Raw genomic sequence first — 55,577 nt, forward strand, 5'->3', positions numbered from 1 at the left:
ACTGGGCTCGGAGACCCGCAGCTGGAAGAACCAGACGGTCAACGCGGTCAAGGACGACAACCTCTTCGGGGGCATCAAGGCCGACACGTACGAGATCACCGCCCAGTTCGACGTGAAGGGCGCGACCGCCACGCAGTTCGGCTTCGACCTGCACGCCCGCTCCGACGGGACGGCCGACGGCAGCGTCGTCTACGACACCAAGGCGCAGACCCTGCGGGGCAAGCCGCTCAAGCCGCGGAACGGCAAGGTCACGATGCGGCTGCTGGTGGACCGGGGGCAGTTGGAGACGTTCGCCGACGGCGGGCTCTACTCCCTGTCCGACAACGTCGACTTCGACTCCGCCGCGGACAGCCAGGGTATCCGGCTCTTCGCCGTCGGCGGCAAGGTGAAGCTGGACAGCGCGACCTTCACCCGCCTCAACACCAGCTGGGGCACGGCCCAGTCCACCCTGGAGAGCAACCTCAAGGGCCCGTGGCACGCCGCGGGCGGGGCGTGGACCGACGTCAGCGGCGGCAAGCGCGCCTCGACCGGCGGCGACGGCTTCTACCTAAGCGCCGGCAGCGGCGGTGACGCCGTCTACCAGGGCGACCTCACGCTGGACACCGCGCAGGCCGCGGGCCTGACGTTCCGCGCGAACGCCTCGGGCGCGGGCTACACGGCGAACATCGACAGCAGCGGCGTCCTCAAGCTGTGGCGCCCGGGCCGGGACATCGCGACCTACGCCACCCCGGTCACGAAGGGCCGCACCTACCACCTGAAGGTGCAGACGAACGGCTCCCGCATCCGGGTCTGGCTGGACAACGGCACCGACCCCGTCATCGACGCCACCGACGCCGCCTACACCACCGGCGTGTTCGGGGTGAACGTCTTCAACGGCACGGCGACGGTGCAGAACCTCAACACCGGAACGGCCGGTTTCTCTGCCTTCCCCGCCGGCCGGTGGATCCCGCGGGGCGGGACCTGGACGGTCACACCGTCCGGGCTGAGGGGGAGTTCGTCCCAGGACGGCTTCTACCTCAGCGACCGCACGGGAGGTGACTTCACGTACGAGGGCGACCTGTCCGTCACCAACGGCACGGCGGCCGGGCTCACCTTCCGCGCCCGCGACGACGGCGCCGGCTACACGGCGAACATCGACTCCAGCGGCGTGGTCAAGCTGTGGCGGCCGGGCCGGGACATCGCGACCTACGCCACCCAGATCGTCGAGGGCCGCACCTACCACCTGAAGGTGCGCACGGACGGCTCCCGCATCCGGGTCTGGCTCGGCGGTGGCGCCGACCCCGTCATCGACGCCACCGACGACACCTACGCGGGCGGGTTGTTCGGGGTGAACGGCTTCGCGGCCAACACCCTGGTGCAGAACCTGACCATCGGCTGACCCGCCGGCTGACCCATCGAGGACCGCTCCGGGGCAGGCTTCCGTGCCCGGCCCCGGGCGGTCCTTCCATCGCGCCGGTTTCCAACGTTGAACACGTTCCGGTTCGCCATGAGGGCGCCCCGCATCACGCCAACACACCCCAGTTGGAGGTCACTTCACGAAGGCCCGTCCGGCCCCTTGATCCCGCTCCGCTCTGCGCCGGAGCGGGCACAGGTGGCGTGCGCGGCACGTTCTCCCATGCCCGTACGGCCCGTTGACGAGCTTCTACGCGAGGTCTGGACAGGGCGGCGGCGCCCTGCTTTCATGCTCTCCGCGCCGAAAATTTCCAACGTTGTACAACCGCGTTTCCGGCGCGTAGCGCTCTTGGTCCCAGGCACCGCACACTCCTGACCCGCAACTTTCCCGTCAAGGCGTCGACGACTCCCACGGAAGGTGCACCATGAGTCCTGGCCGACGACGTACTCACCGCTTTGCTCGGTTCACCGCCCTACTGGCACTCCTCCTCGGTGCGGCCCTGCTGACGCCCTTCCCGGCGTCCGCCCGGCCCTCCGCCACGACCGACGTCCCCACCGACGTCACCGCCGCCTCCGCCGACGCGGGCCTGCGCGGCGACTACTACCGGATGTCCAGCGGCACGGCCCTGGACTTCGCCCGGTACACCGGCACCCGGATCGACAGCTCCCTCCACGTGGACGACCTCCTGCCCACGCTGCGGGCCTACGCCGGCACGACGGACAACGTCGCCGTGCGCTGGACGGGCCGCCTGGAGGTGCCCGCCGACGGCACGTACACCTTCTACATCAAGGGCGACAACGGCTTCCGCATGTCCCTGGACGGCGCGAGCGTGATCGACCACTGGACCACCGACTGGGACGTCCAGACCACCTCGCAGCCGATCACCCTGACCGCGGGCCTGCACGAGCTCGCCTACGACTACAACCAGGGCAACGGCGGTGCCTACCTGCACACCGAGTGGTCGGGGCCGGGCTTCGACCGCCGCCCCGTACCGGACTCGGCGCTGCACCTGCCGGCCGGTTTCGCCGCGGCGGACGCCGATGCGTCGGTGGCCACCAGCGGCCGCAGCGCCACCGTCGAACTGGGCTCCCGCGTGACCGGCCTCCCCGTGGACGCGGCCCCGCACCTCGCCCTGCTGTCCGGCGGCACCCGCTGGTCCGCCACCGTCTCCCGCGACCCCAAGCACCCCACCCGGCTGGTCCTGAAGCCCGCCGAGGCCGACTCCCCGGTCTCGCTCAACGCCGACGTGCGGATCAGTTACGACGGCAAGGGCGGCATCACCACCGCCGACGGCGACCTCGGTCCCTTCTCGGTCATCGCGCGCAACGAATCGACCTGGTACTTCCAGACCAGGTGGGCCAAGGACGTCTCCCCGTCCCGCCCGCTGCCCGACTACCCGCGGCCGCAGCTGACCCGCAAGCAGTGGAAGAACCTCAACGGGACCTGGCAGTTCCAGCCGACCGCGCAGGACGCCGCACTCCCCCAGGGCAAGCTGAGCGGCAGCATCGTCGTCCCGTACCCGATGGAGTCGGGACTGTCGGGCGTCGCGCGGCACCACGACTGGTCGCTGTACCAGCGCACCTTCACCGTCCCCGACGACTGGCGGGTCCGCTCCGGCAACCGGCTGAAGCTCAACTTCGGCGCCGTGGACTACGAGGCCTGGGTGTACGTCAACGGCCGCGAGGTGGCCCACCACACCGGCGGTTACCAGGCGTTCACCGCCGACGTCACCGACGCCCTGGCCGGGCGCGGTCCGCAGACCCTGCTGGTGAAGGTCAAGGACACCACCGACGACCGCTACGCGCTCGGCAAGCAGTCCCGCAACCCCAGCGGCATCTGGTACACGCCGAGTTCGGGCATCTGGCAGACCGTGTGGATGGAGCCGGTCCCCGAGGCGTCGGTCGACTCGCTCGTGCTGACCCCGGACGTCGCGGACTCCTCGCTCGCCGTCACCGTACGGCCGGGCGCGGGCACCTCGCCGGGCGCGAAGGTCACGGCCACCGCGTACACCCGTGACGGTCGCAAGGCCGGCTCGGTCACCGGTGCCGCCGGGACCGCCCTGCGGCTGCCCGTCCCCCGCGCCCACCTGTGGAGCCCGGACGACCCGTACCTGTACGACCTCGAGGTCACCCTCACCGACGGCCGCGGCAAGGACCGCGTCGGCTCCTACTTCGGCATGCGGTCGATCGAGGTGTCCCCGGCCGGCGGCACCAACCGGATCAAGCTCAACGGCAAGCCGGTGTTCGTGCTCGCCACCCTCGACCAGGGCTTCTGGCCCGACGGCCTCTACACCGCGCCGACCGACGAGGCCCTGAAGTACGACCTCGTCCAGCACAAGAAGCTCGGCTTCAACGCGGTCCGCAAGCACATCAAGGTCGAGCCCGCCCGCTGGTACTACTGGGCGGACAAGCTGGGCCTGATGGTGTGGCAGGACATGCCGAGCCGCGGCACGGCGGCCGCCGGCACCCCGGAGACCCAGACCTTCGTCGACCAGGTCCACCAGATCGTCGACCAGCACATCAGCACCCCGTCCGTCCTGGTGTGGACGCTGATGAACGAGGGCTGGGGCGAGTGGAGCAAGCAGGCCACCGGCGAACTCGCCGACGCCGTCAGGGAGCAGGACCCCTCGCGCCTGGTCGACGCCCACTCCGGCGTCAACTGCTGTGCCTCCAAGGGCGATTCCGGCCGCGGTGACCTGATCGACTTCCACGACTACCACGGCCCCGCCAGTCCGGCCCCGGACGACACCCGCGCCGCCGTCGACGGCGAGCACGGCGGCTACTCCTACCTCGTCCCCGGCCACATCCTGGGCACCGCGGGCGGCCAGGACTACGGCGACGCCGCCCACAGCAAGGAGGAACTGACCGCGGCCTACGTGGAGAACACGCGCAAGCTGCTCCGGCCGGCGGCCTGCGGCCTGTCCGGCTCGGTCTACACGCAGATCACCGACGTCGAGGGCGAGCTCAACGGCCTGCTCACCTACGACCGCGACGTGGTCAAGGTGATCCCGGAACAGGTACGGGACGTCAACCGGCAGGTCATCGCGGCCGGCGCCACCGCCGGCGGGGCCGACGTGCCGCCCGGCGCACCCGGACCGAACGGCGTCGGCTGGTGGCCGCTGCACGAGGGCTCCGGCACCGTCGCGAAGGACGTCGCCGGGGACCACGACGGCACCCTGACCGGCGGCACGAGCTGGACGACCGGCCCGAACGGCGCCGCCCTGCAGTTCGACGGCCGCACCGGATCGGTCGACACCGGCGCCACCGTCCTGGACACCGACCGCCACGACTACTCGGTCGCCGCCTGGGTCCGGCTCGACGACAAGGGGCACTTCAGCACCGCGGTGTCCGTCGACGGCGACACCAACAGCGCCTTCTACCTGCAGTACTCGCAGGCCGACAAGCGGTTCGCGTTCAGCTTCGCCGGGAGCCGGGCCCTCGCGGGCACCATCGGCGAGCCGGAGGCCGGCCGCTGGTACCACCTGGTAGGCAGCTACAGCCACCGCGACGGCCGGCTGCGCATCTACGTGGACGGCGGCGAGGCCGGTTCCGTCCGCGGTTGCAACGCCGAGGGGCCCTCGGGCCACCTGGTGATCGGCCGCGGCAAGTACGGCGGCAACCTCGTCGACTACTGGGGCGGCGCGATCTCCGACGTGCACGCCTACGACCGCGCGCTGACCGCCGCCGAGGTGGCGTCGCTGGCCTCCGGCGAGCCCGCCGTGCCGGCGAAGCGCTGACCGAGTACCGACCACCTGAGCGGCCCGCCCTGGCACGGGGCGGGGCGGGCCGCCTCCCGGGCCGTGCCCCCGGGGCGACGGCGGCACCACCGCACCCCCCTGATCAGGTCGCACACCGCTCTCCGAGGAGTTGAACGTCCATGAGCACCTCCCGTTCCACCCGCTTCCTTGCCGTCGTGTGCCTCACCGCCGCGGCCGCCCTGACCGCCACCTCCTGCGCCAAGGAGGAGGGCTCCGGCAGCGCCTCCTCCGCCTCCTCCGAGGGCGCCCAGGTCGTGCAGTCCCCGACCGCGGCCACCGACGCCGCCGGCAGCGGCTGCACCCTGCAGACCTACGGGGCGGGCAAGCTCGACCTCAAGGACGCCGTCGTCGGCTTCTCGCAGTCGGAGAAGGAGGCGAACCCGTTCCGCATCGCCGAGACCCAGTCCATCAAGGACGAGGCGGCGAAGCTCGGCGTCAAGAAGCTGCTCACGACCAACGCGCAGTCACAACTGCCCAAGCAGATCAGCGACATCCAGGACATGCTCGCCCAGGGTGCCCAGCTGCTGATCGTCGCCCCGCTCAACTCCGACGGCCTGGAGCCCGCACTGCGCGCGGCGGCGGCCAAGCACGTGCCGGTCATCACCATCGACCGCAAGATCAACGCCACCGCGTGCAAGGACTACGTGGCCTTCCTCGGCTCGGACTTCGTCGAGCAGGGCAAGCGCGCCGCCGACCAGATGATCAAGGTCACCGGCGGCAAGGGCAAGGTCGCGATCCTGCTCGGGGCCTCCGGCAACAACGTCACCACCGACCGAACCAAGGGCTTCGTCGACCAGATCAAGGCGCAGGCCCCCGGCCTGGAGATCGTCGCCCAGCAGACCGGTGAGTTCGCCCGCGACAAGGGCCAGCAGGTGATGGAGCAGCTGATCCAGGCGAACCCGGGGATCACCGCCGTCTACGCGGAGAACGACGAGATGGGCCTCGGCGCGGTCACCGCGCTCAAGGCGGCCGGGAAGAAGCCCGGCGAGGACGTCAAGATCGTCTCCATCGACGGCACCCGCAACGCCGTGCAGGCGCTGGCGAACGGCCAGTACAACGGCGTCATCGAGTCCAACCCGCGCTTCGGGCCGCTCGCCTTCGCCACCGCGCAGAAGTTCTTCGCCGGCGAGGCCATCCCCGAGGACGTGATCATCTCCGACCGCGAGTACGACGCGTCCAACGCCAAGGGCTCGCTGGCCGGGGCGTACTGAGCCCCCGCGCCTGCCGCCCGGTCCTCCTCCCCGGCCGGGCGGCAGGCCCGTCCCTCCTCGGCTCCCGACACCGCGAACCCACGGAAGGCCCGCTATGGCACCCCCCGACGCGGCACCCGCCGCACCGCCGCCCGGCCCGGGCGGCCCCACCGCCCCCGCGGTGCTGGAGGCCGTCGGCATCGGCAAGCGCTTCCCCGGTGTGGTGGCGCTCGACGACGTCTCCTTCACCCTGCGCCGGGGCGAGATCCACGCGCTCGTCGGCGAGAACGGCGCCGGCAAGTCCACCCTCATCAAGGTCCTCACCGCAGTGCACCGCCCGGACGCCGGCGAGGTACGGCTCGACGGCCGCGCGGTCGCCTTCGCGCGGCCCTCCGACGCCCAGCACGCCGGGGTCACCACGATCTACCAGGAGGTCAACCTCGTCCCGCTGATGAGCGTGGCGCGGAACATCTTCCTGGGCCGCGAGCCCAAGAACCGCCTCGGTCTGATCGACTTCCCGCGGATGCACCGGGAGGCGGCCGCGCTGCTCGCGGGCTTCGGCGTCACCGCCGACGTCCGCCGCCCGCTCGGCAGCCTCGGGGTGGGCACCCAGCAGATGGTGGCGCTGGCCCGCGCGGTGTCGGTGCGGGCCAAGGTCGTCGTGATGGACGAGCCGACCTCGGCGCTGGAGCCGCGCGAGGTCGAGACGCTCTTCCGGGTCATCGGCGACCTCCACGACCGGGGCATCTCCGTCCTGTACGTCAGCCACCGGCTCGAGGAGCTGTACCGGATCTGCGACCGGGTCACGGTGCTCCGCGACGGGCGCCTGGTGCACACCGGCGACCTCGCGGACCTGGACCGGATGCAGCTGGTCGCGATGATGCTGGGCCGCGAGGTCTCCGAGGTGCGCCGGCACGGGCGGACCGGCTTCGGCGAGGACCACCACCCCGACCGCAAGGCGGTGCTCACCGCCGCCGGGCTGAGCCGGCGTCACGTCCTGGACGACATCTCGCTGGAGCTGCACCCCGGCGAGGTGCTGGGCCTGGCGGGGCTGCTGGGCTCGGGGCGCAGCGAGACCGCCAAGGCGCTGGCCGGGGCGCTGCCGCTGGACTCGGGATCGGTGACGGTCGCCGGGAAGCGGCTGGGCCGCCCCTCCCCCGCCGCCGCGATCCGCGCGGGCATCAGCCTGCTGCCCGAGGACCGCAAGGCGGAGGGCATCGTCCCGGGGCTGTCGGTGCGCGAGAACATCGTGCTGGCAGCCATGCCCCGGCTGTCCCGGGCCGGCGTCGTCTCACGGGCCCGCCAAGACCGCGTGGTCGAGATCTTCATGGAGCGCCTGCGGATCAAGGCCTCGGGACCCGAGCAGAAGGTCGGCGAGCTCTCCGGCGGCAACCAGCAGAAGGTGCTGCTGGCCCGCTGGCTCTGCCTGGAGCCGAAGGTGCTCCTCCTCGACGAGCCGACGCGCGGCATCGACGTGGGCGCCAAGGCCGAGGTGCAGGCGCTGGTGGACGAACTGGCCCAGGAGGGACTGGCGGTGCTGCTGATCTCCTCCGACATCGAGGAACTCGTGGAGGGCGCCGACCGCCTCGTGGTGCTGCGCGGCGGCGCCGTGGCCGGCGAACTGACCGGCGAGCAGGTCGGCGAGGGGGACCTGCTGGAGGTCCTCGCGGCCCACGCGCCCGCCGTCCGGGACGCCGCCGCGGCCGGGGAGGTGCGGCACGATGGCTGAGCTCTCCCCGGCCGTGCAGCGGGGCCCGGTCGGGCTCCCCTCCCCCGCCTGGTTCCAGGCGTACGGGGTGTACGCGGCGGTGGCCGTGCTGGTCCTGTTCAACGCCGTCTTCACCGACCACTTCCTGACCGCGGCCAACCTGCGCACCCAGCTCGTCCAGGTGGCCCCGGTGGTCATCGTGGCGCTGGGCATGGCGCTGGTGATCGGCACGGAGGGGGTGGACCTGTCGGTGGGGTCCGTCATGGCCCTCGCCGCGGCCCTGCTGCCGCTGTACCTGGGGTACGGACTGCTGTCCGCGCTGCTCATGGCGCTCGCCGCCGGGGCGGTGGTGGGCGCGGTCAACGGCACCTTGGTCGCGGTGGTGGGTCTGCAGCCCATCGTGGCCACCCTCGCGCTGTTCGTGGGCGGCCGGGGCCTGGCCCTGGTCCTCGCCGACGGGCAGCTCAAGCAGATCGCCAACCCGGGTCTGCTGGGCCTGGGCACCGACGACGTCCTGGGCGTCCCCGTGGTCGTGCTGATCGCCGGGGTGCTCGCCCTGCTGGTCGCCGGGGTCGTGCACCGCACCACCTTCGGCCGCCAGTTGGTCGCGATCGGCGGCAACCGCGCGGCCGCCGGGCTGGCCGGGCTGCCGGTGAAGCGGGTGCTGATCGGCGTGTACGTGGTGTGCGGGGTGCTCGCGGCCCTGTCCGGGGTGCTGGCCACCGCCCGTCTGACGGCCAGTGACCCGTCCACGCTGGGCACCCTGATGGAACTGTCCGCGATCACCGCGGTGGTGGTCGGCGGGACCCCGCTCACCGGCGGCTCCGTGCGCGTCCTGGGCACGGTCTGCGGAGCGCTGCTGATGCAGCTGCTGCGGGCCACCCTGGTCAAGCACGACCTCCCCGACTCCACCGCGCAGATGGCCCAGGCCGTCATCATCCTCGTCGCCGTCTACGTCGCCCGGGAGCGTCGATCCCGATGAAGTCACTCATCACGCCCCGCTCCGCCGGGGCGACGCCGGAGCCGCCCGCCGTGGCGGCGGCCCGTGCCGGGGACCGGCGGCGGCTGGCCGTGCTGGTGCAGCGGCAGGGCGTGCTCGCCGTCCTCCTGCTGCTGGTGCTGGTCTCCTCCTTCGTCTTCCCGTCCTTCGGAACCCTCGCCAACGCGCAGAACGTCACCGTCCAGGCCTCCTTCCTGGCGATCGTGGCGCTCGGCATGACCCTCGTCGTCATCACCGGCGGCATCGACCTGTCGGTCGGCTCGGTCTTCGCACTCGGCGGTGTCCTCGCGGCGTGGGCCTCGCAGTACGGGATGCTGCCGACGCTGCTGCTGCCGCTCGCGGTGTGCGGTCTGCTCGGCACCGTGCACGGTCTGCTGATCGCGCGGGCGGGGATGGCCCCGTTCATCGTCACCTTGGCGGGGCTGCTGGCCGCCCGGGGGCTGCTGCTGGCCCTGACCGACGAGGGCGCCGACACCTACCTGGTACCGCACGGTTCGGCCTTCGCCGAACTCGGGCAGGGCACGGTGGCCGGGTTCGGCCACCCGGTCCTGGTCGCGCTGGTGCTGTTCGCCGTCGGCGGGCTGGTGCTCCAGCGGACCTCCTTCGGGCAGTCGCTGTTCGCGGTGGGCGGCAGCCCGGACGCGGCCACGCTGATGGGCCTGCCGGTGGCCAGGACCCGCGTGCTGGTGTACACGATCAGCGCACTGCTCGCGGGGTTCGCGGGTGCCCTGAACGCCGCCCGGCTCTCCTCGGGCGTGACCATCATCGGCGTCGGCATGGAGCTGGACGCCATCGCCGCGGTCGTGATCGGCGGCACCCTGCTGATCGGCGGTGCGGGATCGGTCAGCGGCACCCTGTGGGGCGTCCTGGTCCTGGCGGTGATCCAGAACCTCATCAACCAGATCGGCTCCCTCAATTCCTCGTACCAATCGCTGGTCAGCGGCGGCTTCCTTATCGTGGTGGTCGTGGCCCAGCGGTATCTCGCGCGGGGACCGCGCACCACATGACCGTGCCGGTGCCGGTGGACCGCGCGCGGCCCTCCGGCACCGGCCCAACCCGGAGGGAGCGCCGTGGGCGTCAGCCTCAAGGACGTCGCGCAGCGCGCGGGAGTGTCCATCAAGACCGTCTCGAACGTCGTGAACGGCTACCCGCACGTCACACCCGCGATGCGCGCGCGGGTCCAGCAGGCCATCGACGAACTGGGCTACCGGCCCAACCTCACCGCCCGGCACCTGCGCAAGGGCCGCACCGGCATCATCGCGCTGGCCCTGCCCGAGCTCGGCAACCCGTACTTCGCCGAGCTGGCCGGCGCCGTCATCGACGCCGCCGCACGCCACGACTACACCGTGCTGCTCGACCACACCGCGGGCGAACGGCGCAAGGAGATCCTGGTGACCCAGGGCTTCCGCACCCATGTGATCGACGGGCTGATCCTCTCGCCGATCGAACTGGAGGCGTCGGACCTGCTCGCCCGGGACGACAGTTCACCCCTGGTGCTCCTCGGGGAGCGCGAGTACGACGCCCCGTACGACCACATCGTGATCGACAACGTGGCCGCGGCGCGCAGCGCGGTGCGGCACCTGGCGGGGACGGGACGCCGGCGGATCGCCTTCATCGGCGCCCGCAGCGAGGTCGCCCGGCAGCCCGCGCACCTGAGACTGCGCGGCTGGCGCGAGGAGCTGGCCGCCTGCGGGCTCCCGCACGGCGACGACCTCGTCGCGACCGCCTCCGGGTACGGCCGGGCCGACGGCGCCCAGGCGATGACCGACCTGCTGGACCGCGGGGCGCTGCCGGACGCGGTCTTCGCCTACAACGACCTCCAGGCCATAGGGGCCCTGCGGGTGCTCGTCACCCGGGGGCTGCGTGTGCCGGAGGACGTCGCGCTCGTGGGTTTCGACGACATCGAGGAGGGGCGCTACGGCACGATCACCCTGACCACGATCTCGCCGGACAAGAAGGCCATCGCCCGCCAGGCCGTCGACTGCCTCGTGCAGCGCCTGACCGGCGCGCCGGACGCCCCGCCGCGCCGCGTGCGCCCCGGGTTCGACCTGGTCGTCCGCGAGTCCACCCTGGGCCGCGGTCACTGACCCGCCGTGCGCGCCGCGCGGGCCAGCTCGGCGTCGTACTGTCCGGCGTCGAAGTGCAGTTCCGGCGGGGGCCGCGTGAACGGCCCCCGCCAGGCGGTCCACTCCACGACGGCGCCGCTGCGGCGCACGTGGACCGACAGGTGACCGCAGCAGCCGCCGGTGCACTCGGGTTCCCCCAGCTCGACGCGACCGCCTACGACGGTGGCGGCCAGCGGGCCCGGCCGGCCCGGCGGCAGCGCCCACGCCGCGAACGGACCGCGCCCGCCCGGTCCGAGCAGTTCCGCGACCAGGTCCTCCCCGTCGACCAGCAGCCGCAACCGGGCGACGGCGTACCGGCCGTCCGGCGGCAGCACCTCCAGCCCGAGCCGGTTGAACATCGGCCGTCCGCTCCCCCCCGGCCTGGTATCGACCCTCACCGAACCCTTCCAGCGCGGAACGGTACGCGTACGCACCGACGAGCACGCCGGCGTCGGCCTCGGCCTGGCCATCGTGCAGAGCATCGTCCGCGCCCACGACGGGACCCTCGACCTGGCCCCCCGCCCCGCCGGCGGTCTCCTCGTCACCATTCGGCTTCCCGGCACGCCGTAGGGCCCGGCGGTCACACCGTCCCGGCGTCCGAGCCCGTGATCGTCCGGCTCGGCGAGGAGACCGCCGGGTGGCTCCATCCGGAGCTCCCCCTCCTCCTCGCCCTGGCGGCGCGCTGATGCGCCCGGCGGTCGGCGGAGTCGGCGTCGAGGTCCCACGTGATCAGATCCGTCGCCTCCGCCCGCTCCTGGAGCTGGGTGAAGATCCGCTGCCACGTCCCGTCCCGCTGCCAGCGGTGGAACAGGTCGTACACCCGGGCCCACGATCCGTACTGCCCTGGCACGTCCCGCCAGGGGACCCCGGTGCGGACCCGGAACCGTATGCCGTCGATCAGTTGCCGCCGGGTCCATATCGGCGGCCGACCGGCCTTCTTGCCCTTCGGCAGCAACGGCTCCAGCACAGCCCACTGCTCGTCCGTCAGATCTCCACGCGCCACGAACCAAGATCATCTCATACCTTTTCTTTACCAACCGTTCGTTCCAGATTGTGTTAGCCTCCGATGACAGGCGGGACCGAGCCCGCGGAAACCCCCTCGACACACGCATGGAGCGCACATGTCCCACCGTCTGGAATCCAAGGTCGTCATCGTCACCGGAGGAACATCGGGGATGGGCGCCGCCTTCGCCCGGCGCGCCGCGTCCGAGGGCGCGACCGTCGTGATCGGCGCGCGCGACAAGGCCCGCGGCGAGGCGACCGTGGCCGGGATCGAGGCCGCGGGCGGCCGCGCATCCTTCCTGCCGACGGACGTCACCGCCGAGGACGACGTCGCCCGTCTCGTCGACTACGCGGTGACCGAGTTCGGCGGCCTGCACGGGGCGTTCAACAACGCCGGCGGCGGCGACAACCAGCGCACCTTCGGCACCACCGACGCGGCCTTCTGGCACCACATGATCGCCACCAACCTGACCAGCGTCTTCTACAGCCTCAAGCACGAACTCCCGGCGATCGCCGCTTCGGGAGGCGGGTCGATCGTGAACAACGCCTCGACGGCGGCCGTGGTCGGCGACGCGGGCATGCCGGCCTACGTGGCCGCCAAGCACGGCGTGGTGGGCCTGACCCGCTCCGCGGCGCTGGACTCGGCCAAGGCGGGCGTCCGCGTCAACGCGCTGGTCACCGGGCTGATCGACACCCCGCTGTGGCGTGCCGCCGTCCAGGCCTACCCCGGGATCGAGGACCGGTTCCTGGAGCGGATCCCCGCCGGACGGGCGGGCGCGGAGGCGGACGTGGCCGCCTTCGCCGCCTTCCTGCTCAGCGACGAGAGCAGCTTCGTCAACGGCGCCGCGCTCGCGATCGACGGCGGCTTCACCGCGCAGTGAGCGGCCCGGCGGGCTCGGGTCAGCCGAGGGCGTCCAAGGCGGCGTCGACGACGGCCGTCAGCGCCTCCCGGTCGGGATTGACGGCCCCCATGACCCGCAGGCCGTGCATCGTGACGACGAGGTACCGGGCGAGGTCCCGCGCGTCGCGCTTGCCGGACACCTGGCCGTCCGCCTGCGCCTCCGCGACGACCTGGGCCAGCGCATCCTCCAGCAGCGCGGTCGTCGACTCCACGTGCGTGGCGACCCGAGGATCGTGCGCGACGCGCTCCATGGCCGCGCCGACGATCAGACAGGCCCGCCGGCTGCCGTCGCGCGCGATCTCGTCGACCGCCGCGACCAGGACCTCGCGCAGCAACTCCCGGCCGGGCGCCCCGGCCCGCAGGGCCTCGACCAGGGGCAGGGCGTACCTCTCCCGGTAGCGGTCCATGGCCGCCAGGTACAGCCCCTCCTTGCTGCCGAAGGCCGCGTACAGCGAACCGCGCCCCACGCCGGTGGCGTCGACCAGGTCCTGCACCGACGTGCCCTCGTAGCCCTTGCTGCGGAAGGCGTTCATCGCGGCCTCCACGGCCCTGTCGGTGTCGAACTCCCTCACGCGTGCCATGAGCCGGAGTATACGCCTATCAGGAACGAACGGTCCAGTTTCTGCACGGACCGCGCCGACCGCCGGAACGCACGGGCCACCCGGGGCACCCCTGCCGCCCGGGGCGGTGCTCGCCCTGTACACCGACGGTCTCGTCGGGACACCGGGCGCCGACATCGAGGACGGCATCGCCGCTCGCCGGGCGCCTCGCACGCGCCGGGGCCGGGGCCGGGGCCGGGGCCGGGGCCGGGGACGAACTCGCCGACGCCCTCGTCCAGCACGTCGAGCAGTCCGCCGCCCGCAGTGACGACGTCGCCCTGTTGCTCATCCAGGCGCGGCGGAACGGCGGTTGACACCGCCCGGGGCATCACCGGCCGGCTCGCTCCGGTGATGCCCCGGGTCCCTGCCGGCGGGAGGAGTGACGGCCTTCAGCCGACGCGCCGGGCCCTGACGCCGCTGGCCTCGAAGTCGTAGACGTACCGGTTGATCCGGAGGCCGTCGACCGCGCCGACCCAGATGTTGTCGCGGCCCTTGCCGACGGCGACGGTGTAGACGGTGGCCTGCGGGAGCGCGTTCTTCAGCGTCGTGAAGTTGCACGGGCTGGACTGGGTGCACAGGGGCGCGAGTTCGTTGCCCGACAGGAACCACTCGCCGCTCACGGTGGTGGCGTCGAGGAACCCGCTCCACTGGTTCACCGGCGCGACGGCGGGCGGGACCCACACCATGGTGGAGTAGGTGTCGCCGGCCGTCAGCCTCGGATTGATCTCGATCCTGATGTTCGGCAGGTTCCGTGTGCCGCCGTAGCCGACGTTCTCCTGGGTCTGGAAGACGTGGAACCCGAGCGCGGTCAGGTCACGGACGCGGCTGCCGTAGAAGTCGACCTCGTTGCCGAAGTCGACCTTCTCGCTGGGGGGACTCAGCGTGGTGGACTCGTTCGCCACCGCGATTCCGAGGCTGCCGTTGCCGTAGGGCGGCCTGGAGGGGGATCCCGTCACACCGTACGAGCCGAACGGGCCCTCCCTGAGGTCGGCGACGGGGGAACCGATCGTGTTGCGGGCGATGACGCCCCAGTGGCCGGAGTCTATGGAGCCTCCGGAGTGTCCGTCCGCGACGGCGGACACCGATCCCGTGAGGGCCGAGGTGACGATCGTGGCGAGCGCAACGGCCACGAGCGTCCTTCCCCGGCTCAAGCCAAGACGAGCCTTCACAGCCCATTCCTTCCGGGTAGCCGAAGGGCCCGCTGCGCCGCCCGTGCCGGTGCGCCGCGCGGCGCACGGCAGCGCGGCACGACACGGCGGCCGCCGAGTCGTGACCCTTCGCGTTTCAGCAGAACTTGGTGAGTGGTGGTGGATCGTGCAGGGGATGCGTTCGAGGTCACTGCCTCCCGTACGACAGGAGTCGTTCCCGGGGGAGTTGACCTCGACGTCGTGGGCGAGGCGGACGGTCATGCGACGGCCGGAGCCGCCCACGAGTCCCCTGGTCCCAGCCGAACCCGAAATGCACATGACGACCGTTACATGCGGTGACGTGGGCCGCATCCTGGGTGGGCCGTTCGTAGCGGAGCGTGCGCACCTTGGGTTCCAATGCTAGGCGTTTGCCTAATCAGTTTAGGTATGCGCATAATCGCTTACGGAGGAAGGGAGCCACACCGTGCCACGCGTAGGACTCACCGCGGAACGCCTGACCCGGGCGGGGGCGGAACTCGCCGACGAGGTCGGCTTCGCCCAGGTGACCGTCTCGGCGCTCGCCGAGCGGTTCGGCGTCAAGGTCGCGAGCCTGTACTCGCACGTCAGGAACTCGCAGGACCTGAAGACCCGGATCGCCCTGCTCGCCCTGGAGGAACTCGCCGACCGGGCGGCCGAGGCCCTCGCCGGCCGCGCGGGCAAGGACGCCCTGGTCGCCTTCGCGAACGTGTACCGCGCGTACGCCCGGGAGCACCCCGGCCGCTACGCGGCGGCGCAGCTGAGGCTCGACCCGCAGACGGCCGCCGCCAGCGCCGGCGTCCGGCACGCCCAGATGACGCGGGCCATCCTGCGCGGCTACGACCTCCCGGAACCGGACCAGACGCACGCCGTCCGTCTCCTGGGCAGCGTCTTCCACGGCTACGTCAGCCTCGAACTGGCGGGGGGCTTCGACCACACACCCGTCGCCGCCGAGGAGTCGTGGTCGTGGGCCTTGGACTCCCTGGACGCCCTGTTGCGGCAGCGGTCGACGTCCTGAGGGCGCGCCCCGGCACCTCCCACCGAACGGACGGGCACCCAGCCCACGGACAGCCATCGGACAGGCAACGCACCATGCACACGCACCGGAACCTGATCACCACCCCCGTCACCGAGGAACTGCTGCGCGGTGCCCTCGACGTGGAGCGCACCCGCCACGGGCTGCTCCCGCACCGCCTGCCCGCCGCGGCGCGCCGGCAGATCCCCGACGGGCAACTGGCCGTGGCGGAGGCCCAGCCGTCCGGCGTGCGGCTGGTGTTCCGCACCCGGGCCACCACGGTCGAACTGGACACGCTGCCCACCAAACGGGTCTACCGGGGCTTCGCGGCCCCGCCGGACGGCGTCTACGACCTGCTGGCCGACGGGCGTCTCGCCGCCCAGGCCACCGTGGCCGGCGGCAACGTCCGCGAGATCGTCGACATGGTCACCCAAGCCGCCGAGCTGCAGGAGGGGCCGCCCGGCACGGCCCGGTTCGGCGAACTGCCCCCGGGGGACAAGGACGTCGAGATCTGGCTCCCGCACTCGGAGATCACCGAGCTGATCGCCCTGCGCACCGACGCCCCCGTCGAGCCGCCCGCGCCGCGGGGCCGCAAGGTGTGGCTGCACCACGGCAGTTCCATCAGCCACGGCTCCAACGCCGCGCACCCGACCGGCATCTGGCCCGCACTGGCAGCCGCCGCAGGCGGAGTGGAGCTGGTCAACCTGGGGTTCAGCGGCAGCGCGCTGCTCGACCCGTTCACCGCCCGCGCGATGCGCGACACTCCGGCGGACCTGCTCAGCCTCAAGATCGGCATCAACATCGTCAACACCGACGCGATGCGGCTGCGGGCCTTCACCCCGGCGGTGCACGGCTTCCTCGACATCGTCCGCGAGGGCCATCCCACGGCACCGCTGCTGGTCGTCTCCCCCATCCTGTGCCCCGTCCAGGAGGACACCCCGGGCCCGCTCGCCCCGGACTTCGAGGGCGGCAGGCTGCGCTTCAAGGCCACCGGCGACCCGGCGGAACGCGCCGCGGGCCGGCTGACCCTCAACGTCATCCGCGAGGAGCTGGCCCGGATCGTCGCACAGCGGGCGGCCGACGACCCCAACCTCCACCACCTCGACGGGCGCGCGCTCTACGGTGCGGCCGACTACGCCGAACTGCCGCTGCCCGACGAGGTCCACCCCGATCCCGCGGGACACCGGCGCATCGGCGGGAACTTCGCCCGGCTGGTGTTCGCGGGCACCGGCCCCTTCGCCTCGGCGAGTCGCTGACCCGCAGCCGCTGACCCGCAGCAACTCAGCTGCGGGTCAGCGGCCCTGTTCATCGGCTCGCCGCATCACGGCATGAGATCCATCGATCTGCTTCACCTCATGCGCGGATCCACCATGGCAGCGCACCTCAGGTCGCCCCCCGCGGAGTTCCGGCAGGCAGTACGGCGTGTCGCGCGGAGGACACATGCCGCTGCGGTACACCGTGGAGGACATCGACCTCGGCGAGGGCGTGCTGATCCGCCGCGGGCGGCCGCGACCCGCGCAGGCACCCTGACGACGTGGACGCCTTCGACGTCCGCCGGCGCGACAAGGACCACGTCGCGTTCGGCCACGGCGTCCACCGTTGCGTCGGCGAACCACTGGAACGGCTGGAGGCGGAGGCCGCCCTCCCCGACCTGTTCGGGCGCTTCCCCGGCCTGCGGCCGGCGGTGCCGCTGGAGGACCTGCGGCCCCTGCCCGCGTTCGTCTTCAACGGGAGGACGGAGCTTCCTGTCCACCTCGAGAGCGGGCCCGGCGCGGTCCGCGCGGTCCCCGGCGCACGCGGGCCCGTGGCGACGGTTCCCAGCGCAGGCGGACTCCGGTGAGGCGGGCGATGGCCCGCAGGTGCGGGCCGGTGTTGCCGACGTACCAGATCCGCCGGTCCGCGTGCGGCCACGCGTAGGCCGGGACGCCGTCGTCCAGCAGGGTGGTCAGCCGGGGTTGTTCCAGCGAGGCGGCCGAGAACGCGTAGAGCTCGGACAGCCGCGGGGCGATCACCCCGGAGTCCAGCATGCGGGCGAGGGCGTGTTCGTCGAGGACGGTGTCCTCGACGGGTGTGCTGACCGGGTATTCGGGCGGGAAGGACTGGCCCAGGTCGAGGTACATCTGGACGGCCCGGTGCCGGGGGTCGGCCATGAGCGGGCCGAACGCGGCCAGCGGGCCGAGCGCGAGCCGGGGCCGCGTGAGCATCGCGTGCGTGAACAGGACGCGCAGCAGCGCGACGTTCATCATGAACCGCTCCACCTTCAGCTCGGCGGCGGCCAGTTCCTCGTGCTGCAGGTAGCCGGCGACGATGCTGGCGTTGTGCGCGCGGTACCAGCGTCGGGGTTCCGGCGTGCGGATGAAGTCCAGCCAGAACTCGACGCTGCGGGCACCTGGGGTGCCCGCGGCTCCGGCGGACAGCAGCTGGGCCTCGGTCTTGTCGCGCAGCAACCGTTCGTTGACGGCCCGCCACCAGGGGCTGCCGGGTGGCAAGGCGGTCTCCGGCGCCAGTACGCCGCGGCCCAGCGACCATCGCCCGTGACCTGCGACGACAGGCACTGGCGGGCCGCTCCGCGGTCAGACGTCCGCCGGGGACCCGGGCCCGCGGGCCGGACCGGAGACCGCGGCGGTCACGGCGGTCGCGGTCAGCCGGCGGGTGGCGGCGGCCGGCTCCTGCGCGGGCGGGGCCGCCGCCGGCACCACGACGGGGGGCCTGCGGACGACGGCTCCCGAAACGACCGCCAGCAGCGCGAGCACGACCACCCCGGCGCCGTACACCGTCGCCGTGGCGTGCAGACCGAAGGACGGCACGGCGAGCCCGGCCAGTACGGCGGGAACGCTCAGGGCCAGGTAGCTCACGACGTAGACCGAGGCGAACAGTTCCGCCCGCTCGGTGGGCCGGGCCAGTGCCGCCAGGGAGCGGAAGGCACCCAGGAAGGCGGCGCCGAAGCCGAACCCGGCGAGGCCGGTCCCGAGGAAGAACAGCGCCGTCGAGGGCCCGGCGAGGGCGAGCAGCGTGAGTCCGGTGCCCACGGCGAGAACCGCCGAGCCGCCGGTCATCATCCGCCGCGGCGTCACGTCGCGCACCACCAGCGAGGCGACGGCCGCCACGCCGAAGAGGGTGGTCACCACCAGGCCGCCGACCAGGTGGCTGCCGATGTGCAGCACCCCGGCGGTCAGGGAGGGGCCGAGCGCGAGGTAGAGACCGCCCATCGCCCAGGTGGCGACGAGGCAGGGCGTCGCCGCCAGGAAGGTCCGGCGGGCCTGGACCGGCACGGCCGCCCGGGGCCGCAGCGAGGCCCAGGCCCCCGGGCGCGGCGAGACGGGGTCGGGCAGGAACAGCACCAGCGCCGCCAGCACCACGAACACGGCGGTCAGCACGACGAAGACCAGCCGCGTGGGGGCCGGGGCGTACTGCACCAGCAGACCCGCACCCAGCGCCCCGGCGGCCAGCCCGGTGGCCGGCGCCACGGTGTTCAGCAGGGAGCCGAGGGGCGAGGTGGGCGAGGGCTGCAGGTCGATCAGCCCCGCGCTGATGGCGCCGGCTGCCGCGCCCGTCGCCACGCCCTGCAGGATGCGGGCCAGGAACAGCGGTCCGACGCCGTCCGCGGTGAGGAACACGACCATGGCCGCGGCCTCGACGACCAGCGCCGCCAGGAGCACCGGCCGCCGGCCGACGTGGTCGGACAGCCCTCCGACGGTGAGCAGCGCCACCAGCAGCGCCAGTACGTAGACCGCGAAGACCGTGGTGAGCACGATCGGCGAGAAGCCCCATTGGTGCTGGTAGACCACGTAGAGCGGGGAGGGCGCACTGGAGGCGGCCAGGAAGGCGAGCAGGGTGGCGGCCAGCAGCCAGAAGCCGGCCGGACGCGGCATCCGCCTCGCGGTGCGCTGGGTGTGCATATCGGTACTCCCGAACGGTTCCAAAAATATCGAACCATTCGAGGGTAAGCACACACGCGCCGATTGTTCAACTATTATCGAACCATGACTGGAGCCCCCCGGGAGCTGCCGCACCCCGACGCCGCGGACCTGGTGCTGACCGACGTGCTCTTCGCCCTGAGCGACCCCTCACGGCTGGAGCTGGTGCGCCGGCTGGCCGACCGTCCCCTGGAGGGGTCGGCCTGCCAGCCCGTCAACGGGGAGATCCCCAAGTCCACGCTCTCCCACCACCTCAAGACGCTCCGCGAGGCCGGCGTCGTCCGCAACGACCCGCACGGCCGGCAGCGCCTGGTCAGCCTGCGCCGCGAGGACCTGGAGCGCCGCTTCCCCGGGTTGATCACCGCCGTCCTCGACGAGCCGGGCGCCGCACCGCCCGGGCCGGTCGGGTCCTGACCGGGCGGCTCAGCCGGCCACCGGGGCCGTGCGCGACGCGGGCCGTGCGTCCCGGTAGAAGATGTCGATGTCGACCTCCTCGCCGCCGACGGTGACGGTGTCCCACGGACCGCTGTCCCGCAGGGTGCGCAGCGTCTCGCTCCCCAGGGTCTCCAGGTGCTCCCGCAGGGTGGCGTCGTCCGGCATCCCGGCGATGCGCGGGGCGAGCCGTTCCCGGATCACGCGGAGCTGCTCCATGAGGGCGTCCAGGTCGGCCTCGCGGTCCGGCTTCCCGGCGGCGGACTCCTCGATGCTCCGCGCGATCTTGTCCTTGATCGCCTGGCCCACCCCGTTCTCGTCCGTGGTGATCATCGCGTTCCAGGCGCGGCTCTTGTGCCGGTACTGGAGCATCGACATCGCCGCCTCGTGCCGTACGAAGTCCGCGTCGCGCAACGGCCTGCCGCGCCAGGTGCCGCTGAGCGTACGGGCGAGCGAGACCGCCGAGGCCAGGCCGCTGTTCAGGCCGCGCCCGGGCCAGAAGTGGATGGCGTTGGCGGCGTCCCCGAGCAGGAACCCGTACGTCCCCGGGGTGGCCGCGGTCGCCGGGTGGAGGCGGGCCGTGAAACGCGGCCGCTGCACCATGTCCAGGCGGAAGGCGGTGATCGCGGTCAGGTCCTGCTCGTCGACGTCGAAGAGCGTCAGGCCCTCCTTGACGCGCTGCCAGAGCGCCGAACCCTTGATGAGGGCGGGCAGGAAGAACGTGCTGTGGGTGGAGCAGTGGAAGTCCCCGTGCCCGTCGCGGCTCATCACGCAGGGGCGGGAGGCGATGCACTGCTCGAAGACCTGCCGCACGGGGTCGATCCCGACGACCTCCTGCGCCTCGGCGTCGGTCAGGCGCATGTTCAGGAAGCCCTCGCCGCGCAGGGAGTTGAGGAGGAACCGATTCTGCGCGACGGTCAGCAGGACCGTCATGGGGTCGGAGAGCCCCGACTTCACGCGCAGGCCCAGCACCACGTCCTGGAGGTGCTCGCCGTCCAGCGAGTAGATGGACGTGTCGGCGGTCCCGAACCTGGCGGCGAAGTGCTCGCGCGTGCGGGACCGGCCGCCCTCGCAGATCGCCAGGACGTGGTCCTGGCTCGACTCCTGCCGCTCGGCCGCGTCGAACCGGGCGGGCACCAGGCGGATGCGGTCGCGCTTGGCGTTGGCGAGGTCCAGCAGCGTGTCCTCGACGTAGGCGATGCGTATGTTGCGCGGGTTGAAACCGCGGATCGAGTCGGGCCCCGCGGGCCACATCTCGGTGTACGTGCCCTCCGTGAACAGCCGGGCCTGCACTTCCTCGGGCAGGTTCAGGTACTGCCGGCTCTGCACCGTCACGACCTGCTGCCGGCGGACGTTGCCCTGCCCCTCGTCCTTCCAGACGACGCGGTCCCCGTCCTGCGCCCAGCGGGCGTCGTAGACGGTGACGCAGACCCGCCGGCCCATCAGGTTCTCCAGCAGCAGGGCGAACGCCAGCCCCACCGGGCCGCCGCCCGCCACCGTCACCTTCAGCACCGGCCCGGGTTCCTCCGGTTCCGCCGGCGGCATCAGCGCCTCCAGCAGGGAGAGGTCCAGGATGGTCTCCATCGCGTCGGCGGCCTCGAAGCCGAAGGTCTCGTCGCCGATGGAGATCTCGTCGCCCGGCTGCAGCACGTGCGACGTCACGCGCTCCCCGTTGACCCGCGTCCCGTTGCTGCTCGCCCGGTCGTAGAGCACGAACCCGTGGCCCTCCCGGCGCACCTCCGCGTGCAGACGGGAGACGCTGACGCTGGCGATCACCACCGTGTTCCCGGCCTTGCGCCCGAACGTCAGGGGCTTGTCGCCGATCCCGAACCTCTCCCCTGCCAACGAGCCTCGACGCCCGACTATCTCAGGAGGCATTGGTCCCTCATCTCCACGTGTCAACGAACCCCGGGGAACGCACGCACAGTTGCTGGCTGCCCAACCCGCCCACCGTGGGAAACACCCCCGGCGCAAGACGGCGCGGAACCACCCCCCGCGCGGCCGTCACCTACGACCGCCGGGGTCGGCCGCCTCCGTCATCCGTCGGATTGACGGGCCCCGGGAACCCGCCGCCGGGACAGGTGGAGCCTGCGGCCCGGGCGGTCGACCTCGATGACGACGACGGTGATCCCGTCGCCCGTCCTGACGACCTCCTCCGGCGCCTCCACGGCCGTGTCCGCGAGCTCCCGGAGGTGCACCAGCCCCACGACCCCGTCGGCGACCTCGACGAAGGCACCGAACGGGACCAGCTTGGTGACCCGTCCGCGCAGCGTCCGGCCCACCTCCGTGCGGTCCGCGAACTCCCCGAAGGGGTCCGGCAGGGTGGCCCGCAGGGAGAGCCGGGCCTCCCCGTTCGTCGTGTCGAACTGGAGGAACTCACACGTGACGCGCTCTCCGACCCGGACGACCTCCGAAGGGTCCTCGAAGTGGCGCCAGGAGAGTTCGGGAAAGGTGATGAACCCCACGCCGGGGAAGACCGGGTGGCCCGGGCCCTCGTCCAGCGCCACGAACACCCCGAACCGCTCGATCGACGCGATCGTGCCGGTCATGCGCTCGCCCGGGTGCAACGACGCCAGGAACGCCCACAGTTCGGAGTGCGCGGTGGCTGCCGTCGACAGGAAGACCCTTGCCCTGTCCACGTCGACGGACAGCACCCGGGCGGTGATCCGTTGCCCGGGCTCGAGGTTGGGACGCCGGATCCAGGACGCGTCCAGCGACCCCACCGTCCCCAGCGGACGCCCCGGGAAACCGTCCAGCGTCACCGACACACCATGGCCGGTGACCTCCGCCGCCGTCCCGCCGCAGACGTCGCCCACGCGGATCCCGGCCAGGAACTTCCTGCAGGCCCGGTCGTCGGAAGATTCGCTCACGCGGGACAGTCTCACCCCGGGGTGGGGCAGTTGGCGAGCCAGTCCGCACGTTCGCCGCGGCCGCCTCCGCCGTCGCCGTCGCCGTCGCCGTCGCCGTCGCCGTCGCCGTCGCCGTCCACGATGTAGGCCAGGCCTCGGAGAAGGTCGCGCCCAGGTGCCACAGGACGTTCGGGCCCCGCGGCGATGACGTGGCCGCCGGCCGCGAGGCAGCAGCGGAACCGGGACGACCACATCCCCCAGCGGGGTGTGGTCCTCCCCGCGATGCCGCCACGGCGTGGACGCCTCCTCGGCGGTGTCGACGCAGGCGTCGACGGGGTCCACGTGCAGGGAGGAACCGGGGCGACGAACCGGGGAGCTCCTGATCGTCAGCCCGCCGAACTCGGCCCGGACGGCGACCGCCGCGTCGTCGGGTGCGAACCCGGCGGCGGTCAGTTGGCGCCGCCAGTGCTCCGTGGCGACCGCGCGTCCGTGCCGACCGCGACCGCGTTCGCGGCGACGATCACGAACGTGGCGAGCCAGGCGGCCGGGTCGAGGTGCTGGTCGAGGACGACCAGGCCGACGAGCGCGGCGAAGACCGGGTTCACGCTCATGAAGACGCCGAAGAAGTGCGCCGGGACCCGGCGGAGCGCCAGCAGGTCGGACAGGAACGGTACGGCGGAGGAGAGAATCCCGGCGGTCACGGCGCAGGCCAGGGCGGTGAGGGTGGGCGGATGCCACCACAGGGCCAGCGCGCCGGCGGGGACGTAGGCGGCGCCGGAGACGGCAGCGGCGGCGGCCGGGCCCTGCAGTCCGGGCAGCCGTCCGCCGACGACGCGGTTGAGCGCGATGTAGCAGGCCCAGCAGGCCGCGGCGAGCAGTGCGAGGCCGATGCCCGGGTAGTCGGTGGAGGGCTGGGGGCGGGTCAGGACGACCACCGCGGCCGCGACGGCCAGCGCGCACAGCACATGGGTGCGGCGGCGTGGGCCGATCAGGGCCACGGCCAGCGGCCCGAGGAACTCCAGGGTGACGGCGAGCCCCAGGCCGATGCGGTCGACGGCGGTGTACAGGGAGAGGTTCATCGCCGCGAACACCACCGCCAGGGCCAGGACCGGGCGCCACTGCGCGGCGGTGAAGGCGCCCATCCGGGGCCGGCCCACCCCGCACAGCGCCGCCGCGGCCACCCACTGGCGGACCGCCACCACGCCCAGCGGCCCGATCACGGGGAACGCCAGGGCGGCGACGGACGCGCCGACCTGGTTGGACAGGCCGCTGCCCAGCATCAGCGCCACCCCGCCGAGGCGTCCCGCGGCCCCGGCCCCAGCCCCGGCCCCGGCCTGGGCCTGGGCCTGGGCGGCCGGCGCGAGGTCGCCGGAGGTCTCCATCGTCATGCGGGCCACTGTCCCGCCGCGGGTGGCCATGCGCGAAATGCATACGACGCACCATCGATACGCTGGACGCATGGACGAGCATCGTGGAGGAGCCGCCGGACTCGAGCTGCGGCACCTGCGCTGCCTGGTCGCCATCCTCGACGCGGGCAGCTTCACCGACGCCGCCATCGACCTGGGGATCTCCCAGGCGGCGGTCTCCCGCAACCTGCTGGCGCTGGAGCGCGTCCTCGGGGTGCGACTGCTGCACCGCACCAGCCGTACGGTCGCCCCGACCACCGCGGGCGTGCAGGTCCTGGCCCGGGCCCGGGTCCTGCTGGGCGGTGCCGACGAACTCGTCAGGGAGGCCGCGACCGGTCACACCCGCCTGCACATCGGCCACGCCTGGTCCGCCTTCGGCCGCCGCACCACCGAGTTCCAGCGCGTCTGGCGGGACCGCCACCCCGGCGTGGAGCTCCAGCTCATCCGCCACAACACCCCCACCGCCGGTCTTGCCGAGGGCCTCTGCGACCTCGCGGTCGTCCGCGCCCCCATCGACCTGGACCGCTGGTCCCACGCGCTCATCGGTCACGAACCGCGCTACGTCGCCCTCGCCGCGGACGACCCCTGGGCGCGACGGCGCAGCGTCCGGCTCGCCGAGATCGCCGCCCGCACGCTGGTCGTCGACCGGCGGACGGGCACGACCAGCCCCGACCTGTGGCCCGAGGGCGACCGGCCGGCCGTCGAGCACACCCACGACATCGACGACTGGCTCGCCGCGATCGCCACCGGCCGCCGCGTCGGCGTCACCCCGCGGTCCACCTCCGCCCAGTACCGCCGCGACGGCATCGTCTACCGCCCGCTGCGGGACGCCGCCCCGGTGCCCGTGCGCCTCGTCTGGCGCCGCCACGACCCGCACCCGGCCACCCACGCCGCCGTCGCGCTGGCCATGGAGCTGTACCGGGCCGACGACCGCCGGACCTAGCCGGGCCGCGGGCCCCACAACCTGTGGCCAGGGGTCGTACCGCGTCATCCGTTCGGAGCATCGGGGCGTCGGGGCCGCGGCCCTCGTCGCGACCTCGCGGTGGCGGCGTGACCAGCAGTGGGACGGGCGGCGGCGGTTCACTCGATTTGCGTACGACACGTCCGGGAGGACGATAACGGACGGAGCCCGTTTCATCCGGTCCGGTCGGCGGACCAGCGTCCACCGACCGTTGTTCGCGCCACCGCCGGCGCGACGGCCGCACGGAAGGGAGCAGCCGTGTTGATATCCGCCGTGCTCGTCCCGCTGATCATGCTCGCCGCCGTCCTGGCGCCCAACTGGTACCAGGCGTGGAAGACGTACTGCGAATCGGTCAGGCTGCCCGTGTCCCCTCCGGAGGCTTCCGAAGCGGTGGACGACCGCCGGAGCCGGTGGTCCGCGGAACTCGCCCGGCTGCGGAGCCGCTGGACGCAGGACTGAGGGGCCGCGTCCTGCCTCGGTCCTGGTGCGCCGATGCGGTCCCGCCCGGGCTGAACCCGGGGCAGGACCGCGTCAGGCGGCAGGGGCGGGCGTGGTCACGCGCGGGGCGTCATGAACTCCGCCGGTGCCAGGGCGCGTTCGACGATGCGGGTGTCGCCGATCCAGCCGTAGAAGCCCTGCCCGAACTGCTCCGCGAACTGCGTCCCCCCGATGACGAAGGGCTTGCCCAGCGTCTCGATGCCGGTGGCCGGCTGGGACGGGTTGCGGGCGATCTTCGAGCCGTCGACGTACATCACCGTGCGACGGCCGTCGTTGACGACCGCGATGTGGGTCCAGCGGCCGACGGGCAGGGCGTGGCTCCACGAGGTCGGGTCGGCGTCCTGGACGTCCGGGTAGAGGACGAACTGCAGGAACCGCTCGGGCGTGACGTTGAGGCTGCACGTGGGCTCGTCGGTCGACCAGCCCGTGGTCTTCCCGGCGTCGCCGTTGCGGCCCTCCCAGCTGAGGATGCCCATCCAGGCGTGGTCGCCCTCGAAGGGCTCGGGCAGCCTGATGAAGGTCTCGATGGTGAAGCCCCTGCGGAACTTCATGCTGTTGAGCGGCGCCGTGGCCTTCGTGGTGAGGACCGCGCCCCGGTCGGGGCCCTTGCCGCCGTCGAACCGCAGGCTGGCGTGGGCCGGCTGGCCGGTGTGGTGCTCCGCCGACCAGGTGAGGACCTCGGCGGAGCTGTCGTGCAGGAGCCGCACCGCCAGGTCGTTGCCGTTGCCGCTCAGGTCGCGCGCCACGGTGCCCGCGGCGACGGTGGAACCGGGGCGGCCCGCGCCGGCCAGCCCCTCGGCGTCGAAACGCCAGTACGCCACCGTGCCCTTGGGTATCACGCGGTGCGCTGGACGGGGCTTCGGCGGGGTCACCTGGTCGAAGCCGCGGAAGCGCTCGGCGAAGTCGATCGCGAGGCTGAACCGGTCCACGTCGCCGGTCAGTTCGATGGTCTCCGCCTCCAGCGGCGTCCGCTTGGCGGGGTCGCGGGCGAGGAACCAGGGGGAGAAGGTCTCCACGTCGACGACGTTGCGCACCGTGTCGAAGGCGTAGAGCCGGACCATGCCGGCGCCGCCGTAGTAGCGGTCCTGGTAGTTGGTGATGTGGACGTGCACGTCGTGCCCGGCGTCGTTGGTGAGCACGGTCCGGCCGGGCGGCCAGTAGTGGCCGCCCAGCGCGAGGAAGATCTGGTCGTTGCCGCGGATGATGCGGTCCCACAGGCGCTGCCCGTTGTCGGACAGGTGCGCCTCGCCGTCGTCCTCGGCCCAGGCGATGTCGTGCGTGGTCAGGACGGCGGGCAGGGTCGGGTGGGCGTCGAGGACACCCTGCGCCCACGCCAGGCCCTTGTCCGAGGCGCGCCAGTCCAGGGCGAGCACCAGCCACTCGCGGCCGGCCGCGCGCAGCACGTGGTAGCTGTTGTAGCCGTCGGGCGAGGAGCCGCCGAACGTCGGCATGGCGGTGAACCGCTCCGGCCCGAAGGCCCGCAGGTACGCGGTGTCGCCCCGCTGGTCGTCGGTGCCGCCGTTGATGTCGTGGTTGCCCGCGAGGACGCTGTAGGGGACCTTGCCGTGGATGGTGCGGAATGTGTCGGCGGCGAGCTCGATCTCCTGCTCGGTGCCGTGCTCGGTGACGTCGCCGAGGTGGGTCATGAACGCGATGTTGACCTCCTCGCGCTCCGCCACCAGGTAGCGGAAGGTCGCCTTCAGCGGCTCGGGGTCGGCGCTGTCGGCGTCGAAGAGGTACTGCGTGTCGGGCAGCACCGCCAGGGCGAAGCGGGGGCTCTCCTCGTCGAAGCCGCGGTCCCGGGAGCCGGCCGTGCCGGGGACCTGGTGCCGGGGCGCGGCCTGCGCCGTGCCGGTGCCGAGGACCGACGCCGCGGCGCCCACCGCGGGCACCGCGACCGCCGCCTGCAGCAGCGATCGGCGTCCCGGGCTGGGATGGCGGGGATTGCTCATGTACGTCTCCGTGCTGGGGGGAACTGCTGTCAGCACGGATCGTGCGCGGCCCGGGCGAGGACCCGGCAAAGCGATCTTGAACATCCGGCGCCCTGAACTGGTCCGGACCACCAACTCGTCCTGGGATGCGAGCCCCGCTCCGGCCGTTCACGGCAGGTGGGCGGCTCGGCCTCTCAGAGGCGGACGACGACCACGGCCGTGTCGTCGGTGCCGGCGCTCAGGGCGATCAGGGTGTCCGCCAGGTCCTCGGGGCCCTGCCGGCGGTGTTCGGCGAGCCGGTCGGCGAGGCGCCGCAGGCCGAGGTCGATGTCCTCCCCGCGGCGTTCGATCAGCCCATCGGTGTACAGGACGAGGGTGGAGCCGTCCACGTAGGTGGTGGTGGCCTGGGGGCGGGGGGTGTGGTCGGAGGCGGCACCCAGCGGTGGGTCGGTCGCCCGGTCCAGGAAGCGCACGGTGCCGTCGGGGCCGGCCAGGGCCGGCGGCGGGTGGCCGGCACTGCTGTACGTGATGCGGTGGCCGGACCGGGCGACGACGGTCTGCACCGCGGTGGTCGACAGGGCCCCGTCGACGGAGCGGGCGTACAGGTCCAGCCCGTCGAGCGCCTTCGCTGGGCCGCCCACGACGCGGATCGCGGCACTGAGGGCGCTGCGCAGCTGACCCATGACCCCGGCGGCGGCCAGACCGTGACCGACGACGTCCCCGACCGCCACGGCGTCGTCGCCGGAGGGCAGTTCGGTCACGTCGTACCAGTCACCGCAGACGCCCAGGGCGTGGACCGCGGGCCGGTAGCGGACCGCTGCCCGGTGGTGGGCCAGTGCTTGCGGGGCGGGCAGCATCGCCTCCTGCAGGGCGAGGGCGACCTCGCGTTCGCGTGCGTGGGACTGGCGCAGCCGCTCGTTGACCTGCCGCAACTCGCGGGAGCGGGCGTACAGGTCGGCCTCCATCTGCAGCCGGCGGTCGTCGACGGCGGGACCGCCGGAGCGCACGAGGTCGGTGAGCTCGGCGAGCCGGTGCACGAGCAGGACGACGCGTCCCGCGGCGTCCAGGACGGGGGCGTTGATGGGGCTCCAGTAACGCTCGGCGAACTCCCCCGGCCGGGCCGGATCCTCGACGTCGTAGCGCAGGGGGCCGGCGGCGTCCGGGGCGCCGGTCTCCACCACCCGGCGCAACGACGCCTCCATGTCCCCGCGTCCGGCACCGTGCGGGTCGTCGGGGTTGTCGGGGTAGGCGTCGAAGACGTGACGGCCGACGAGCTGGTCCCGGCTACGGTCGAACAGCCGCCGGTAGGACGCGTTCGCGTCCACGATGACCAGCGCGAGGTCCAGCATCAGCATCGCGCTGGGTGACGCCTCGAAGACGGCCTGGTAGTCGATCCCCGGTCCTCTCACCGCGCTTCCCGCACCCGTTCCCGACCGGCCGGGCATCCCCGGTCCCTGCTCCCCCAGTATGCGCTCCGGCCGGCGGGTCACGGCTCGTCGAGGAAGTCGGCCACGACGCGGTTGAACAGGGCCGGGTTCTCCCGGAACATCAGGTGGCTGCCGCCCTCGGCCGCGGAGAGGACGCGTGCCCGCGCACCGGGGATCAGGGAGGCGACCCATGCGGCCGTGCCGGGCGGGAAGATGCTCAGCTCGCCGCCGATGACGAGGGTGGGGACGTCGATCCGCGGCAGGACGTCCCTCCAGTCGCCCCCGTAGTGGTCCAGGTGCAGCGCGGCGGCGTGCCGCGGCGGGAGGAGCCGGTTCTGCTCCACGAGCCACTCCACGTCCGCGTCCGGGAGGGACGGGCCGTGCAGCATGCCGACGATGGCGCGTGATGTGGCGGCGGCGCTGTCGGGCGTGCCGCGCAACCCGGCGACGATGCCCTGGGACATCTCCGGGGTGAACACCGCCGACGGCGGCGCCTCGTCCCCGGCGCCGGCGAGCGCCGAGGAGATCACGGGCGGCTGGTCGACGATGACGAGGCGGGCGATCCGCTCGCCGCCGAAGAGGTCCCAGTAGGACCACGCGACCGGGCAGCCCATGGAGTGGGCGAGCAGGGTGACGTCCCGCAGGGCCAGGGCCTCCAGGAGGTAGTGCAGGTCCGTCGCCAGCCGGGCGATCCGGTAGCCGTGGGCGGGTCTGGCGGACGGCCGTGCCCGCGGTGGTCCGGCGCGATCACGCGGCGGCGGCCGCTCAGCCCGTCGATCTGCGGGCCGAACTCGGCGGCGCTCTGCGCGAAACCCGGGACGAGGACGAGCGGCTCCCCGGCGCCCGCCTCCGTGTAGCGCAGGCGCACTCCGTCGCTGGTGACCACCTCGCCCGCACGGCGTTCCGCGGGCGGGGGGCCGGTCGTCGCGTCGTCCACGGCACCTCGTGCGCCGCGTGGGCGGCGCCTTCCCATGCTGGCGACGGGCACCCGAGGAGGTATGAAGGGAACCATGACCTTGCCATTCAGTGTGCTGACGCATCTGGAGTGCGCGCGGTGCGGCCGCCGCCACGACGCCGACCGGGTGCAGAACCTGTGCGCGTGCGGATCTCCGCTCCTCGCCCGCTACGACCTGGACCGGGTCCGGGACTCCCTCACGCCCGCGGACCTCGCGGGCCGCCCGCAGAACCTGTGGCGCTACCACGAACTGCTGCCCGTACGCGATCCGGCACACGTCGTCACCCTCGGCGAGGGCATGACGCCCCTGGTGCCGCTGCCGCGGTACGGCGCGGCGATCGGCGTGCCGGGACTGGTGATGAAGGACGAGGGGCTGATACCCACCGGCAGCTTCAAGGCGCGGGGCGCGGCCGTCGGCGTGGCCAGGGCCCTCGAACTGGGCGCACGCGGGATCGCCATGCCCACCAACGGCAACGCGGGGGCCGCGTGGGCGACCTATGCCGCACGGGCGGGCCTGGACGCGCTCGTCGCGATGCCGGCGGACGCGCCGTCGATCACCCGGGCCGAATGCGCTGCCGCCGGGGCCGACCTGTACCTGGTGAACGGCCTGATCGGCGACGCGGGCCGGCTGGTGGCGGAGAAGATCGCCGCCGAGCCCGGTGTCTGGATGGACGCGGCGACCCTGAAGGAGCCGTACCGCATCGAGGGCAAGAAGACCATGGGCCTGGAGATCGCCGAGCAGCTCGGCTGGCGCGCGCCGGACGTCATCGTCTACCCCACCGGCGGCGGCGTCGGCCTCATCGGCATCCACAAGGCCCTGGTCGAACTGCGGGCCCTGGGGTGGCTGCAGGGGCCGATGCCGCGGCTGGTGAGCGTGCAGGCCTCCGGCTGCGCCCCCATCGTGCGCGCCTTCGAGAAGGGCGAGCGCACCAGTGAGCCGTGGCAGGACGCGCGCACGGTCGCGTTCGGCATCACCGTGCCCAAGGCGCTGGGCGACTTCCTCGTCCTGGACGCGCTGTACGAGACCGACGGCCGGGCCGTCGCGGTCGACGACGAGGAGCTGCTCGCCGACCGCGACAGGTGCGCCGCCGCCGACGGTGCCCTGCTGTGCCCGGAGGGCGCGGCGACGCTGTCGGCGGTGCGGGTCCTTCGCGAGCAGGGCTGGCTGTCCGGCGACGAGGAGGTGGTGGTGCTGAACACCGGGGCGGCGGCCAAGTACCCGGAGACCTTCCGGGTCGACCCGCCGGTCCTGGAGCTCACCGACCGCATCCCGTAGGCCCGCGCCGCCGCCGGGCGCCCCCGCCCGGCGGCGTCCGGCGCGCGGGCGGTCTCTGTCGTGCGGGGGGACGGTCCGGCGCACGCAGGAGCGGGCCGGTGGGTGCGCAGCCGAGGAGGTTCAGCCTCTCCCGGAACGCGGCCCGGTCCGCGAACAGTCCTTCGGCGTCGACGCACCGCGCCCACACCGTCCGCTCCGCGTCCCCCTCCTCGTGGACGAGCGCGAACCGCAGGGGCAGCTCTCGCCCCCCAGACGACCTCGCGCACCGACCCGTGCCCGTCCACGAGCCACACCCCTCCCCGGCCCCGACGGCCGGCGACGATCACAGGGGTCGGGGCTCCTCGTACGGGATGCGGTTCAGGTGCCGGATCTCGCCGAGCGTGCCCCATTCGTCGGCGCCGAGTTTGGTGAGCGGCCGCAGCAGCGGGGCGCTCGGGCGGCCGTCCGCCAGGACCTCCTGGTCCGCGACGGCGTGCACCACCCGCCCGAAGACCAGCGTCGAATTGCCCATCCGCACGGTGGTGTGCGAGCGGCACTCCAGGGCGACCGGCGAGGCCGCCACCCTGGGCGGACGCACCCTCAGGCTCGGTTCGCGCTCGATGCCCGCGTGGTCGAACTCGCTGACGTGCCGCGGGAAGTCGGTGGCCGTGACGTTGACCAGCAGCATCAGGACCTCGGAGGCGAAGTTCACCACGAACTCCCCGGTGTCCTCGACATTGCGCAGCGAGTCCTTGCGGCCGATCGAGGTGAACTGCACGATCGGCGGATCCGTGCTCGCGATGCTGAAGAAGGAGTGCGGCGCGAGGTTCTCGTACCGGCCGTCCGGGGTGACGGTGGAGATCCACGCGATCGGCCGGGGCACGACCACGGAGGTCAGGAAGCGGTAGAAGGCGAAGCCGCCCATGGCCTCGGGATCGAAGTCGACGCGCATGGCCGCAGTATCCACGGCCGCGCCCGCCGTCCCGCCCCCGCGGCGGCCCCGGCGTGTCGGCTCCCGGGGGTGCCGTGGCCGCAGCGGTGACTTGGGCATGTGCGCGCACGCGGCTGAGTACGCGTACTCAGGCGCCCCGCGCCGCCCGGTCCGAGGCTGTCCGCATGACACGAACTCCCGCACTCGCGATGGCGGTTCTGACCGCCCTGACGCTTGCCGCCTGCGGCACCGAGCACACGAACGCCGCCGACGCCGTCAAGGTGCGGCCCGCCGGGGCGCCGTCGGCTGCGGAGGATCCGGAGCGGGCGTTCATCGAGAGGGTGAACACGGTCGCGCGGCCCTGCGCCCTGGAGGTCCCGTCCGGGGAGGACGAGCCCGTCGCCCCGGGCGAGAAGCCGCGGACCGGTCCGGCGGAGGCACTGCCGACCGGTGACGGCGCGCCCGCGCTGCCGACCGCGGGCCCGGAGGTGGAGCCGAACGCCGTGGAGTGGTGCGCGGGGCACCTCCACGTCGAGCGAATCACGCAGGCGCTGATGGGTGTGGCGGACCCGACCCCCGACAAGGTGAGGCGGGTCCTGAACGGTCTCGGGTACATCGACGAGCGCATCCACGGCCTGAAGCGGTCCGGTGCGACCACACGGTTCTCCATCGACCTGCGGGTCATGGGCGGCGCGCTCGGCCTGAAGGGCACGGCGGCCGGCGCGTACACCGACGTCGAGTTCGTCGCGGCCCCCGAGACCGGCCCGTTCGAGCCCGGCGCCGCGGGCCGCTGATCCCGCGGGCGCCCGGTGCGGGACCGAGGTCGGCATCGGCCGGCAAGGTGCTCCTGGTCACAAACGGCCGGTCGGTGTCATAGCGGCGGGCACTGTCCGGTCGTGGTGGGTGAGGGCTCCCCCAGGGGAGCCGGAGACACCCCCGCAAGAGGAGAACGTCCATGACCACACCCGTCGTCGCGATCGCGTACCACTCCGGCTACGGCCACACGACCGTCCTCGCCGAGGCCGTGCGTGACGGCGCCGCGGAAGCCGGCGCCGTCGTCCACCTGGTCAAGGTCGACGAGATCACCGAGGAGCAGTGGGAGCTGCTCGACGCCGCCGACGCGATCGTCTTCGGTTCGCCGACCTACATGGGCACGGCCTCGGGTGCCTTCCACCAGTTCGCCGAGACGACCTCCAAGCGCTGGTTCGTCCACTCCTGGAAGGACAAGCTGGCCGCCGGCTTCAGCAACTCCGGTGCCAAGAGCGGCGACAAGCTCCACACGCTGCAGTACTTCTCCATCCTCGCGGCCCAGCACGGCATGACCTGGGTCAACCTCGGCCTGCACCCGGGCTGGAACAGCTCCACCGCCTCCGAGGACGACCTCAACCGCCTCGGCATCTACCTCGGCGCGGGTGCCCAGACGCACACCGACGTCGGCGCGGACGAGGTCCACAAGGCCGACATCGCGACCGCCGCGCACCTCGGCCGCCGGGTCGCCGAGCAGGCCCGCATCTACGCCGCGGGACGCTCGGTCGTCGGCGCCTGAGCCGGTCCCGCCCCACCACCCGGCCGGTGCGCCCCCGGGTGTGCCGGCCGTCGTGCCCCGCGCGGGACGCAGACCCGCGCCACGCTCACCGCGCTGTCACATTCCGCGGGGCAGCCCGGTCATCACTGCGTATCGCACCCCACAGCAGAGGAGATCACCATGGAAGCCCGCGTGAACTACTTCGGCCACCCGCTCGCCGGCAAGGTCATGAGGCACCTGAACTCGGCGAGCAAGGTGCTGGCGGAGTCCACGCTGCCGGTCCTCACCCAGGAGCTGGTGAAGATCCGCGCCAGCCAGATCAACGGCTGCGGCTTCTGCACCGACATGCACACCAAGGAGGCCGCCGCCGCCGGTGAGACCTCGGTGCGCCTGAACCTGATCGCCGCCTGGCGCGAGGCCACGGTCTTCACCGACGCCGAGCGTGCCGCCCTGGAGCTCGCGGAGGAGGCCACCCGTGTCGCCGACGCCGCCGGTGGCGTCTCGGACGCGGTCTGGGGGAACGCCGCCAAGCACTTCGACGAGGACCAGCTGGTCGCCCTGATCTCGCTCATCGCCGTGATCAACGCCTACAACAGGATCAACGTGATCAACCAGCAGCCTGCGGGCGGCTACCAGCTCGGCATGTTCGGCTGATCCGCGGTTCCCGCCGCCGGCGCCGCACAGGCCAGGCCGTCCGTCCCCCTCCCGCTCCCGACCGCGGGGCGGGGACGGACGGCGTTTCCCGGCCGTCCCCGACGGCGCCGGCGGTTCAGCGCGTACGAAGGTACTCCAGCCCCCTCTCGCGCAGCGACCGGTGCAGGCCGTCGTACGCGGGCGAGCCGTCCAGCACGGTCTTCGGCAGCTTGGCGACCACGGTGTAGTTGGTGTCGACCACGTTCCCGATGGGCGCCAGTCCGGCCTGGCTGACCAGCTGGTACGCGTCCAGCTGGTGCAGACCGGTCAGGGAGGACGTCCAGCCGACCAGGTCGTGCTGGCTGATCCGGTAGGCGTCCTCGAGCGGCCGGACCGACCCGGTCGACATCAGGAAGCGGTCGTCCTCCAGGCGCGGCCAGGCGGGCGCGCCGCCCTTGAGCAGGTCGATCACGACCACGGTGTGCATCGCTGCCTCGACCGCGGTGCCGCACACCTCGCCCTCGCCCTGCCGGCAGTGCCCGTCGCCGATCGCCAGCTGCGCCCCGGGCACGTTGACGCCCAGGTAGAGGGTGGTGCCGGCGCGCATCTCCGGGGTGTCCATGTTCCCGCCGTGCGCGCCCGGGGTGATGCTCATGACGACCTCGCCGGCGGCGGGGGCGACCCCCACGGTGCCGTGCATCGGGTCGAGGGGCAGCTCGACCGTGTGGTCGGAGAAGCGGGCCTGGAACCGGCAGCTGTTGCGCTCGCGGTCGATCCCGTACCGCCAGACGACCTCCTCCAGCGGGTCGTGCAGCATCGCCGTGGCGTGCGTCGTGGTCAGCGCGCCGAAGTGCGGGAAGGTGGTGGACACCGCCCAGTCCCGGGCCGGCGCGATGTCGACGAAGTGGACGGCCAGGGTGTCGCCCGGCTCGGCCCCCTCGACGTGGATCGGGCCGGTGACCGGGTTGAGGTACGGGAACTCGCACACCTTGCTCGGGAGGTCCTCGGGACCCCGGACCAGGCCGCCGAAGCAGTCCTCCGTGAAGAGCTCCACGATCGTCCCCGGCCGCACGCGCAGCAGGGGCTCGCGGCCGCCGAAGGCGTAGGCGTACTGCTCGGGCGTCGGGTGGAGGCGTACCACTTCGAGGTCGCTCATGACGGTTCGGCCTCCTCGGCCAGGGTGGTCTCGGAAGGCTCGGCGGGCAGTTCCGGGCGCCGGCCCGCGATCAGCAGCCCCACCAGCAGGGCCGCACCGATCGCCAGCCACAGGAAGCCGAGCCGCTGGGCGGTGACCTTCGCGTTGACGACGACGAAGGTGAGGATCCCGAAGCCGATCAGCGGCGCGATCAGGTGGCGCCACCAGTCGCGGCTGCCCTGCCGGACGACGTAGTGGACGACGACCGAGACGTGCAGCACCAGGAACGCGGTCATCGCCCCGAAGTTGACCAGCGAGCTGAGCAGGGTGATGCCGTCGTCGCGGGAGTTCATGTACAGGCCCAGCCCCAGCGAGACCACGGCGACCAGCAGCGTCGCGTTGACCGGGACACGGCGACGGGGGTCGATCTCCGCCAGGAAACGGGGTAGTTGACGGTCGCGGGCCATCGCGAACAGCAGCCGGGAGGTCGCCGCCTGCGCGACCAGGGAGTTGGCGAAGCCCCAGGCGATCGCGGTGGCCAGTGCGCTCAGGGTGCTCAGCCAGCGGCCTCCGGCGACCTGGGCCGCGTCGTAGAAGGCGGTGCCGTCCGGGTCCCCCTCCTTGATCAGCGTCGGCGCCTCGGGCACCAGCATCGCCGCGATCCAGGTCTGGACGATGAACAGCGCACCGGCGAGCAGCAGCGCGGCCATCATGGCCCTGCCGATCGCCCGGGCGGATTCGCGGTTCTCCTCGGCGAGGGTGGAGATGCCGTCGAAGCCGAGGAAGCTGAGCACGGCGATCGACACCGCCCCGAAGATCAGGGACCAGGAGAAGGTGCCGGAGTCGTAGAAGGCGTGCAGGCTGAAGCTGCCCTTGCCCTGGGCGAGCGCGGCGGTCCCGAAGGCCAGGAAGATCGCGAGGACGACCAGTTCGGCCACGAGCATGATCTTGTTGATCCTGGCGGTCATCTCGATGCCGAGCCAGTTCACGACGGTGTTGAGGACGACGAACCCGATCAGCCAGATCCACACGGGCACCGACTCGACCTCCGAGTTCATCGCCACCGCGGCGATCAGGTAGAGCAGCGCCGGGACCAGGATGTAGTCCAGCAGGATCATCCAGCCGGAGAGAAAGCCGAACGGCCTGCCGATGCCCCGCCCCGCGTAGGAGTAGACCGACCCGGCCATCGGGAAGGCCCGGGACATCTGCGCGTAGGAGTGCGCGGTGAACATCATCGCCAGCATGCCGATGGCGTAGGCGAGGGCGACCATGCCGCCCGAGCCCTGGAAGACACCGCCGAAGATGCCGAAGGGCGCGATCGGCACCATGAAGACCAGGCCGTAGACCACCAGGTCCCGGAAGCCGAGTGACCGCGCCAACTGCTGGGTGTAGCCGTACTTCTCGAGATCTTGCCCTTGAGGTGCGCTGTCGCTCACGTCGCCTCCCCGGCGGCCGCGGTCCCCTGACTGGCGGGGTGATCTTAGGGTCCGCGGCCGACGCAGGGGAACGCCTGTGCACAGGGATTCTGACGGAACATGACATGTTCCCGGGCACCGTCACCCGGCGGGGCCGGACGACCCGATGACGACCACGCGCGCCCAGTCGGGCGGCGTGTCCGGCACGTAGTCGGGATCGTGCTCGCGCCACGAGCGGCGCCCGCCCTGGCGGGGGAACAGGCCCACGACCGTGCGGCAGGCCGGGCGCGCATCGGGCCAGGGCGTCTGACCGTCGGTCAGCACCACGACGACGTCCGGCCGGGGCCGTGTGCGCAGCGCCCGCGCGAAGCCGCTGCGCAGGTCCGTACCGCCACCGCCCACCAGCGGGATGTCCTCGGCACGGCACAGCGGGTGGGCGATCCGGGCCGCGGCGTCGCACGGCACCACGGTGACCAGGTCGCGACGGCCGCCCACGGCGCGGGCGATGGCGGCCACTTCGAGGAGCGCGCTGCCCAGTTCGGCGTCACTGACCGAGCCGGACGTGTCGATGACCACGCAGACCCTGGGCGGTCTGCGCCGCAGGCTCGGCAGGACGACGCCAGGCACACCGGCCGACCGGCGCGAGGGCCGTCCGTAGCTGTAGTCCTGGCCCGCGCCGGAACCGGAGGCCGCCGAGCGCACCGCCGCGCCCAGCAGTTCCCGCCACTGCTGCGGCGGATGGAACGCCTCCTCCGCCCACCGCCGCCAGCTCTTCGGCGCATGGCCCGGGCGGCCGTTGATGGCCTGCGCCACGCGGAAGCGGACGCCGTCCCGTTCCTGCTCGCTCAGGCCGTGGGCGCCCTCCGGGCCCAGGTCCCACTCGCGTTCGAGGCCGTCCGCGCCGCTGCCGCAGTCCAGCCAGACGAAGTCCTGCGTGAGCGGGCCGATCCCGAACCGCCCGAGGTAGTCCTCCATGAGCTGCCCGTCGGGGAGTCCCAGGGTCCTGGGGAGGACGGCGCCCTGAGGCGTGTCCAGCCCGTCCCCGAAGGCGTCGTCGTTGACCTCGCAGTCCGCGGCGATGTTCATCCGCAGCCGCTCCGCCGGGCCCTCCAGTCCCTGCTCCCGTGCGACGCGGTCACCGCGCCCGTGGTGGTCGCGCAGCAGGTGCGACACCTCGTGCACCCACACCCCGGCCAGTTCTTCGAGCGGCGTGCGGTCCACGAACCCCGGTGAGACGTAGCACCGCCAGTGCGCGTCGACGGCCATCGTCGGCACCCGCCGGGACTCCACGACGTGCAGCGCGAACAGGGCCGTCGCCAGATAGGGGCGGACCCGGGCGGCGTACAGCCGGGCGGCGAAGAGCTTCTCGAGGTCCAGCGCCACCGGCGCCTGCGCGTTCACCGGCCGGCCTTCGCGACGAGCCCGGCCCCGGTCCGGTCGGCGGCCCGGTCGGCGCGCCGGGACAGGGACACCACTGCGGCCAGCCGCTCGATGGCCGCGGGGACGTCCCATTCCTCGCGGCGCAGCGAGGCGAGCGTGGTGGCCGGGACGACGACCAGATCCGGGGCCCCGGTCTCCAGGGCCCGGACCAGCAGGGCCCACGCCGCGTCCCAGCGCGACTTCTCCGGCCGGTTGCGGACGGCGTCCACCACACCGTCCAGGACGGCCTGGCGCAGGTCCCCGCGCTCGGGCAGGACGGCGCCGGCCGGGTCGGCGAGCAGTTCCTCGGGGTCGGGGAGGTCCATGCGGTCCATGCTCGCCAGCAGCTCCAGCCCCGGACCGTCCCCGACGGCACCTCTGACGAGCAGGGAGAGCACGTCCCGGGAGGCGTCGGCCGCGGTCGCGAAGGCGATCAGGCACAGCGTCATCTCCCAGCTCCGGGGGGACGGCCAGGCGCCGCCGCGGCGGGTCTCGTTGGTGGGGAGGCGGTGGACGAGGCCTGGGCGGGCGGCGAGGAGCCCGCACACCGCGCGGCGGGCGAAGTCCACGGCACCGGGCAGCTTCCCGGGGTCGAGCCGTGGCAGCGTCGCCCGGGGCCAGGTGCCGCCGAGGCCGCGGACCACCACGTCGTGGTCGTGCGTCCACTGCAGGTGGACGAAGCGGTTGGCCAGCGGCGCGCTCAGTTCCCAGCCGTCGGCCGCCGAGGAGCGGGGGTTCGCGGCGGCCACGATCCGGACCCCGGGCGGCAGCCGCAGGGCGCCGATCCGCCGTTCGAGCACGAGACGGAGCAGGGCCGCCTGCACCGCGGGCGGCGCGGTGGACAGCTCGTCGAGGAAGAGCAGGCCCCGGCCGGCCCGGACCAGCCGGACCGCCCAGTCCGGCGGGGCCATCGGGACGCCCTGTTCGGCGGGGTCGTCCCCGACGACGGGCAGCCCGGAGAAGTCGGACGGCTCGTGGACGCTGGCGATCACCGTGGTCAGCGGGAGGTCGAGGGCGGCGGCGAGCTGGGTGAGCGCCGCGGTCTTGCCGACCCCGGGCTCGCCCCACAGGAGCACGGGCAGGTCGGCGGCGACGGCCAGAGTGAGGGCCTCCAGCTGGGTGTCGGGGCGCGGTTCGGTGGTGGTGTCGCGCAGCAGGGTCAAAAGGGCGTCTGCGACGTCGAGTTGGGGGGCGGAGTCCGGGTCGGCGGGCAGGGTGGACAGGGCGGACGTGGGCATGGGTGATCACCTCGGGGGTCTGAGAAGCCGAAAGCCGAAAAGCGGTACGGGAGCGTGCGCGGGGACACCGCGCACGCCCCGGGGTCAGCGGGAGGCGCGCTGCCGCGGGTGCGGCCGGCCGGGGCGGGAACGGGTGCGGGGTGCCGGGAAGCGGTCGCGCGGCGGCACCCGCCCGGGGGCGGGCCCGGCGAGACCTGCCCTGAACAGGCCGTAGACGATGCGCCGTTGGGCGGCCGCCTCCAGTTCGTCCCGCAGCGGTCCGTCGCGGAGCACCGCGCCGGGACCGAGCAGTCCCTCGACGACGGCCAGCGCGCCGGCGGTGTCGCCGTGGTCGAGGCGTGCCCTTACGTCGGCGAGGGATTCCGGACGCCGGTGCGCCCGGTCGATCGCCTGCAGGCAGGGCAGCGGGGTACCGGTCAGCGCGACCAGCAGTTCCTCGCGGCGGATCTCTTCCGGGTCATGGTCCAGCGCGGTCAGGACGCCGTCGACCAGGCCGATCCGGTGCGGTGCGCCCCGGCACTCCACGACGCGCGGTCGTCCCGGCCGCCCCCGCGGCAGGGACGGACCGGACGGCGTGTGATCCGGTACGAGCGCGGCGGCGACCAGCGGGTGCAGCCCGTCGGCGCCGATCAGTCCGGCGTCGAGCAGTTCGAGGTCCGGCGGCACCCAGGTCGCCGCGTCCGGCAGCACCGGCAGCGCCCGGGCGCCGCCACGGTCCGCGGGCGCCGCCGAGATCCACGCGATGGGCGCTCCTGTGCCGTCACCGTCGCCGGTCACCTCCACCAGCAGCCGGTGGCGGGAGCCCAGGCGCACGGTGACGGCACCGCTGGTGCGGCCCTCGGCACGCAGCACCCTCCGCGCCTCGTCCGCCCACCGGTCGACCGCGCAGCGCTGGTACGGCGGCAGTGGCCCGGGCGGTTCCGGGTCCGGGAGGGGAGGCAGGTCGGCGGACTCGCGGCCGGTTCCGGCGCGCAGCGGCAGTTCACCGGTTCTGCGCGCGTCCCACAGGTGGCGGTGCAGGTCGAGACGGAACCGCCGGTGGGGACGGGCGTGCGGATGGTGGAGGGCACCCGCGCCGGGGTGGTCCGGGTCCCACAGGGCGAGGCTGATCCGCTGCCCGCCGTCCGCCCACGCCGGCGGGGTCCGGACGACGAGGTGCACCTGGTCGCCGCCCTCCGGCTCCGCGGCCCCGTACCCGGCCAGGGAGATGGTCAGGCCCGGACGCAGCAGACCGTCGGGGGCGACCCTGGGCATGTGCCAGCGCAGCAGGTCGGGGACCAGATGCCGGAGGTCGGCCCGGACCCGGGCCGCGAGTTCCCGGCCGTGGGTACGGGCGAGGGAACGCAGGTTGAGGTCGACGTCGATGCCGGCGGCGGCACAGGCCCCGGCCCAGTCACCGCCTCGGCGGCGGGCGGTCGCGGTCTCGACCATGGAGGGCGGCACGGCGAACTCGCGCACGCGCAGCCAGAAGGAGAGGCGGGAATCCTCGTTCGCGGTCTGAGTGAGCATCAGCACTCACCTTGCGCGGACAGGTCCCCCAATCTGGAAGGAGAGTCAGTTGTCATCGCGGGGATCATAGCGTTCCCGTCACGATCTGTCAGGCCCTCACCCGGCACCGACGCCCCGGCACCGGGCGCCGCCAGGCTCCGCGGGGGCCCGGGTCACGTCACGGAGCGGATGGTGCCGCCGTCCACGCGGATCGTGGCGCCGCTGACGTAGTCCGCGTAGGGGCTCGCCAGGTAGGCGACGGCGCCCGCGATCTCCTCGGGCCGGCCGAAGCGGCCGATGTCGTTGGGCACGAAGTCCCGCGCGGCGTTGCGTTCGATCTCCTGCCACGACCGGCCCCAGCCGCGCTCCGGCGCGAGTCCGGTGATCAGGTCCTGCACCGCGTCGACGAGGATCGCCCCGGGGGAGACCACGTTGGAGGTCACCCCGGTGTCCTTCAGCTCCCGCGCCAGGGAGACGGCCAGGTTGTGCCGCGCGGCGAGCGACGCGTTGTAGTGGGGCTGCATCGCGATCGGCTGCGAGGCGAGCCCGCCGCCGATCTGGATCACCCGGCCCCAGCCGCGCTCGCGCATCCCGGGCACCAGCCGCTGGATCATGCGGACGCCCGAGACCACGTTGACCTCGTACGTCCGCAGCCACTCCACCGCGGTGGCCTCGGCCCAGCCGACGTGGTCGTACGAACCGGCGTTGTTGACCAGGACGTCGACCTCGCCGGCGACCCGGGCCACCGCGTCGGCGCCCTCGTCCGTGGCGAGGTCGCCGATCGCCGCGGCGACGGCCCCGGTCCTCTCCGCCACCTCGCGCGTGCGCGCCTCGTCCCGTCCGTGCACCACGACGTCGGCGCCCTCCGCGGCGAGCAGCGCGGCGATCGCCGCGCCGAGGCCGGAGCTGGAACCGGTCACCAGGGCCCGGCGGCCGGTCAGGTTCAGATCCATCGCAGTGTCCTTCCGATCATGTATACACCCGTAGACATGACTCCAGTCTACACTCGTCAACATGACGACTCCGCGACGCCGCGACGCGGCCGCCACCAAGGAGGCCATCCTGCGTGCGGGCATCGAGGCCTTCACCCGGCACGGCTACGACGGCGTCGGAGTGCGGGAGATCGCCAAGGCCGCCGGGGTCACCGCGATGCTGGTGGGCCGCTACTTCGGCTCCAAGGAAGGGCTCTTCGCCGAGGTGGTGGAGGCGTCCATGACCGAGCGCACGGTCCTCACCAGCGACCCGGCCACCCTCGCCCGAGACGTGGCCGCCGCACTCGTCCGCCGGACCGCGCCGGAAGCCGACAGCCTCGACCCGTTCCTCCTCATGCTGCGCTCGGCACCCAACCCCCGCGCCGCGGAGATCCTGCGGTCCGGCATCGAGAACCACGTCGAGGCCCATCTGCTCGACGCCGCACCGCAGCTGCGGGGGACCGACCGCGCCGCCATGGCCCTCTCGGTCGTCGCGGGCTTCTGGCTGATGCGCACGATCATCGGCAGCACCGCGATCAACGGCACCGACGAGGCGGCCCTCGCCCGGAGGCTGGAACAGGTGTTCGCCCTGCTCCTCGACGGCTGACCACACTCCCGTTTTGCCCGGTCTTTGCGGCTCCGCGGAAACAGAATCGCGGGGTCCGGGGTTGCGACCTACATGGCGACTCTTGGACTGATCGGCAGCGGATCCATCGGCGGCACCCTGGCGCGGCTCGCCGTGGACGCGGGCCTGGACGTGGTGCTCAGCAACTCACGCGGACCGGAGACCCTCGACGGCCTGGTGGCCGATCTGGGCCCCCGGGCACGCGCGGCGACCCCGGCGGAGGCCGCCGCGGCGGGCGACTGGGTCGTGGTGACGATCCCGCTCAGGGCCTTCGACCAGGTCCCCGCGGCCCCGCTGACCGGGAAGACGGTCATCGACACCGGCAACTACTACCCCCAGCGCGACGGCCGGATCGCCGCGCTCGAGGACGGGACCAGCACGGAGAGCGAACTGCTCCAGGGCCACCTGCCCGACGCCCACGTGGTGAAGGCGTTCAACAACATCTTCTTCCGTCACCTCGCCGCACTCGCCCGCCCGAAGGGCTCGCCCGACCGGACCGCCCTGCCGATCGCCGGCGACGACCCGGTCGCCGTCGCGCACGCCACGGAACTCCTCGACGTGCTCGGCTACGACGCGGTCGGCTACGGCACCCTCGCCGACAGTTGGCGTTCGCAGCCCGGCACCCCCGTGTACGGCCTGCCCTACGCGGGCGGCGAGGCGGACTTCTCGAAGGCCACGGCGACCCCAACGTCCGCCGACACGATCCGGGCCGCTCTCGCCGCCGCCACCCGCTGAAGGACGGACCCCGCGGCAGCGCCGACAGCGCCGGAGGACACGTGACCGATCCGCTGACCGACGTCCTGGGCCTGCTCGACCTGCGCAGCGCACACTTCGCCCGGCTGGAGGCCCAGGAGCCGTGGGCCGTCGGCTTCCCCGGCTACCGGCACATCAAGTTCGGCGCCGTGCTCCTCGGCAGCTGCCGGATCGCGGTGACCGGCTCCGGGGCCCCGGAGCCGGTCACCCTGAAGGAGGGCGACTGCTACCTGATCGGCGGTGGCCGTGGCTACGAACTGGCGGGCGGTCCCGAGGTCCCGGCGGTGCCGAGCGACGAGGTCTTCGCCGGCTTCAGGCCCGGGAACACGGTCCGGATCGGCACGGCGCCCGACGCGGTCCTGGTGGGCTGCGGATTCGACCTCGACGAGGCCAACGCCGCCGTACTCCTGGACGTGCTGCCGCCCCTGATCCACGTCGGCGCCGGGTCCACCGCGGCGGAGGGCATCCGGGCGGCGCTCGAACTGCTCCGCGTGGAGACCGGCGAGCCCGCGCTCGGCACCCCCTTCGTGACCGAGCGGCTGGCGCACGTCCTGCTGGTCCACCTGCTCAGGGCGCACGTCGCCGAGCACGGGCCAGAGGGCGGCGCCTGGCTCACCGCGCTCGCCGACCGGCACGTCGGGGCCGCGCTGGGGCTGATGCACGACCGGCCCGCACACCCCTGGACCGTCGCCGAACTCGCCGGGAAGAGCGGGATGTCGAGGTCCCGGTTCGCCGACAGGTTCACCAGGACCGTGGGCGTCCCGCCGCTGGAGTACCTCGCGGGCTGGCGCATCCGCTCCGCGGCGCGGGAGCTGAGGACGGGCGACCGCACCGTCGCCTCGATCGCGGCGCGCTGGGGCTACGGCTCCGAGAGTTCGTTCAGCCACGCCTTCAAGCGCGTCATGGGGTCCTCGCCCGGACGCTACCGCGCGGCGGGACCGCACCGCCCCGAAGGGGCGCGGTGAGGGCCCCGGAGATCTCCGGGGCCCTCACCGGCCGGGGCGCGCCGGTCAGTGGCCGGCGTCGGTGGTGATCAGCTTGGCCAGCTCCCCGGGCATGGACAGGAAGGGCGAGTGGCCCGAGGGCACCCGGTGGGTGCGCTGCGCGCGGGCCGCCATGGCCTCCTGGAACTCCGGGGCGAGCGCCGTGTCCCGCTCGGTGAGGACGTAGGTGGAGGGCACCGTCTTCCAGGCGGCGGCGGTGAGGGGTTCGCAGAAGGACCTGGCCGTCTGGAGGACCAGGCGCGCGGTGGCGTCCTCCGCGTCCTGCGGTGCGGCGTCCCCGTAGAAGGCGGCCTTGGCGTCCTCGTAGTGCCCGTGCGCGGACAGCGAGGCGACGCCGGCGCCGGAGAACTTGCCACCGCTCATGCCGTCGATGGACTCGCCCTCGTCGAGCACGAAGGCGGAGAGGTAGACGATCCGGGACACGTTCGGCGCGTCCGCGGCGGCCTGCGTGACGGGGATGCCCGCGTAGGAGTGGGCGAGGACGGTCACCGGGCCGGCGACGGCGTCCAGGCGCTCGCGGACGGCCCGCGCGTCGTCGTGCATCCCGGCCGTGTTCCCTTCGTCGGCCGAGGCGCTCGGCAGGTCGACGGTCTCGACCCGCCAGCCCAGCGCGGTGAGTTCGGGGACGAGCCTGTCGAAGCACCAGGCGCCGTGCCAGGCGCCGTGGACGAGGAGGATGGCGGGCCGGCTGTTGTCTGCAGTGGTCATGTGAGGCCTTTGGTACACGGTCGGGAACGCGGACGTCGGTGACGCCCTCCGTCACCGACCGTAGTTCCGGGGCCTGCGGCGGACCATGCGCGTCCGTCCGGCGTTCTTGAGCGCGCGTCCCGCGTACGCGCGCGGGGCGGGGCGGCACCCGGCACCGGGGGCCGGTGTCCGGGCGCCGCCGAGGAGCGCGGCGAGCGTCAGCTTGCGTCGTGTGCCGCGTCCCCGTTCCCGTAGCGGCGCCGGAACCGCTCGACGCGGCCGGCGGTGTCCACCACGCGGGCGGTGCCGGTGTAGAACGGGTGGCTCGCGGAGGAGATCTCCACGTCCACGACGGGGTAGACGTTGCCGTCCTCCCAGACGACGGTCTTCCCGCTGGTCATCGTGGAGCGGGTGAGGAAGGCGAAGTCCGCCGCCCGGTCGCGGAAGACGACGGGACGGTAGTCGGGGTGGATGCCGGGTTTCACGGGTTCTCCGAGACGTGTCGTGCGGCCCGCGGGGGCCGGTGGTGGGGCGTGCCGGGGTGGGGCGTGCCGGGGGCGGTGTCACCAGGAGGCCTTGCGCACGCCGGGGAGGTGGCCCACGTGGGCCTGGGCGCGCACGTTGATCCGGGAGAGGCCGAACGCCCGCAGGTGACCGCGGGGCCGCCCGTCGAGGGCGTCCCGGTTGCGGACCCGGGTGGCGCTGGCGTCGCGGGGCTGCCGGTCCAGCACCCGCCGCGCCGCGGCCTTCTCCTGCGGGGTGGCCGTGGGCCGGCGCAGGACGTCCTTCAGCTCGGCGCGGCGTGCGGCGAACCGCGCGACGACGGCCTTGCGCCGCTCGTTCTTCGCGATCTTGCCGGTCCTGGCCATCAGACCTTCCCTCCCCGCGCGCGGATGACGGCGACGGCCTTCTCGATGCCGATGCGGTCCACGGTCCTGATGCCCTTGGCGCTCAGCGTGAGCCGGACGGTGCGGCCCTCGCCGGGCAGCCAGTAGCGCTTGTGCTGGACGTTCGGGTCGAAGCGGCGCCTGGTGCGCCGGTGCGAGTGCGAGACGGAGTTGCCGAAGCCGGGCTTGCGGCCGGTGAGTTGGCAGTGTGCGGGCATGACGGTCCGTTCTGTCGTCCGGTGGGCCGGCGGAGAGCTTATTGGAAATGAAAACCAGTTCTGTATAGTATCCGCCATGGACCCTGGTGTGGCGCGCCGCCCGCCCCTTCCACCCTGGCCGGCTGCACGCGGCGCTGGAGGACCTCAGCTGCGCCGCCGCCCGCAGCCGCGGCCGCTTCTGGCTGGCCGACCACCCCGACACCCTGTTCTCCTGGGAGGCGGCCGGTGGTGCGCTGTGCATCGAGGACGTCGGGCCGTGGCTCGCCGCACTGCCCGACACGGCATGGGAGACCGTGCCGGCCGAACGGCGCGTGGCGGCCGCCCTGGACTGGCATCCCGAACACGGCGACCGCGGCCAGCACCTCGCCTTCACCTCGCCCGGCCTCGACCGCGAAGGGCTGACGGCCACCCTCGACCGCTGCCTGCTCACGGACGCCGAGTACGCGATCGGACCGGCCGGCTGGCGCCGCCTCCCCCACGCCTTCGACGACTTCCTCGACCACGCGGCCTGAACCGCACGCCGCCACGACCACCGGAGACAGCACCATGACGACCGTCCACACCCCACGGCCACGGCCAAGGGCAGGGGCAGGGGCCGGGGCAAGGACGCCCGCAAGCCCCGCCCCAATCCGCTCATCGCCGTGGGCATCGAGTACGTCGACTACAAGGACACCGACCTGCTGCGGAAGTTCGTCTCCGACCGGGGCAAGATCCGCAGCCGGCGGGTCACCCACGTCACGGCCCGGCAGCAGCGGGCCCTCGCGCGGGCGGTGAAGAACGCCCGCGAGATGGCCCTGCTGCCGTACGCCTCCCGCTGACCGCACGCCCACCACCCGTACAGGAGCCCCGATGGCCGTACCCAAACGCAAGACCTCCCGCAGCAACACCCGTCACCGCCGGGCCGGGTGGAAGGCGGCGGCTCCCCACCTGGTCCCGGTCACCGCCGACGGCCGTGAACAGCTGGTGCCGGTCCACCTCGTCGCAGCGTTCCGGCGCGGCCTGCTGCCCGGGCGGGACTGACCGCGCCGCGCCGGACCGTCAGCGGCGGTGCCACTCCTCGGCCAGGAGCCGGTGGGAACGGACCCGGTCCTCGTGGTCGTGGGTGATGGTGGTCACGATCAACTCGTCGGCGCCGGTGGCCTCCTGGAGCTGCTCCAGCTGGTCGGCGACACGCTGCGGCGAGCCGACGAACTGGGTCTCGACCCGGTCGGCCACCAGCGCCCGGTCCGCTTCCGTCCACGGGTGCGCCCGGGCCTGTCCGGGGGTGGGGAACTCGATGGCGCCCTCGGCGGTCCGGATGCTGCGGACCCAGGGGGCGTAGCCGGTGGCGAGCTCACGGGCCCTCGCGTCGTCCTGCGCGACGACGACGTCGGCGGAGACGCTGACGTAGGGCTTGTCGAGCACGCCGCCCGGCTGGAAGGCGGCACGGTAGCCGTCGACCGCCTCCAGGACGCTGCCCGGGCTGACGTGGTAGTTCGCGGCGAAGTGCAGTCCGTGGCGGCCGGCGACCTCGGCGCTCTGGCCGCCGCTGCTGCCGAGGATCCACACCTGGACGTCGGCACCCTCCCCCGGCACGACGTGCGCCTCGACGCCGTCCGCCGAGCGGTAGGTGCCGCGCAGCAGCGCCAGGATGTCGTCGACCTGCTCGCCGTAGTCCTGGGAGCGGGCGCCCGGCTGCTGGAGGAGGTGCCGCTGGAGCGCGATGCGCGGTGAGCCGAGCAGGTGCTCGAAGGAGAACTTCGGCGGGATCCGCAGCCCGCCCGGCGTCCGGCCGTCCACGACGGGTGTCGTGGTCGGCACCGGGTCCGGCGTACCGCCCGGCGGGCGTCCGCCGGAGCGGCCGAGCCCCAGGTCGAGCCGCCCCGGGTGCAGGGCGTCGATGAGGCCGAACTCCTCGACCGTGGACAGGGCGGTGCGGTGGCCGAGCTGGACGGCCCCCGAGCCGAGCCGGATCGTGGAGGTCGCGGCCGCGGTGAGGGCCAGCAGGACGGCGGGCGAGGTGCCGGCGACACCCGGGTTGAGGTGGTGCTCGGCGAACCAGTAGCGGGCGTAGCCGGACTCCTCGGCCCGCCGCGCGAGGTCGATGCTGTTGCGCAGGGCGTCGGCGGCGGTGGAGCCGGACGATATCGGGACGAGGTCGAGGACTCCGAGCGGTGTGCGGGACACGATGGGCGTTCTCCTCAGCGATGGGCGGGTTCGGGCGAGGACGGGGCCGGGGCCGGGCCCCAGGCGAACGGCGGGTCCGGGATGGCGCGCCGCAGCACCGGGGCGACCTCGGACTGGAAGAGCTCGAGCGAGCGGCGGTGCCGGTCGGGGGACAGCCCGCCCGCGTCCGCGTGGACGTGCAGCACCGTGTGGCCGAACCGCTCGTGGTAACGGTGGACCTTGTCGACGACCTGCTGCGGGCTGCCGACCAGCGCCGAACTGCGCGCCACGAAGTCCTCCAGCGTCGGGAAGACCGGTTCCAGGCCGAGCCGCTTCTGGAACGCCGACTGCGCCTCGAACACCCGGCGGTAGGCGGCGACCGCCTCCTGGGAGGTGCGGGCGACGTACAGGCCGGCCGTCCCGGCGCCGACCGCGATGCGGGCCGGGTCGTGGCCGTGGTGGGCCCAGCGTTCGCGGTAGTGGCGGATCAGTTCCGCGTACGGCTCGACGGGGTGGGTGACGTTCGCCGAGAACAGGGGGTCCCCGTAGCGCGCGGCGAGGTCCACCGACTCCTTGCTGGTGGCGCTGCCGTGCCACACCCGGATCGGCTGCTGCAGCGGCCGCGGCCATGCCTGCGCGTCCTTCAGCGCGGGACGGAACCGGGTGTCGGCGGTCACCTTCCCCTCCCGCCAGAGCCGGCGGAACACCTCGTAGCTCTCGGCGTTGCGGTCCCACTGGTCCTCGGGGGTGACGTGGAACAGCTCGCGCTGCGCCGTGCCGTTGCCCTTGCCGATGATCAGCTCCAGGCGGCCGCCGGACAGGTGGTCCAGCGTCGCGTAGTCCTCGTAGGCCCGCACCGGGTCGAGGAGGCTGAGCGTGGTCACCGCGGTGAACAGCCGGATCCGGGAGGTGAGGGCGGCGATGTGGCTGAGCACGACGGGCGGTGAGGAGGAGAGGAACGGCCGCTCGTGGCGCTCCCCCACGCCGAAGCCGTCGAAGCCCAGTTCCTCGGCCAGCAGCGCGTTGTCGAGCACCTCGCGGAACCGCGCGGCGGTCGGCTTCAGCGCCCCGGTCACCGGGTCCGGGGCGTGCACGATCAGGGTGATGGCCAGGAACCTCACGACGCGTCCCGCTCCGCCGCGGCGCCGGCGTCGGGGTGGGCGAGACCGAGGTGGTCGCGCAGCGTCGTCCCCTCGTAGTCGGCGCGGAACGCACCCCGCTCCTGGAGCAGCGGGACGACGGTGTCGGCGAAGCCGTCCAGGCCACCCGGGGTGACGTGCGGGACGAGGATGAAGCCGTCGGCGGCGTCGCCCTGCACGAAGTCGTCGATGGTCGCGGCGACGGTGGCCGGGGATCCCACGAAGGACTGGCGGTTGCCGGTCTCGATGACCAGGTCGCGGATCGACCACTTGTTGGCGGCGGCGAGCTCCCGCCACTCGCGGGCGGTGGTCAGCGGGTCGCGGTACATGCGCACCTGGGCACGGCCGCGGGCGACGGTGTGCTCTCCGGGATCGGGGTCGACGTCCGGGAGCGGGCCGTCCGGGTCGTAGGCGGACAGGTCGCGGTTCCAGACGAACTCCAGGTGCTTGATCGCGGTGGCCCCGCTGACCTGCTGCCGCCGCACCTCGCGGGCCAGTTCGGCGGCCTCGGCGTCGGTGTCGCCGAGCACGAAGGTCGCGGCGGGCAGGATGAGCAACTGGCCGGGACTGCGGCCGTACTTGGGCAGGCGGCCCTTGACGTCGCGGTAGAAGGGCCGGCCCTCCTCGAAGGTGCTGTACCGGCTGAAGATGGCGTCGGCGTCGGCTGCCGCGAACTCCCGGCCCTCCTCGGAGTCGCCGGCCTGGAAGATCACGGGGCGCCCCTGCGGGCTGCGCGGGACGTTGAACTGCCCGTGGATGTCGAAGTGGTGCCCCTTGTGCACGAAGGATCCGGCCCGCGCGTCGCGCAGGAAGGTGCCGGTCGCCCGGTCGGCGACGATCTCGTCGCCCCGCCAGGAGTCGAGGAGCTCGCCCGCGGTGGCCAGGAACTCCTTCGCGCGGGAGTAGCGCTCCTCCTGCGGGAGGAAGCCGCCGCGGCGGAAGTTCTCCCCGGTGAAGGCGTCCCAGGAGGTGACGACGTTCCAGGCGGAGCGCCCGCCGGAGAGGTGGTCGAGGCTGGCGAACTGCCGGGCCACCTCGTAGGGCTCGTTGAAGGTGGAGTTGATGGTGCCGGTGAGCCCGATGCGCTCGGTGACGGCGGCGAGCGCGGCGAGGACGGTGAAGGTGTCGGGGCGGCCGACCACGTCCAGGTCGTAGATCCTGCCGCCCTGTTCGCGCAGGCGCAGGCCCTCGGCGAGGAACAGGAAGTCGAACTTGGCGCGTTCGGCGGTCCGGGCGAAGTGCGCGAAGGAGCCGAACTCGATGTGGCTGCCGGCCTGCGGGTCACTCCACACGGTGGTGTTGTTGACACCGGGGAAGTGGGCGGCCAGGTGGATCTGCTTGCGCGGCTTGCTCATGGCGTACGGTTCCTCCGGCTCAGGCGGTCGCGCTGGTGGCGGCGTAGCGGTTGGCGGGGCGGGCCAGACCGAGCAGGCCGCGCAGGGTGCGGGCCTCGTAGGCGTCCCGGAACGCGCCGCGGCGCCGCAGTTCGGGCACGAGCCCCCGGGTGATGGCCGGCAGGTCGTGGCCGATCACCCCCGGGCGCAGCCGGAAGCCCGTGAGCCCGGCCCGCCGCCACTCCAGCAGGAGGTCCGCGAGGCCTGCGGGCGTGCCGGCGAAGACCTTCGCGTCGCTGGTGTACGACGTGCCGGCGAGGCCGTCCAGTCGCTCCAGGCGGGCCCGCGCCGCTCCGGCGTCGTCGTCGAGGAGGACCACGAGGTCGCCGAAGATGTGCAGGGGCTCGCGCTCCCGGCCGGCCGCCTCCTGGGCGGCACGTATCCCGGTGACGATCGAGCGGGCCTGGTCGCCGTCGTGCGGGGTCACGTATCCGATGTCCGCGGAGCGGGCCACGAGCCGGAACGGCACGTCGCTGTGGGCGAGGGCGCTGACGACGGGCTGGCCCTGGGGCGGCCGCGGCGTGATGGAGGGGCCCTTGACGCTGAAGTGCCGGCCCTCGAAGTCGACGTAGTGGAGCTTGTCGCGGTCGATGAAGCGGCCGGTGGCGACGTCGCGGATCTCGGCGTCGTCCTCCCAGCTGTCCCAGAGGCGGCGCACCACCTCGACGTAGTCGGCCGCCTCGTCGAAGAGGTCGGTGACCAGCTCCCGTACCGCCGGGGTGTCCAGGTCCTCGATGCCGAACGGGGGGATGGCGCGCCTGCCGAAGTGCGCGGCCTCGTTCCGCCGGGCCGAGACCTGGACGCGCAGTCCGGCCCGGCCGGTGCTCACGTAGTCGAGGGTGGCGATGGCCTTGGAGAGGTGGAACGGCTCGGTGTGGGTGGCGACCACCGTCGGCACGAGACCGATGTGCCGGGTCAGCGGGGCCACGCGCGCGGCGATCAGGACGGCGTCGAGACGACCGCGCACCTGGTCGGTGCGTCCGTCGGGTTCGGTGAAGTGGGACGACTGCGGACCGAGGGAGTCCTCGATCGTCACGAAGTCGAGCAGCCCCCGCTCGGCCTCGGTGACCACGTCCTGCCAGTAGCGGGCGGTGAGCAGTTCACGGGGCCGGGCCGTCGGCTCGCGCCAGGCGGCCGGGTGCCAGCCGGCCCCGTCGAGGGCCACGGCCAGGTGCAGCGGGGCGTTCGGCGAGGAAGCGGGAAGAGGGTACGGCGAAGGGATGTCCGAGGACATGGGAGGGGCCTTCCTGATCGACCACGGGTCTCAGCGGCCCTCGTCGGGAGGGCCGGCGGCGGGAACGGGGGTCAGGAACGACAGAGGGAGGCGGCCACGCGCTGCAGGTCGATGTGCGCGCGGGAGTAGAGCAGGGGAGCGCGGTGTGGGGCGGGGACCACGAGGGACACGCGGGACGGCGTCGGCACGGACCTCACCTCCGCTCTGTCCGGATGCGGCGGGCGGCACGGCGCGCCCGTACTTCTCCTGTCAACGGAAACGCCTTCCCTAGCCGGTCTGTTCCCCCGGGCCGCCCGGGGTTCGCAGGAAGAGGAAGGTCGTCCGGCGGCGCAAGGTGAACCCGATCGACTCGTAGAGCCGGATCGCACCGGTGTTGACGGCGGCGGCATGCAGGAACGGGGTCTCCCGGCGGTCCCTGATCCCCGCGGCTACGGCCCGTACCAGCCGGGTCGCCAGGCCCCGGCCACGGTGACCGGGGTGGGTGCACACCGCGCTGATCTCCGTCCATCCCGGGGTCCGCAGTCGTTCCCCGGCCATGGCGACCAGGCGTCCGCCGTCCCGGATGCCGAGGTAGGTGCCGAGTTCGACGGTCCTGGGGAGGAAGGGGCCCGGCTTGGTGAGGGCGATGAGTTCCAGGATCTCGGGGACCTCGGCGGCGCCCAGTCGCACCGCCTCCGGGGCGTGTTCGGCGCGCAGTGAGGTGTCGACGAGCTGCACCCCCATCCCGCCCTCGACGAGTTCCCATCCGTCCGGCGGCTGCTGGGCGCCGGTGACCGCGACGGCCGCCCCCGGCCCGGCGAGCACGGTCAGGTCCGCCCAGGCCCGCGGATCGGCCGGGTCGGACAGCGCGGTGAACGGGGAGACGTCGGCGGGGTAGCGGGCGGCGAGGCCGACGCGCTCGGCGAACCGGGCGTGCGGACCGGTGAGCGCCGCCCAGGCGGGGTTGTCCAGGACGTGCGGTGCCGCCGGGCTGTGCGGGCGGTCCGCGGGGATGCTGAGGGACATGGCTGCCGGATCTCCGTACGGTCGTGCGGCGGACGGGGCGTCAGGAGTTGTCGAGCGGCAGTCCGGGCGGGTTGACCTCCGAGGTGCCGACGGCCTCGTTGGACAGGTTCCAGGCGGCGAGCCACTTGGCGTACTGCCCGTTCTCGATCAGGTGGTTGACCGCGGCCGCGACCGGCTTCGCGAGCCCGCTGTCCTTCTTCGCGGTCGCGGCGATCAGGCCCTGCAGGCTCGCACCGGCGCCGGAGAACTTGCCCGCGTTGCGGGTGGGGTGGGGGGTCGTGGCGACCTGGGTGACGTGGTAGGCGATGCCGGGGTTGGGGCCGAAGTAGGCGTCGATCTTCCCGCCGCTGAGCGCCAGATAGGTGCTGTTGTTGTCGGGGAAGTACTTGACGGTCAGCTCCTTGCCCTCCGTCTGGAGCTTCTTCCGCCACTCCAGGAGGATCTTCTCCTGGTTGGTGCCGGACCCGACCGCGACGGTCTTCCCGGCGAGGTTCCGGTAGTCGTCGGCGAAGTTCCAGGTGCTGTCCTTGAGGACCTCGAAGGCCAGGTTGTCCTCCCGGTAGGAGGCGAACTCGTACTTCCGCTTGCGTTCCTCGGTGTCGGTGACGTTGGAGAAGGCCACGTCGACCTTGCCGCTGTCGATGCCGACGAAGAGGTTCTCCCACGTCGAGTTCTTGAGCCGGGGCTTGAGCCCCAGCACCGCCGCGACCAGACGGCCGAGGTCGGGCTCGGCGCCGGTGAGGGTCTTCTGGTCGCTGCCGACGTACGCCAGCGGCGCGAAGCCGGCGGGCAGCGCGCCGACGCCGATGACCAGCTCACCTTTGTCGGCGACGGCCTTGGGCAGTCCGGCGCTGATGGACTTCACCTCCGTCACCTTCAGCGTGGTCTCCTTGGCCGCGCCGTTGGACAGGCTGCCCACGGTGACCGTTCCGGTGGAGGATCCCGCGCCGATGGTGGCGGAGGCCTCGCTGTCGCTCCCGCAGGCGGCGAGTCCGCCGGCGAGGAGGGTGAGGGCGGCGGTGGCCGTCAGGGTACGGATGAGTCTGCCGCGAGGGCGAAGAGTGCGCATGGCCGTCCTTGTCCGTTGTCTGTCGTTCGTCGTTCGTCGTTCGTCGTTCGGTGGTCCGTGGAGCGCGGGGAAGCGGTCAGAGGACCTTGCTGAGGAATTCCTTCGTCCGCTCGTGTTCGGGGTGGTTCAGCACCCGGTCGGGCGGGCCCTGTTCGACGATCCGGCCCTCGTCGAGGAAGACGACGCGGTCGGCGACCTCCCGGGCGAAGCCGATCTCGTGGGTGACGATCACGAGGGTGGTGCCGCTGGTGGCCAGGTCCTTGATGACGGACAGCACCTCGCCGACGAGCTCCGGGTCGAGGGCGGAGGTGGGTTCGTCGAAGAGGATCACGCCGGGGCGCAGGGCGAGGGCCCGGGCGATGGCCACGCGCTGCTGCTGGCCACCGGACAACTGCCGGGGATAGGCCGCGGTCCGGTCGGCCAGCCCCACCCGGCCGAGCAGGGTGCGGGCCAGCTCGCGCGCCTCCGGCTTGCGCAACCGGCCGGTCGCCACCGGGGCGGCGGCCACGTTGTCGAGCACGGTGAGGTGCGGGAAGAGGTTGAAGTTCTGGAAGACGAAGCCGATCCGGCTGCGCTGGATGAGGATCACCCGCTCGCTCAGTTCCCTGAGGCGGGTGCCGTGCCGGCGTACGCCGATGAGCTCCCCGTCCAGGCTGACGTGACCGGCCTCGGGCTTCTCCAGGTGGTTGATGACCCGCAGCAGCGTGGACTTGCCGGAACCGGACGGCCCGATGACGACGGTGACCTCCCCGGGCCGGACCGTCAGGCTGATCCCGTCCAGCACCCGGTGGGCGCCGTACCACTTGTGCACGTCGTGGACCTCGACGGCGGCCGGCCGTATGTCGGTGGTCATGTCGCGGTCTCCGTCCGGACGCGGGCCCGCAGGTCGCCCAGGGCGATCCGCAGTTTCTGCAGGGGGGTCGGCGGGACGGTGCGCAGCGCGCCGCGCGAGTAGTGCCGCTCGACGTAGAACTGGACGACGGAGACGACGCTGGTGAGGATCACGTACCAGACGGTGGCGACCAGCAGCAGCGGCACGATGTCGCCGGGGTAGGTGCTGCCCATGCTCTGGACCGAGCCGAACAGGTCGAGCAGCGAGACGTAGAAGACCAGCGAGGTCCCCTTGATCAGCCCGATGAGCTGGTTGACGTAGTTGGGGACGACGGACCGCAATGCCTGCGGAAGCACGATCCTGGCG

53 protein-coding genes and 3 pseudogenes (2 of these 56 cut by a window edge) are annotated in these 55,577 nt (G+C 73.0%); 24 read left to right on the top strand and 32 right to left on the bottom strand.

Features of this window, described 5'->3' with window-relative positions; translation table 11 throughout:
- The 7 genes from ABZ312_RS16150 to ABZ312_RS16180 form a co-directional block, all read left to right on the top strand.
- Positions 1-1,378 carry the 3' portion of a glycoside hydrolase family 32 protein gene (locus ABZ312_RS16150; RefSeq protein WP_500323528.1) on the top strand. It extends 1,037 nt beyond the left edge of the window, so 1,378 of the gene's 2,415 nt are visible here — the last part of the coding sequence; the start codon falls outside the window, past its left edge; its stop codon occupies positions 1,376-1,378.
- A gap of 439 nt (positions 1,379-1,817) precedes the next feature.
- Positions 1,818-5,129: a LamG-like jellyroll fold domain-containing protein gene (locus tag ABZ312_RS16155; protein ID WP_500437917.1), complete on the top strand. Its 3,312-nt coding sequence runs from the start codon at positions 1,818-1,820 to the stop codon at positions 5,127-5,129.
- Between the two features lie 140 nt (positions 5,130-5,269).
- The gene (locus ABZ312_RS16160; RefSeq protein WP_500323526.1) at positions 5,270-6,361 is read left to right on the top strand and encodes an ABC transporter substrate-binding protein; all 1,092 of its coding nucleotides are present in this window, start codon (positions 5,270-5,272) and stop codon (positions 6,359-6,361) included.
- Between the two features lie 94 nt (positions 6,362-6,455).
- Complete coding sequence (locus ABZ312_RS16165) at positions 6,456-8,069, top strand: sugar ABC transporter ATP-binding protein (RefSeq protein ID WP_500437919.1); 1,614 nt, start codon at positions 6,456-6,458, stop codon at positions 8,067-8,069.
- On the top strand, positions 8,062-9,030 hold the full coding sequence (locus ABZ312_RS16170) for an ABC transporter permease (RefSeq protein ID WP_500323524.1): 969 nt from the start codon (positions 8,062-8,064) through the stop codon (positions 9,028-9,030). The genes ABZ312_RS16165 and ABZ312_RS16170 overlap by 8 nt, the downstream gene beginning before the upstream one ends.
- On the top strand, positions 9,027-10,055 hold the full coding sequence (locus tag ABZ312_RS16175; protein ID WP_500437921.1) for an ABC transporter permease: 1,029 nt from the start codon (positions 9,027-9,029) through the stop codon (positions 10,053-10,055). Before ABZ312_RS16170 ends, ABZ312_RS16175 begins: the two co-directional genes overlap by 4 nt.
- 63 nt (positions 10,056-10,118) lie before the next feature.
- Positions 10,119-11,135, top strand: coding sequence for a LacI family DNA-binding transcriptional regulator (locus ABZ312_RS16180; protein ID WP_500323520.1), 1,017 nt, complete (start codon positions 10,119-10,121; stop codon positions 11,133-11,135).
- On the opposite strand, the gene ABZ312_RS16185 is transcribed toward ABZ312_RS16180, so the two are convergent.
- Entirely contained in the window at positions 11,129-11,512 is a 384-nt protein-coding gene (locus ABZ312_RS16185; protein ID WP_500437922.1) for a hypothetical protein, read from the bottom strand. The genes ABZ312_RS16180 and ABZ312_RS16185 overlap by 7 nt on opposite strands.
- Here ABZ312_RS16185 and ABZ312_RS16190 point away from each other — a divergent pair.
- Positions 11,508-11,723, top strand: a pseudogene (locus tag ABZ312_RS16190) (ATP-binding protein); the annotation flags it as partial. The gene ABZ312_RS16185 and the pseudogene ABZ312_RS16190 sit on opposite strands and share 5 nt — an antisense overlap.
- A gap of 10 nt (positions 11,724-11,733) precedes the next feature.
- Here ABZ312_RS16190 and ABZ312_RS16195 read toward each other — a convergent pair.
- Positions 11,734-12,156: a transposase gene (locus ABZ312_RS16195; protein ID WP_500323518.1), complete on the bottom strand. Its 423-nt coding sequence runs from the start codon at positions 12,154-12,156 to the stop codon at positions 11,734-11,736.
- Positions 12,157-12,274: 118 nt separating this feature from the next.
- Here ABZ312_RS16195 and ABZ312_RS16200 point away from each other — a divergent pair, with 118 nt between their 5' ends.
- Positions 12,275-13,036, top strand: a complete 762-nt coding sequence (locus tag ABZ312_RS16200) for an SDR family NAD(P)-dependent oxidoreductase (protein ID WP_500323517.1) — start codon at positions 12,275-12,277, stop codon at positions 13,034-13,036.
- 19 nt (positions 13,037-13,055) lie between these two features.
- Here ABZ312_RS16200 and ABZ312_RS16205 read toward each other — a convergent pair whose 3' ends face one another.
- Both ABZ312_RS16205 and ABZ312_RS16210 read right to left on the bottom strand, forming a co-directional pair.
- Positions 13,056-13,637 carry a TetR/AcrR family transcriptional regulator gene (locus ABZ312_RS16205; RefSeq protein WP_500323516.1) on the bottom strand — a complete coding sequence of 194 codons (582 nt, stop codon included), beginning with the start codon at positions 13,635-13,637 and terminating at the stop codon, positions 13,056-13,058.
- Between the two features lie 407 nt (positions 13,638-14,044).
- Positions 14,045-14,785: a hypothetical protein gene (locus ABZ312_RS16210; RefSeq protein ID WP_500437923.1), complete on the bottom strand. Its 741-nt coding sequence runs from the start codon at positions 14,783-14,785 to the stop codon at positions 14,045-14,047.
- Positions 14,786-15,266: 481 nt separating this feature from the next.
- Here ABZ312_RS16210 and ABZ312_RS16215 point away from each other — a divergent pair, with 481 nt between their 5' ends.
- Both ABZ312_RS16215 and ABZ312_RS16220 read left to right on the top strand, forming a co-directional pair.
- Entirely contained in the window at positions 15,267-15,836 is a 570-nt protein-coding gene (locus tag ABZ312_RS16215; protein ID WP_500323513.1) for a TetR/AcrR family transcriptional regulator, read from the top strand.
- A 74-nt stretch (positions 15,837-15,910) separates the two neighbouring features.
- Positions 15,911-17,089, top strand: coding sequence for a GDSL-type esterase/lipase family protein (locus tag ABZ312_RS16220; protein WP_500437925.1), 1,179 nt, complete (start codon positions 15,911-15,913; stop codon positions 17,087-17,089).
- A 468-nt stretch (positions 17,090-17,557) separates the two neighbouring features.
- On the opposite strand, the gene ABZ312_RS16225 is transcribed toward ABZ312_RS16220, so the two are convergent.
- On the bottom strand, positions 17,558-18,388 hold the full coding sequence (locus ABZ312_RS16225; RefSeq protein WP_500323510.1) for a hypothetical protein: 831 nt from the start codon (positions 18,386-18,388) through the stop codon (positions 17,558-17,560).
- A gap of 18 nt (positions 18,389-18,406) precedes the next feature.
- Positions 18,407-19,732 (bottom strand): MFS transporter, encoded by a 1,326-nt coding sequence (locus ABZ312_RS16230; protein ID WP_500323509.1) that lies wholly within the window; start codon positions 19,730-19,732, stop codon positions 18,407-18,409.
- 84 nt (positions 19,733-19,816) lie between these two features.
- Here ABZ312_RS16230 and ABZ312_RS16235 point away from each other — a divergent pair, with 84 nt between their 5' ends.
- A complete protein-coding gene (locus tag ABZ312_RS16235; RefSeq protein WP_500323508.1) occupies positions 19,817-20,164 on the top strand; it encodes an ArsR/SmtB family transcription factor in 348 nt (115 codons plus the stop codon).
- Between the two features lie 9 nt (positions 20,165-20,173).
- Here the strand turns inward: ABZ312_RS16235 and ABZ312_RS16240 are convergent, their stop codons facing one another.
- The 4 genes from ABZ312_RS16240 to ABZ312_RS16255 all read right to left on the bottom strand — a co-directional run bounded on the left by ABZ312_RS16240 (position 20,174) and on the right by ABZ312_RS16255 (position 24,311).
- Entirely contained in the window at positions 20,174-22,060 is a 1,887-nt protein-coding gene (locus ABZ312_RS16240) for an FHA domain-containing protein (RefSeq protein ID WP_500437927.1), read from the bottom strand.
- 158 nt (positions 22,061-22,218) lie between these two features.
- Positions 22,219-23,052 carry a S1 RNA-binding domain-containing protein gene (locus tag ABZ312_RS16245; RefSeq protein ID WP_500323506.1) on the bottom strand — a complete coding sequence of 278 codons (834 nt, stop codon included), beginning with the start codon at positions 23,050-23,052 and terminating at the stop codon, positions 22,219-22,221.
- An 11-nt stretch (positions 23,053-23,063) separates the two neighbouring features.
- Positions 23,064-23,285 carry a hypothetical protein gene (locus ABZ312_RS16250; RefSeq protein WP_500437929.1) on the bottom strand — a complete coding sequence of 74 codons (222 nt, stop codon included), beginning with the start codon at positions 23,283-23,285 and terminating at the stop codon, positions 23,064-23,066.
- A 195-nt stretch (positions 23,286-23,480) separates the two neighbouring features.
- Positions 23,481-24,311, bottom strand: coding sequence for an EamA family transporter (locus ABZ312_RS16255; RefSeq protein ID WP_500437974.1), 831 nt, complete (start codon positions 24,309-24,311; stop codon positions 23,481-23,483).
- A 178-nt stretch (positions 24,312-24,489) separates the two neighbouring features.
- On the opposite strand from ABZ312_RS16255, the gene ABZ312_RS16260 reads away from it, so the two are divergent.
- Entirely contained in the window at positions 24,490-25,380 is an 891-nt protein-coding gene (locus tag ABZ312_RS16260) for a LysR family transcriptional regulator (protein WP_500323505.1), read from the top strand.
- 276 nt (positions 25,381-25,656) lie between these two features.
- The gene (locus ABZ312_RS16265; RefSeq protein ID WP_500323504.1) at positions 25,657-25,857 is read left to right on the top strand and encodes a hypothetical protein; all 201 of its coding nucleotides are present in this window, start codon (positions 25,657-25,659) and stop codon (positions 25,855-25,857) included.
- A gap of 95 nt (positions 25,858-25,952) precedes the next feature.
- Here the strand turns inward: ABZ312_RS16265 and ABZ312_RS16270 are convergent, their stop codons facing one another.
- From ABZ312_RS16270 to ABZ312_RS16280, 3 genes and pseudogenes are all read right to left on the bottom strand, one after another.
- Positions 25,953-27,848, bottom strand: coding sequence for a LamG-like jellyroll fold domain-containing protein (locus ABZ312_RS16270; RefSeq protein WP_500323503.1), 1,896 nt, complete (start codon positions 27,846-27,848; stop codon positions 25,953-25,955).
- 173 nt (positions 27,849-28,021) lie between these two features.
- The gene (locus tag ABZ312_RS16275) at positions 28,022-29,236 is read right to left on the bottom strand and encodes a PP2C family protein-serine/threonine phosphatase (protein ID WP_500437931.1); all 1,215 of its coding nucleotides are present in this window, start codon (positions 29,234-29,236) and stop codon (positions 28,022-28,024) included.
- Positions 29,237-29,313: 77 nt separating this feature from the next.
- Positions 29,314-30,266 (bottom strand): annotated as a pseudogene (locus tag ABZ312_RS16280) (alpha/beta fold hydrolase).
- Between ABZ312_RS16280 and ABZ312_RS16285 the strand changes: the two are divergent.
- Positions 30,265-31,485: a threonine synthase gene (locus tag ABZ312_RS16285; RefSeq protein ID WP_500323500.1), complete on the top strand. Its 1,221-nt coding sequence runs from the start codon at positions 30,265-30,267 to the stop codon at positions 31,483-31,485. The pseudogene ABZ312_RS16280 and the gene ABZ312_RS16285 sit on opposite strands and share 2 nt — an antisense overlap.
- Positions 31,486-31,807: 322 nt before the next feature.
- Here ABZ312_RS16285 and ABZ312_RS16290 read toward each other — a convergent pair whose 3' ends face one another.
- A complete protein-coding gene (locus ABZ312_RS16290) occupies positions 31,808-32,416 on the bottom strand; it encodes a flavin reductase family protein (RefSeq protein ID WP_500437933.1) in 609 nt (202 codons plus the stop codon).
- A 164-nt stretch (positions 32,417-32,580) separates the two neighbouring features.
- On the opposite strand from ABZ312_RS16290, the gene ABZ312_RS16295 reads away from it, so the two are divergent.
- From ABZ312_RS16295 to ABZ312_RS16305, 3 genes are all read left to right on the top strand, one after another.
- Complete coding sequence (locus tag ABZ312_RS16295; RefSeq protein WP_500323496.1) at positions 32,581-33,189, top strand: hypothetical protein; 609 nt, start codon at positions 32,581-32,583, stop codon at positions 33,187-33,189.
- A 161-nt stretch (positions 33,190-33,350) separates the two neighbouring features.
- Positions 33,351-33,941, top strand: a complete 591-nt coding sequence (locus ABZ312_RS16300; protein WP_500323495.1) for a flavodoxin family protein — start codon at positions 33,351-33,353, stop codon at positions 33,939-33,941.
- 159 nt (positions 33,942-34,100) lie between these two features.
- Positions 34,101-34,574: a carboxymuconolactone decarboxylase family protein gene (locus ABZ312_RS16305; protein WP_499516057.1), complete on the top strand. Its 474-nt coding sequence runs from the start codon at positions 34,101-34,103 to the stop codon at positions 34,572-34,574.
- A 115-nt stretch (positions 34,575-34,689) separates the two neighbouring features.
- Here ABZ312_RS16305 and ABZ312_RS16310 read toward each other — a convergent pair whose 3' ends face one another.
- From ABZ312_RS16310 to ABZ312_RS16335, 6 genes are all read right to left on the bottom strand, one after another.
- A complete protein-coding gene (locus ABZ312_RS16310) occupies positions 34,690-35,709 on the bottom strand; it encodes an acetamidase/formamidase family protein (protein WP_500358266.1) in 1,020 nt (339 codons plus the stop codon).
- Positions 35,706-37,124: an APC family permease gene (locus ABZ312_RS16315; protein ID WP_500437935.1), complete on the bottom strand. Its 1,419-nt coding sequence runs from the start codon at positions 37,122-37,124 to the stop codon at positions 35,706-35,708. Before ABZ312_RS16315 ends, ABZ312_RS16310 begins: the two co-directional genes overlap by 4 nt.
- Before the next feature lie 120 nt (positions 37,125-37,244).
- Positions 37,245-38,504, bottom strand: coding sequence for a vWA domain-containing protein (locus ABZ312_RS16320; RefSeq protein WP_500323492.1), 1,260 nt, complete (start codon positions 38,502-38,504; stop codon positions 37,245-37,247).
- The gene (locus ABZ312_RS16325; protein ID WP_500323490.1) at positions 38,501-39,760 is read right to left on the bottom strand and encodes an AAA family ATPase; all 1,260 of its coding nucleotides are present in this window, start codon (positions 39,758-39,760) and stop codon (positions 38,501-38,503) included. The genes ABZ312_RS16320 and ABZ312_RS16325 overlap by 4 nt, the downstream gene beginning before the upstream one ends.
- 84 nt (positions 39,761-39,844) lie before the next feature.
- Positions 39,845-41,269: a hypothetical protein gene (locus tag ABZ312_RS16330; RefSeq protein WP_500437937.1), complete on the bottom strand. Its 1,425-nt coding sequence runs from the start codon at positions 41,267-41,269 to the stop codon at positions 39,845-39,847.
- 152 nt (positions 41,270-41,421) lie between these two features.
- Positions 41,422-42,201: an SDR family NAD(P)-dependent oxidoreductase gene (locus tag ABZ312_RS16335; RefSeq protein ID WP_500323488.1), complete on the bottom strand. Its 780-nt coding sequence runs from the start codon at positions 42,199-42,201 to the stop codon at positions 41,422-41,424.
- A 61-nt stretch (positions 42,202-42,262) separates the two neighbouring features.
- Between ABZ312_RS16335 and ABZ312_RS16340 the strand changes: the two genes are divergently transcribed.
- The 3 genes from ABZ312_RS16340 to ABZ312_RS16350 all read left to right on the top strand — a co-directional run bounded on the left by ABZ312_RS16340 (position 42,263) and on the right by ABZ312_RS16350 (position 44,562).
- The gene (locus ABZ312_RS16340) at positions 42,263-42,826 is read left to right on the top strand and encodes a TetR/AcrR family transcriptional regulator (protein WP_500437939.1); all 564 of its coding nucleotides are present in this window, start codon (positions 42,263-42,265) and stop codon (positions 42,824-42,826) included.
- Positions 42,827-42,898: 72 nt separating this feature from the next.
- On the top strand, positions 42,899-43,579 hold the full coding sequence (locus tag ABZ312_RS16345) for an NADPH-dependent F420 reductase (protein ID WP_500323485.1): 681 nt from the start codon (positions 42,899-42,901) through the stop codon (positions 43,577-43,579).
- Positions 43,580-43,620: 41 nt separating this feature from the next.
- Positions 43,621-44,562: an AraC family transcriptional regulator gene (locus tag ABZ312_RS16350; RefSeq protein WP_500323483.1), complete on the top strand. Its 942-nt coding sequence runs from the start codon at positions 43,621-43,623 to the stop codon at positions 44,560-44,562.
- Positions 44,563-44,607: 45 nt separating this feature from the next.
- Here ABZ312_RS16350 and ABZ312_RS16355 read toward each other — a convergent pair whose 3' ends face one another.
- The 4 genes from ABZ312_RS16355 to rpmB form a co-directional block, all read right to left on the bottom strand.
- The gene (locus ABZ312_RS16355; protein WP_500437941.1) at positions 44,608-45,309 is read right to left on the bottom strand and encodes an alpha/beta fold hydrolase; all 702 of its coding nucleotides are present in this window, start codon (positions 45,307-45,309) and stop codon (positions 44,608-44,610) included.
- Between the two features lie 197 nt (positions 45,310-45,506).
- Positions 45,507-45,773, bottom strand: a complete 267-nt coding sequence (locus ABZ312_RS16360) for a type B 50S ribosomal protein L31 (protein WP_500323479.1) — start codon at positions 45,771-45,773, stop codon at positions 45,507-45,509.
- A 78-nt stretch (positions 45,774-45,851) separates the two neighbouring features.
- Positions 45,852-46,157: a 30S ribosomal protein S14 gene (rpsN, locus tag ABZ312_RS16365; protein WP_500323477.1), complete on the bottom strand. Its 306-nt coding sequence runs from the start codon at positions 46,155-46,157 to the stop codon at positions 45,852-45,854.
- A complete protein-coding gene (gene rpmB, locus ABZ312_RS16370) occupies positions 46,157-46,393 on the bottom strand; it encodes a 50S ribosomal protein L28 (RefSeq protein WP_499516046.1) in 237 nt (78 codons plus the stop codon). Before rpmB ends, rpsN begins: the two co-directional genes overlap by 1 nt.
- Before the next feature lie 80 nt (positions 46,394-46,473).
- Here rpmB and ABZ312_RS16375 point away from each other — a divergent pair.
- From ABZ312_RS16375 to rpmF, 3 genes and pseudogenes are all read left to right on the top strand, one after another.
- Positions 46,474-46,905, top strand: a pseudogene (locus ABZ312_RS16375) (CobW C-terminal domain-containing protein); the annotation flags it as partial.
- 123 nt (positions 46,906-47,028) lie between these two features.
- Positions 47,029-47,211 (top strand): 30S ribosomal protein S18, encoded by a 183-nt coding sequence (rpsR, locus tag ABZ312_RS16380; RefSeq protein WP_500360418.1) that lies wholly within the window; start codon positions 47,029-47,031, stop codon positions 47,209-47,211.
- A gap of 31 nt (positions 47,212-47,242) precedes the next feature.
- Positions 47,243-47,413: a 50S ribosomal protein L32 gene (gene rpmF, locus ABZ312_RS16385; RefSeq protein WP_500323475.1), complete on the top strand. Its 171-nt coding sequence runs from the start codon at positions 47,243-47,245 to the stop codon at positions 47,411-47,413.
- A gap of 18 nt (positions 47,414-47,431) precedes the next feature.
- Here the strand turns inward: rpmF and ABZ312_RS16390 are convergent, their stop codons facing one another.
- From ABZ312_RS16390 to ABZ312_RS16425, 8 genes are all read right to left on the bottom strand, one after another.
- Complete coding sequence (locus ABZ312_RS16390; protein WP_499516042.1) at positions 47,432-48,559, bottom strand: LLM class flavin-dependent oxidoreductase; 1,128 nt, start codon at positions 48,557-48,559, stop codon at positions 47,432-47,434.
- 14 nt (positions 48,560-48,573) lie between these two features.
- Complete coding sequence (locus ABZ312_RS16395; RefSeq protein WP_500437942.1) at positions 48,574-49,659, bottom strand: LLM class flavin-dependent oxidoreductase; 1,086 nt, start codon at positions 49,657-49,659, stop codon at positions 48,574-48,576.
- A complete protein-coding gene (locus ABZ312_RS16400) occupies positions 49,656-51,032 on the bottom strand; it encodes an NtaA/DmoA family FMN-dependent monooxygenase (protein WP_500437944.1) in 1,377 nt (458 codons plus the stop codon). Before ABZ312_RS16400 ends, ABZ312_RS16395 begins: the two co-directional genes overlap by 4 nt.
- A 19-nt stretch (positions 51,033-51,051) precedes the next feature.
- Positions 51,052-52,305, bottom strand: coding sequence for an LLM class flavin-dependent oxidoreductase (locus ABZ312_RS16405; protein WP_500323471.1), 1,254 nt, complete (start codon positions 52,303-52,305; stop codon positions 51,052-51,054).
- A 267-nt stretch (positions 52,306-52,572) separates the two neighbouring features.
- The gene (locus ABZ312_RS16410; RefSeq protein WP_500323469.1) at positions 52,573-53,310 is read right to left on the bottom strand and encodes a GNAT family N-acetyltransferase; all 738 of its coding nucleotides are present in this window, start codon (positions 53,308-53,310) and stop codon (positions 52,573-52,575) included.
- A 40-nt stretch (positions 53,311-53,350) separates the two neighbouring features.
- Complete coding sequence (locus ABZ312_RS16415; protein ID WP_500323467.1) at positions 53,351-54,379, bottom strand: ABC transporter substrate-binding protein; 1,029 nt, start codon at positions 54,377-54,379, stop codon at positions 53,351-53,353.
- 76 nt (positions 54,380-54,455) lie between these two features.
- Complete coding sequence (locus tag ABZ312_RS16420) at positions 54,456-55,232, bottom strand: amino acid ABC transporter ATP-binding protein (protein WP_500360415.1); 777 nt, start codon at positions 55,230-55,232, stop codon at positions 54,456-54,458.
- On the bottom strand, positions 55,229-55,577 hold the end of the coding sequence (locus tag ABZ312_RS16425; RefSeq protein ID WP_500323465.1) for an amino acid ABC transporter permease. It continues 656 nt past the right edge of the window; the window shows 349 of its 1,005 coding nt (coding positions 657-1,005); its start codon lies off the right edge, out of view — the gene reads right to left on this strand; its stop codon occupies positions 55,229-55,231. Before ABZ312_RS16425 ends, ABZ312_RS16420 begins: the two co-directional genes overlap by 4 nt.

The organism is Streptomyces sp. NPDC006207 (assembly GCF_040613835.1).
Lineage (GTDB): Bacteria > Actinomycetota > Actinomycetes > Streptomycetales > Streptomycetaceae > Actinacidiphila.

Coding starts and splice junctions, on each gene's coding strand:
- ABZ312_RS16155 (WP_500437917.1), top strand. CDS start 1,818: ATGAGTCCTGGCCGACGACGTACTCACCGCTTTGCTCGGTTCACCGCC.
- ABZ312_RS16160 (WP_500323526.1), top strand. CDS start 5,270: ATGAGCACCTCCCGTTCCACCCGCTTCCTTGCCGTCGTGTGCCTCACC.
- ABZ312_RS16165 (WP_500437919.1), top strand. CDS start 6,456: ATGGCACCCCCCGACGCGGCACCCGCCGCACCGCCGCCCGGCCCGGGC.
- ABZ312_RS16170 (WP_500323524.1), top strand. CDS start 8,062: ATGGCTGAGCTCTCCCCGGCCGTGCAGCGGGGCCCGGTCGGGCTCCCC.
- ABZ312_RS16175 (WP_500437921.1), top strand. CDS start 9,027: ATGAAGTCACTCATCACGCCCCGCTCCGCCGGGGCGACGCCGGAGCCG.
- ABZ312_RS16185 (WP_500437922.1), bottom strand. CDS start 11,512: ATGTTCAACCGGCTCGGGCTGGAGGTGCTGCCGCCGGACGGCCGGTAC.
- ABZ312_RS16200 (WP_500323517.1), top strand. CDS start 12,275: ATGTCCCACCGTCTGGAATCCAAGGTCGTCATCGTCACCGGAGGAACA.
- ABZ312_RS16205 (WP_500323516.1), bottom strand. CDS start 13,637: ATGGCACGCGTGAGGGAGTTCGACACCGACAGGGCCGTGGAGGCCGCG.
- ABZ312_RS16220 (WP_500437925.1), top strand. CDS start 15,911: ATGCACACGCACCGGAACCTGATCACCACCCCCGTCACCGAGGAACTG.
- ABZ312_RS16230 (WP_500323509.1), bottom strand. CDS start 19,732: ATGCACACCCAGCGCACCGCGAGGCGGATGCCGCGTCCGGCCGGCTTC.
- ABZ312_RS16235 (WP_500323508.1), top strand. CDS start 19,817: ATGACTGGAGCCCCCCGGGAGCTGCCGCACCCCGACGCCGCGGACCTG.
- ABZ312_RS16240 (WP_500437927.1), bottom strand. CDS start 22,060: ATGCCTCCTGAGATAGTCGGGCGTCGAGGCTCGTTGGCAGGGGAGAGG.
- ABZ312_RS16250 (WP_500437929.1), bottom strand. CDS start 23,285: ATGTGGTCGTCCCGGTTCCGCTGCTGCCTCGCGGCCGGCGGCCACGTC.
- ABZ312_RS16255 (WP_500437974.1), bottom strand. CDS start 24,311: ATGCTGGGCAGCGGCCTGTCCAACCAGGTCGGCGCGTCCGTCGCCGCC.
- ABZ312_RS16260 (WP_500323505.1), top strand. CDS start 24,490: ATGGACGAGCATCGTGGAGGAGCCGCCGGACTCGAGCTGCGGCACCTG.
- ABZ312_RS16270 (WP_500323503.1), bottom strand. CDS start 27,848: ATGAGCAATCCCCGCCATCCCAGCCCGGGACGCCGATCGCTGCTGCAG.
- ABZ312_RS16285 (WP_500323500.1), top strand. CDS start 30,265: ATGACCTTGCCATTCAGTGTGCTGACGCATCTGGAGTGCGCGCGGTGC.
- ABZ312_RS16290 (WP_500437933.1), bottom strand. CDS start 32,416: ATGCGCGTCGACTTCGATCCCGAGGCCATGGGCGGCTTCGCCTTCTAC.
- ABZ312_RS16295 (WP_500323496.1), top strand. CDS start 32,581: ATGACACGAACTCCCGCACTCGCGATGGCGGTTCTGACCGCCCTGACG.
- ABZ312_RS16300 (WP_500323495.1), top strand. CDS start 33,351: ATGACCACACCCGTCGTCGCGATCGCGTACCACTCCGGCTACGGCCAC.
- ABZ312_RS16305 (WP_499516057.1), top strand. CDS start 34,101: ATGGAAGCCCGCGTGAACTACTTCGGCCACCCGCTCGCCGGCAAGGTC.
- ABZ312_RS16310 (WP_500358266.1), bottom strand. CDS start 35,709: ATGAGCGACCTCGAAGTGGTACGCCTCCACCCGACGCCCGAGCAGTAC.
- ABZ312_RS16325 (WP_500323490.1), bottom strand. CDS start 39,760: ATGCCCACGTCCGCCCTGTCCACCCTGCCCGCCGACCCGGACTCCGCC.
- ABZ312_RS16330 (WP_500437937.1), bottom strand. CDS start 41,269: ATGCTCACTCAGACCGCGAACGAGGATTCCCGCCTCTCCTTCTGGCTG.
- ABZ312_RS16335 (WP_500323488.1), bottom strand. CDS start 42,201: ATGGATCTGAACCTGACCGGCCGCCGGGCCCTGGTGACCGGTTCCAGC.
- ABZ312_RS16340 (WP_500437939.1), top strand. CDS start 42,263: ATGACGACTCCGCGACGCCGCGACGCGGCCGCCACCAAGGAGGCCATC.
- ABZ312_RS16345 (WP_500323485.1), top strand. CDS start 42,899: ATGGCGACTCTTGGACTGATCGGCAGCGGATCCATCGGCGGCACCCTG.
- ABZ312_RS16355 (WP_500437941.1), bottom strand. CDS start 45,309: ATGACCACTGCAGACAACAGCCGGCCCGCCATCCTCCTCGTCCACGGC.
- rpsN (WP_500323477.1), bottom strand. CDS start 46,157: ATGGCCAGGACCGGCAAGATCGCGAAGAACGAGCGGCGCAAGGCCGTC.
- rpmB (WP_499516046.1), bottom strand. CDS start 46,393: ATGCCCGCACACTGCCAACTCACCGGCCGCAAGCCCGGCTTCGGCAAC.
- rpmF (WP_500323475.1), top strand. CDS start 47,243: ATGGCCGTACCCAAACGCAAGACCTCCCGCAGCAACACCCGTCACCGC.
- ABZ312_RS16400 (WP_500437944.1), bottom strand. CDS start 51,032: ATGAGCAAGCCGCGCAAGCAGATCCACCTGGCCGCCCACTTCCCCGGT.
- ABZ312_RS16405 (WP_500323471.1), bottom strand. CDS start 52,305: ATGTCCTCGGACATCCCTTCGCCGTACCCTCTTCCCGCTTCCTCGCCG.
- ABZ312_RS16410 (WP_500323469.1), bottom strand. CDS start 53,310: ATGTCCCTCAGCATCCCCGCGGACCGCCCGCACAGCCCGGCGGCACCG.
- ABZ312_RS16415 (WP_500323467.1), bottom strand. CDS start 54,379: ATGCGCACTCTTCGCCCTCGCGGCAGACTCATCCGTACCCTGACGGCC.
- ABZ312_RS16420 (WP_500360415.1), bottom strand. CDS start 55,232: ATGACCACCGACATACGGCCGGCCGCCGTCGAGGTCCACGACGTGCAC.